Annotated in this window: 58 protein-coding genes, 2 tRNA genes and 1 pseudogene (2 of these 61 only partly in view); 14 read left to right on the forward strand and 47 right to left on the reverse strand. The window is 62.1% G+C overall.

All coding sequences use genetic code 11. The features are described 5' to 3' along the window. Positions 1-1,179: the 5' portion of a PspC domain-containing protein gene (locus tag H3V04_RS05110; protein WP_198187424.1), read on the reverse strand. The gene continues 747 nt to the left of window position 1, outside the view; 1,179 of the gene's 1,926 nt are visible here — the first part of the coding sequence; its start codon is at positions 1,177-1,179; its stop codon lies beyond the left edge, outside the window. Positions 1,180-1,292: 113 nt separating this feature from the next. Between H3V04_RS05110 and H3V04_RS05115 the strand changes: the two genes are divergently transcribed. Next, on the forward strand, positions 1,293-2,606 hold the full coding sequence (locus H3V04_RS05115; RefSeq protein ID WP_232342468.1) for an ATP-binding protein: 1,314 nt from the start codon (positions 1,293-1,295) through the stop codon (positions 2,604-2,606). A gap of 99 nt (positions 2,607-2,705) precedes the next feature. Next, positions 2,706-3,407: a response regulator transcription factor gene (locus tag H3V04_RS05120; RefSeq protein WP_198177349.1), complete on the forward strand. Its 702-nt coding sequence runs from the start codon at positions 2,706-2,708 to the stop codon at positions 3,405-3,407. Between the two features lie 8 nt (positions 3,408-3,415). Here H3V04_RS05120 and H3V04_RS05125 read toward each other — a convergent pair whose 3' ends face one another. Continuing rightward, positions 3,416-4,135 carry a hypothetical protein gene (locus H3V04_RS05125; RefSeq protein WP_198187426.1) on the reverse strand — a complete coding sequence of 240 codons (720 nt, stop codon included), beginning with the start codon at positions 4,133-4,135 and terminating at the stop codon, positions 3,416-3,418. A gap of 84 nt (positions 4,136-4,219) precedes the next feature. Here H3V04_RS05125 and H3V04_RS05130 point away from each other — a divergent pair, with 84 nt between their 5' ends. Next, positions 4,220-4,918 carry a Type 1 glutamine amidotransferase-like domain-containing protein gene (locus tag H3V04_RS05130; RefSeq protein WP_198187427.1) on the forward strand — a complete coding sequence of 233 codons (699 nt, stop codon included), beginning with the start codon at positions 4,220-4,222 and terminating at the stop codon, positions 4,916-4,918. A 27-nt stretch (positions 4,919-4,945) separates the two neighbouring features. Here the strand turns inward: H3V04_RS05130 and H3V04_RS05135 are convergent, their stop codons facing one another. The 7 genes from H3V04_RS05135 to H3V04_RS05165 form a co-directional block, all read right to left on the reverse strand. Continuing rightward, complete coding sequence (locus tag H3V04_RS05135) at positions 4,946-6,505, reverse strand: ClC family H(+)/Cl(-) exchange transporter (protein WP_232342583.1); 1,560 nt, start codon at positions 6,503-6,505, stop codon at positions 4,946-4,948. A gap of 127 nt (positions 6,506-6,632) precedes the next feature. Further along, positions 6,633-7,232, reverse strand: coding sequence for a YbaK/EbsC family protein (locus tag H3V04_RS05140; RefSeq protein ID WP_198187429.1), 600 nt, complete (start codon positions 7,230-7,232; stop codon positions 6,633-6,635). A 10-nt stretch (positions 7,233-7,242) separates the two neighbouring features. Then, the gene (locus H3V04_RS05145; RefSeq protein ID WP_198177344.1) at positions 7,243-7,740 is read right to left on the reverse strand and encodes a hypothetical protein; all 498 of its coding nucleotides are present in this window, start codon (positions 7,738-7,740) and stop codon (positions 7,243-7,245) included. A 177-nt stretch (positions 7,741-7,917) separates the two neighbouring features. Beyond that, positions 7,918-8,005, reverse strand: a tRNA-Ser gene (locus H3V04_RS05150). Positions 8,006-8,098: 93 nt separating this feature from the next. Then, positions 8,099-9,385: a serine--tRNA ligase gene (serS, locus tag H3V04_RS05155; RefSeq protein ID WP_045935687.1), complete on the reverse strand. Its 1,287-nt coding sequence runs from the start codon at positions 9,383-9,385 to the stop codon at positions 8,099-8,101. A 174-nt stretch (positions 9,386-9,559) separates the two neighbouring features. Then, on the reverse strand, positions 9,560-10,435 hold the full coding sequence (sdaAA, locus tag H3V04_RS05160) for an L-serine ammonia-lyase, iron-sulfur-dependent, subunit alpha (RefSeq protein ID WP_198187430.1): 876 nt from the start codon (positions 10,433-10,435) through the stop codon (positions 9,560-9,562). A gap of 12 nt (positions 10,436-10,447) precedes the next feature. Further along, on the reverse strand, positions 10,448-11,125 hold the full coding sequence (locus H3V04_RS05165) for a serine dehydratase beta chain (RefSeq protein ID WP_198187431.1): 678 nt from the start codon (positions 11,123-11,125) through the stop codon (positions 10,448-10,450). Positions 11,126-11,345: 220 nt separating this feature from the next. Here H3V04_RS05165 and H3V04_RS05170 point away from each other — a divergent pair, with 220 nt between their 5' ends. The 4 genes from H3V04_RS05170 to rpiA all read left to right on the forward strand — a co-directional run bounded on the left by H3V04_RS05170 (position 11,346) and on the right by rpiA (position 16,037). Continuing rightward, positions 11,346-12,440: a diacylglycerol kinase family protein gene (locus H3V04_RS05170; RefSeq protein ID WP_198182894.1), complete on the forward strand. Its 1,095-nt coding sequence runs from the start codon at positions 11,346-11,348 to the stop codon at positions 12,438-12,440. A gap of 62 nt (positions 12,441-12,502) precedes the next feature. Next, complete coding sequence (pgm, locus tag H3V04_RS05175; RefSeq protein ID WP_198187432.1) at positions 12,503-14,176, forward strand: phosphoglucomutase (alpha-D-glucose-1,6-bisphosphate-dependent); 1,674 nt, start codon at positions 12,503-12,505, stop codon at positions 14,174-14,176. Positions 14,177-14,236: 60 nt separating this feature from the next. Beyond that, positions 14,237-15,232 carry a ribonuclease H gene (locus tag H3V04_RS05180; protein WP_198182898.1) on the forward strand — a complete coding sequence of 332 codons (996 nt, stop codon included), beginning with the start codon at positions 14,237-14,239 and terminating at the stop codon, positions 15,230-15,232. A 106-nt stretch (positions 15,233-15,338) separates the two neighbouring features. Beyond that, complete coding sequence (rpiA, locus tag H3V04_RS05185) at positions 15,339-16,037, forward strand: ribose-5-phosphate isomerase RpiA (RefSeq protein ID WP_198187433.1); 699 nt, start codon at positions 15,339-15,341, stop codon at positions 16,035-16,037. Positions 16,038-16,172: 135 nt separating this feature from the next. On the opposite strand, the gene H3V04_RS05190 is transcribed toward rpiA, so the two are convergent. Together H3V04_RS05190 and H3V04_RS05195 are read right to left on the reverse strand one after the other, a co-directional pair. Next, positions 16,173-16,262 carry a 30S ribosomal protein bS22 gene (locus H3V04_RS05190; RefSeq protein ID WP_004268639.1) on the reverse strand — a complete coding sequence of 30 codons (90 nt, stop codon included), beginning with the start codon at positions 16,260-16,262 and terminating at the stop codon, positions 16,173-16,175. Between the two features lie 67 nt (positions 16,263-16,329). Then, a complete protein-coding gene (locus H3V04_RS05195; RefSeq protein ID WP_198187434.1) occupies positions 16,330-16,980 on the reverse strand; it encodes a hypothetical protein in 651 nt (216 codons plus the stop codon). 90 nt (positions 16,981-17,070) lie between these two features. On the opposite strand from H3V04_RS05195, the gene radA reads away from it, so the two are divergent. From radA to H3V04_RS05215, 4 genes are all read left to right on the forward strand, one after another. After that, positions 17,071-18,480, forward strand: coding sequence for a DNA repair protein RadA (gene radA / locus H3V04_RS05200; RefSeq protein ID WP_198187435.1), 1,410 nt, complete (start codon positions 17,071-17,073; stop codon positions 18,478-18,480). Positions 18,481-18,605: 125 nt separating this feature from the next. Beyond that, entirely contained in the window at positions 18,606-19,469 is an 864-nt protein-coding gene (locus H3V04_RS05205) for an ABC transporter substrate-binding protein (protein ID WP_198177334.1), read from the forward strand. A 25-nt stretch (positions 19,470-19,494) separates the two neighbouring features. Then, the gene (locus H3V04_RS05210; protein WP_045935696.1) at positions 19,495-20,352 is read left to right on the forward strand and encodes an amino acid ABC transporter permease; all 858 of its coding nucleotides are present in this window, start codon (positions 19,495-19,497) and stop codon (positions 20,350-20,352) included. Beyond that, the gene (locus H3V04_RS05215; protein WP_045935697.1) at positions 20,349-21,116 is read left to right on the forward strand and encodes an amino acid ABC transporter ATP-binding protein; all 768 of its coding nucleotides are present in this window, start codon (positions 20,349-20,351) and stop codon (positions 21,114-21,116) included. Before H3V04_RS05210 ends, H3V04_RS05215 begins: the two co-directional genes overlap by 4 nt. Positions 21,117-21,145: 29 nt before the next feature. Here H3V04_RS05215 and H3V04_RS05220 read toward each other — a convergent pair whose 3' ends face one another. From H3V04_RS05220 to nusA, 5 genes are all read right to left on the reverse strand, one after another. Next, positions 21,146-22,279 carry a riboflavin kinase gene (locus H3V04_RS05220; RefSeq protein ID WP_198187436.1) on the reverse strand — a complete coding sequence of 378 codons (1,134 nt, stop codon included), beginning with the start codon at positions 22,277-22,279 and terminating at the stop codon, positions 21,146-21,148. Between the two features lie 119 nt (positions 22,280-22,398). Beyond that, entirely contained in the window at positions 22,399-23,457 is a 1,059-nt protein-coding gene (gene truB / locus H3V04_RS05225) for a tRNA pseudouridine(55) synthase TruB (protein ID WP_198187437.1), read from the reverse strand. Further along, the gene (rbfA, locus tag H3V04_RS05230) at positions 23,441-23,944 is read right to left on the reverse strand and encodes a 30S ribosome-binding factor RbfA (protein ID WP_198187527.1); all 504 of its coding nucleotides are present in this window, start codon (positions 23,942-23,944) and stop codon (positions 23,441-23,443) included. Before rbfA ends, truB begins: the two co-directional genes overlap by 17 nt. 129 nt (positions 23,945-24,073) lie before the next feature. Continuing rightward, a complete protein-coding gene (gene infB / locus H3V04_RS05235) occupies positions 24,074-26,845 on the reverse strand; it encodes a translation initiation factor IF-2 (protein WP_198187438.1) in 2,772 nt (923 codons plus the stop codon). A gap of 183 nt (positions 26,846-27,028) precedes the next feature. Further along, positions 27,029-28,087, reverse strand: coding sequence for a transcription termination factor NusA (gene nusA / locus H3V04_RS05240; protein ID WP_198177329.1), 1,059 nt, complete (start codon positions 28,085-28,087; stop codon positions 27,029-27,031). 140 nt (positions 28,088-28,227) lie between these two features. On the opposite strand from nusA, the gene H3V04_RS05245 reads away from it, so the two are divergent. Both H3V04_RS05245 and H3V04_RS05250 read left to right on the forward strand, forming a co-directional pair. After that, entirely contained in the window at positions 28,228-29,040 is an 813-nt protein-coding gene (locus tag H3V04_RS05245; RefSeq protein ID WP_198187439.1) for a hypothetical protein, read from the forward strand. A 244-nt stretch (positions 29,041-29,284) separates the two neighbouring features. After that, a complete protein-coding gene (locus H3V04_RS05250) occupies positions 29,285-29,434 on the forward strand; it encodes a hypothetical protein (protein ID WP_198180429.1) in 150 nt (49 codons plus the stop codon). A gap of 183 nt (positions 29,435-29,617) precedes the next feature. On the opposite strand, the gene H3V04_RS05255 is transcribed toward H3V04_RS05250, so the two are convergent. The 9 genes and pseudogenes from H3V04_RS05255 to H3V04_RS05295 form a co-directional block, all read right to left on the reverse strand. Beyond that, positions 29,618-29,703: transfer RNA gene (locus H3V04_RS05255), tRNA-Ser, on the reverse strand. 108 nt (positions 29,704-29,811) lie between these two features. Further along, positions 29,812-30,774 carry a tRNA pseudouridine(38-40) synthase TruA gene (locus H3V04_RS05260; protein WP_232342470.1) on the reverse strand — a complete coding sequence of 321 codons (963 nt, stop codon included), beginning with the start codon at positions 30,772-30,774 and terminating at the stop codon, positions 29,812-29,814. 180 nt (positions 30,775-30,954) lie between these two features. Next, a pseudogene (rplQ, locus tag H3V04_RS05265) lies at positions 30,955-31,497 on the reverse strand (50S ribosomal protein L17); the annotation flags it as partial. A 126-nt stretch (positions 31,498-31,623) separates the two neighbouring features. Then, complete coding sequence (locus H3V04_RS05270; RefSeq protein ID WP_198187440.1) at positions 31,624-32,619, reverse strand: DNA-directed RNA polymerase subunit alpha; 996 nt, start codon at positions 32,617-32,619, stop codon at positions 31,624-31,626. A gap of 75 nt (positions 32,620-32,694) precedes the next feature. Then, entirely contained in the window at positions 32,695-33,093 is a 399-nt protein-coding gene (gene rpsK / locus H3V04_RS05275) for a 30S ribosomal protein S11 (RefSeq protein ID WP_015022328.1), read from the reverse strand. A gap of 80 nt (positions 33,094-33,173) precedes the next feature. Next, positions 33,174-33,551 (reverse strand): 30S ribosomal protein S13, encoded by a 378-nt coding sequence (rpsM, locus tag H3V04_RS05280; protein WP_015022329.1) that lies wholly within the window; start codon positions 33,549-33,551, stop codon positions 33,174-33,176. 132 nt (positions 33,552-33,683) lie between these two features. Beyond that, positions 33,684-33,797, reverse strand: coding sequence for a 50S ribosomal protein L36 (gene rpmJ / locus H3V04_RS05285; RefSeq protein WP_015022330.1), 114 nt, complete (start codon positions 33,795-33,797; stop codon positions 33,684-33,686). Between the two features lie 25 nt (positions 33,798-33,822). Further along, complete coding sequence (gene infA / locus H3V04_RS05290; protein ID WP_198187441.1) at positions 33,823-34,041, reverse strand: translation initiation factor IF-1; 219 nt, start codon at positions 34,039-34,041, stop codon at positions 33,823-33,825. Positions 34,042-34,225: 184 nt separating this feature from the next. Beyond that, on the reverse strand, positions 34,226-34,687 hold the full coding sequence (locus H3V04_RS05295) for an Hsp20/alpha crystallin family protein (RefSeq protein ID WP_198182924.1): 462 nt from the start codon (positions 34,685-34,687) through the stop codon (positions 34,226-34,228). Positions 34,688-35,071: 384 nt separating this feature from the next. On the opposite strand from H3V04_RS05295, the gene gdhA reads away from it, so the two are divergent. Continuing rightward, complete coding sequence (gene gdhA, locus H3V04_RS05300; RefSeq protein ID WP_198187442.1) at positions 35,072-36,418, forward strand: NADP-specific glutamate dehydrogenase; 1,347 nt, start codon at positions 35,072-35,074, stop codon at positions 36,416-36,418. 89 nt (positions 36,419-36,507) lie between these two features. Here the strand turns inward: gdhA and H3V04_RS05305 are convergent, their stop codons facing one another. From H3V04_RS05305 to rpsS, 22 genes are all read right to left on the reverse strand, one after another. Then, positions 36,508-39,186 (reverse strand): glycoside hydrolase family 2 TIM barrel-domain containing protein, encoded by a 2,679-nt coding sequence (locus H3V04_RS05305; RefSeq protein WP_198187443.1) that lies wholly within the window; start codon positions 39,184-39,186, stop codon positions 36,508-36,510. Then, positions 39,183-42,548 carry a DUF5107 domain-containing protein gene (locus tag H3V04_RS05310; protein WP_198187444.1) on the reverse strand — a complete coding sequence of 1,122 codons (3,366 nt, stop codon included), beginning with the start codon at positions 42,546-42,548 and terminating at the stop codon, positions 39,183-39,185. Before H3V04_RS05310 ends, H3V04_RS05305 begins: the two co-directional genes overlap by 4 nt. Before the next feature lie 283 nt (positions 42,549-42,831). After that, positions 42,832-44,844, reverse strand: coding sequence for an ABC transporter ATP-binding protein (locus tag H3V04_RS05315; protein WP_198187445.1), 2,013 nt, complete (start codon positions 44,842-44,844; stop codon positions 42,832-42,834). After that, entirely contained in the window at positions 44,837-46,642 is a 1,806-nt protein-coding gene (locus H3V04_RS05320) for an ABC transporter ATP-binding protein (protein WP_373564672.1), read from the reverse strand. The genes H3V04_RS05315 and H3V04_RS05320 overlap by 8 nt, the downstream gene beginning before the upstream one ends. Before the next feature lie 333 nt (positions 46,643-46,975). Continuing rightward, positions 46,976-47,548 (reverse strand): adenylate kinase, encoded by a 573-nt coding sequence (locus tag H3V04_RS05325; protein ID WP_198177320.1) that lies wholly within the window; start codon positions 47,546-47,548, stop codon positions 46,976-46,978. 246 nt (positions 47,549-47,794) lie between these two features. Then, a complete protein-coding gene (gene secY / locus H3V04_RS05330) occupies positions 47,795-49,123 on the reverse strand; it encodes a preprotein translocase subunit SecY (protein ID WP_198177319.1) in 1,329 nt (442 codons plus the stop codon). Positions 49,124-49,307: 184 nt separating this feature from the next. After that, positions 49,308-49,772, reverse strand: a complete 465-nt coding sequence (rplO, locus tag H3V04_RS05335; protein ID WP_045935711.1) for a 50S ribosomal protein L15 — start codon at positions 49,770-49,772, stop codon at positions 49,308-49,310. Between the two features lie 2 nt (positions 49,773-49,774). After that, complete coding sequence (gene rpmD / locus H3V04_RS05340) at positions 49,775-49,960, reverse strand: 50S ribosomal protein L30 (protein ID WP_015022341.1); 186 nt, start codon at positions 49,958-49,960, stop codon at positions 49,775-49,777. Then, on the reverse strand, positions 49,960-50,721 hold the full coding sequence (gene rpsE, locus H3V04_RS05345) for a 30S ribosomal protein S5 (RefSeq protein ID WP_024626785.1): 762 nt from the start codon (positions 50,719-50,721) through the stop codon (positions 49,960-49,962). Before rpsE ends, rpmD begins: the two co-directional genes overlap by 1 nt. Beyond that, positions 50,718-51,089: a 50S ribosomal protein L18 gene (gene rplR, locus H3V04_RS05350; protein WP_029678064.1), complete on the reverse strand. Its 372-nt coding sequence runs from the start codon at positions 51,087-51,089 to the stop codon at positions 50,718-50,720. Before rplR ends, rpsE begins: the two co-directional genes overlap by 4 nt. 1 nt (position 51,090) lies before the next feature. Further along, complete coding sequence (rplF, locus tag H3V04_RS05355) at positions 51,091-51,630, reverse strand: 50S ribosomal protein L6 (RefSeq protein WP_015022344.1); 540 nt, start codon at positions 51,628-51,630, stop codon at positions 51,091-51,093. Positions 51,631-51,646: 16 nt separating this feature from the next. Beyond that, complete coding sequence (gene rpsH / locus H3V04_RS05360) at positions 51,647-52,045, reverse strand: 30S ribosomal protein S8 (RefSeq protein ID WP_024626787.1); 399 nt, start codon at positions 52,043-52,045, stop codon at positions 51,647-51,649. An 80-nt stretch (positions 52,046-52,125) separates the two neighbouring features. Beyond that, entirely contained in the window at positions 52,126-52,311 is a 186-nt protein-coding gene (locus tag H3V04_RS05365) for a type Z 30S ribosomal protein S14 (protein WP_015022346.1), read from the reverse strand. A 1-nt stretch (position 52,312) separates the two neighbouring features. Then, positions 52,313-52,885 carry a 50S ribosomal protein L5 gene (rplE, locus tag H3V04_RS05370; protein WP_024626788.1) on the reverse strand — a complete coding sequence of 191 codons (573 nt, stop codon included), beginning with the start codon at positions 52,883-52,885 and terminating at the stop codon, positions 52,313-52,315. Beyond that, positions 52,882-53,217 carry a 50S ribosomal protein L24 gene (rplX, locus tag H3V04_RS05375; RefSeq protein ID WP_015022348.1) on the reverse strand — a complete coding sequence of 112 codons (336 nt, stop codon included), beginning with the start codon at positions 53,215-53,217 and terminating at the stop codon, positions 52,882-52,884. Before rplX ends, rplE begins: the two co-directional genes overlap by 4 nt. Position 53,218: 1 nt before the next feature. Continuing rightward, positions 53,219-53,587, reverse strand: a complete 369-nt coding sequence (rplN, locus tag H3V04_RS05380) for a 50S ribosomal protein L14 (RefSeq protein ID WP_015022349.1) — start codon at positions 53,585-53,587, stop codon at positions 53,219-53,221. A 78-nt stretch (positions 53,588-53,665) separates the two neighbouring features. After that, a complete protein-coding gene (rpsQ, locus tag H3V04_RS05385) occupies positions 53,666-53,932 on the reverse strand; it encodes a 30S ribosomal protein S17 (RefSeq protein WP_015022350.1) in 267 nt (88 codons plus the stop codon). Between the two features lie 2 nt (positions 53,933-53,934). Then, positions 53,935-54,198 carry a 50S ribosomal protein L29 gene (gene rpmC, locus H3V04_RS05390; protein ID WP_015022351.1) on the reverse strand — a complete coding sequence of 88 codons (264 nt, stop codon included), beginning with the start codon at positions 54,196-54,198 and terminating at the stop codon, positions 53,935-53,937. Further along, the gene (rplP, locus tag H3V04_RS05395; RefSeq protein ID WP_015022352.1) at positions 54,198-54,617 is read right to left on the reverse strand and encodes a 50S ribosomal protein L16; all 420 of its coding nucleotides are present in this window, start codon (positions 54,615-54,617) and stop codon (positions 54,198-54,200) included. Before rplP ends, rpmC begins: the two co-directional genes overlap by 1 nt. 3 nt (positions 54,618-54,620) lie before the next feature. Further along, positions 54,621-55,466, reverse strand: a complete 846-nt coding sequence (gene rpsC / locus H3V04_RS05400; RefSeq protein WP_029678066.1) for a 30S ribosomal protein S3 — start codon at positions 55,464-55,466, stop codon at positions 54,621-54,623. Next, on the reverse strand, positions 55,466-55,825 hold the full coding sequence (gene rplV, locus H3V04_RS05405) for a 50S ribosomal protein L22 (protein WP_024626790.1): 360 nt from the start codon (positions 55,823-55,825) through the stop codon (positions 55,466-55,468). Before rplV ends, rpsC begins: the two co-directional genes overlap by 1 nt. Before the next feature lie 21 nt (positions 55,826-55,846). Further along, positions 55,847-56,020, reverse strand: partial view of a 30S ribosomal protein S19 gene (rpsS, locus tag H3V04_RS05410; RefSeq protein WP_015022355.1) — the 3' portion only. It continues 105 nt past the right edge of the window; 174 of the gene's 279 nt are visible here — the last part of the coding sequence; the start codon falls outside the window, past its right edge; it ends in the stop codon at positions 55,847-55,849.

Consider the following 56,020-nt stretch of genomic DNA (forward strand, 5'->3'; position numbering starts at 1 on the left):
CCTGCGGCCCATCAAGCCCAGGATCAGTATGACCACGCCAAGTGCCAGCGTGACGCATCCAGCCCAGATCAGAGCATAGGCCAAGGCCGCATTCAATCCGCGATAGGGGTTCGTGGCCATCCACCAGACCCCTGCTCCGGAGACCAGAATCAGTCCTGACAGAAGACTGACCAGCACAGGTCCGGCGGGGCGACGTCGTAGCCGGGGCGGAACCGACGGAACCTTAGGGGCTATTCCCGGCCCTGTCGAGAATGACCCCCCTGTGCCATAGCCCGGCCAGGCGCTGAATCCATACGACTGATTCATGTTCCCAGCAGGTTCTGCAGGGCCTTCTGCCCCCGTCCAACCTCTGGGAGCTGCACCAGCGATGGGATTGCCCCCATCTTGAGTATTATTCGAATCGCTGCCAGCGTTTGCCGAATCTTCTGGCTCAGAGATGGGTCCAAGAGAGGTTACCTCCCCTTGTTGCCCCAAAGTTCCATACGAATCGGAATGCTCCAGCTGGTCCTCGAGTCCTTCTGAGCTCGCATTACTTGCTGTCTGTGCATTGTTTCGCGTCCCTGTGTAATCCTGGTATCCCTCATACCCCGAAAAGCTAGGGTACTCAGGCTGATTCGAATACCGCTGCGAACCTGTGCCATTCGGCCGTTCCGAATACTGCGATCCCATCACCCACGGATCGCCCGAAACCGGCCTGCCGGCATCCGGCCCAGCCCAGTACCCTCTTTGATACTCCAGGGCCTTGTTGCGGCTCCACCGGATGAGCAGATACAGGATCAACGCACCCAAAGCCAGGGAAAAGATTCCGACTCCCAGGGAAAAGATTCCGACTCCAGGAATCAGGATTGCCAGCAGCCAGTAAATGATGATGCCCACCATGGAAGCGTGCCAAATCCCGTGAATCAGCTCCTGGGCGATAATGACCCCACGCCGGTCCGGCAAGACGAACCAGGCAAAACCGTAGAAGGCAGCACCGGTGCCGAAGAGAAAGACCGCCAAAATCATCAGCGCTCTGACCAGGGTCACGCTCCAGCCCAGCCGACGGGCCAAGGCTACGCAGACGCCGCCGATCCATCCCTGGTCGCGGATCAGATAGGACTCCCTGCAGGCGCGGAAGAACTTGTCGGACTTCCACCGCCAGCCGTTATCAGGGCCATTGCCGTTCATGTCGCTACTCATGTCTTCATTACAACACCCAGCGAGCGCAAATCTTATGGGGGAACACCCTGATTCAACCCTGATTTCTTCCCCTTACTGCCTTATCGGCACCGTCCGAAAACGATAATGGAAGCATGAACGCAACCATGCAGGAAGAACAAACGCTGAAGGAACCGCCTCCTCTGCACCCTGCGCGCATGCCCCTGATGAGGCCGCACAAGGGCAGGATCCTGTGCGGAGTCTGCAAGGGCGTCAGTTTGCACCTGGGTATCCCCGTCTTCTGGATACGCCTGGTCATGGTTCTCCTGGCTCCCAAAATGATCACCTGCGTGGTCTACTGCTTTCTTTGGTTGACACTTCCCCAGGGCGATCCCACCCAGGGAGTCCAACCGCATGATCCGCGGTCAGCCCCGCTGGCGCCCAGCATCCTTACTGGGCAACCAGGTCAGAAGGAGGATCACAGCATCACTCCCGGGCGGGTAACCAGACTGCTGGCAGGCCTGGGCATCATCCTTCTGCTGACCGCGGTCATTCTGCTCAGCAGCGGTATGCGCCCCGCCTTTGTCGTCCCCTGCCTGCTTTTCTGCGCCGGACTTGTCCTGGCCTGGGTGAGGCCGGAGAACCAAGGAACCGGCTACCACCTGCCGGCCCTGATCGGAAGCCTGGCCCTGATCCTGTCGGCTGCGGTAATCTTCCTGCTGTCCACCCAGGAATTGCATTGGGCCATGACCCTGATAGTCCTGGCCGGCCTGCTTCTTGTAGGCGTAACCGCGGTGGTCGTGCCCTGGGTCGGCTCAATCATTAGCCAGCTGGGGGATGAACGCGCCATGAAGGAACGCGAGGAGGAGCGGGCCGATATGGCAGCCCATCTGCACGATGGCGTTCTGCAGACCCTGGCCCTGATTCAGCTGCATGCCGACGACCCGCATACCGTCTTCACCCTGGCCCGATCCCAGGAGCGAGATCTGCGTAACTGGCTCTACCAGGAACGCACCCCCTCAGACCGGTCCGTCAGCACCGGGCTGAGCCAGATAGCCGCACAGGTGGAGGACGATTCAGGCAAGCCAATCGAGGTGGTCACCGTGGGGGACGCCATGCCCTGCGCCCAGACCGATGCCCTGCTCAACGCGGCCCGACAGGCCCTGGTCAATGCCGTCACCCACGGCGGTGAACCCATCTCCCTATATTGCGAGGCCCGCAGGAATCAGGTTGAGGTCTACGTGCGCGACCACGGTTCGGGTTTCGATGTGGATGCGATTCCGGCTGACCGTCTGGGAATCCGCGAGTCCATCATCGGCCGGATTCGGCGACGTGGTGGCAGGGTCGAGATCGTCTCCCGTCCTGGTTGGGGCACCGAGGTCAGAATGCACATGCCGCTGTCCGAGGCCAGCCAGCATCAGGAGGGCAAGGTTGGTCAGCGTGAAAAAGGGACCGATGCCCAGCAATGATAGGATGCATGGTGAACCATTCATTCACAGACGCATGCCGGTCCGATCCCACCCACACTTGAGGACCCCGCGTCGGGAAAGGCGGGCTGAACCACGCCCATGACCACGACTGCAGCAGAGCTCCATCAAGCCAAGGATGGGTCCGCAAACATCCGCGTAGCCGTCGTCGACGACCATGAGATGTTCCGCACCGGCGTCATCACCACCCTACAGCCGCATTTTCACATCGTGGGTCAGGCGGCGGACGTGGAATCCTCCATCCTCATGGTCGGGCAGACCCGTCCCGACGTGGTTCTGCTGGATGTGCACGTGCCGGGTGGCCAGGGCGGTGGAGGTGCCGAAATTCTGAGCCGTTCCCATCCCCTCTCCCCCCGGTCGGTCTTTCTGGCCCTTTCCGTATCCGACTCACCCAGGGACGTGGGTTCGGTCATCCGTGCCGGAGCCCGTGGTTACGTGACCAAGACCATCTCCGCCAAGGATCTGGTCTCTTCAATCCGCCAGGTGCACGAAGGATACGCCGTCTTCTCACCCAAGCTGGCCGGATTCGTGCTCTCCGCCTTCCAGGAGGACGAGGTCGCAGATGCCGGCCTGGCAGAAGACGACGAACTGGACCGGCTCTCCGCGCGCGAGCAGGAGGTCATGCGCCTGATCGCCCGGGGCTACACATACCGCGAGGTGGCCTCCGAGCTTTTCATCTCCATCAAGACGGTTGAGACCCACGTCTCCAACGTCCTGCGCAAACTCCAGCTATCCAACCGAACCGAACTGACCCGCTGGGCTGCAGACCGCCGCATCGTCTGAACGTCCGCTCAGCAGGCGATGCCCCGCTGACGAAGGAGCTGACGCAGGCTGCTGATGTCCTGGGCAAGAATTCCATCCATGCCTAGCCTGTCAGCTATAGCCACATGTTCAGGGTCCGCATCAACGAAAATCGTATGCCCGGGGCTGATGGCGAAGCGGCGCAGGGCCAGACGATAGAAGAGCGGATCGGAAAGGTCCAGATGCTCCTCTGACGAAATCAGGACGGCCTTCAGGGCAGAGAGCGGCGAAAGTACCTCGGATACCGACTCAATCAGCTGACCGGTCGCTGCCGCCAGACCCCAAAGGGTCAGGCCAGCCCGCTCCAGATCCCCCAGCAGATCCGATGCTCCGGGAAGCAGACCGTTCACTGCCAGGGTGTAGTTTTCCAGACAGACGCGAACCACCCAGGCGACCGCAGGCCCGTGGGTGGTTTCATAGTCGGCCAGTGCCTGCTGCGGGTCCACACCCAGATTGATCTGTCTTCTGACGCAGGCGAAACCCCAGGGGTCTTCCGGGTCCAGCACCATATCGACCACCCCGTCAGGGTACTGTCCAACCAGAGCTCGGCGCGGGTCCCAATCCACCAAGGTCCCAGGCAGAGCGAGGAGGATACTTCCGCCGGGGGCTGCGGGATCGGGACGGTCGTCGCTGAATATATCTTCGCCTGACAGGTCGTCCGATACGCCTTGACCGGATCCCTGCTGTAGCTCCCGATGCTGCCTTGCCATGCCCCCAGAATAAACATCTGGACCTACAGGGCCTACGTCAGATTCCAATCGGCACGCGGTCAATCACTATGCGGAGACCAGTGCATGGATATATTGAAGCCAGCAAAGGCCGGATCCCACACTTCCGACCTGCCCAGGGCGGAAGTCCCGCCCGGTACGAAAGGAGCCGTCATGCGTCAGCTGCTGCTCACATCCTCATTCTCCGCTACCGCTAACAGGCTGCCCACCTTCCTCGAGGACTCGCCCAAGAATCATACGGTGGCCTTCATTCCCACGGCCAACCTCCCACAGCGTTCGGATGGTTATGTCCAGGAAGCTCGCAGGGCATTCACTGACATGGGCTGCAGGATCGACGACCTGGAAGTCTCGACCGCCGATCCGGAGACCATACGCCGGAGCCTGGAGGAGGACGACATGATCTACTTATCCGGCGGCAACACCTTCTTCCTGTTGCAGGAGCTGCGTCGCTCAGGCGCTGCGGATCTGATCAGACAGCAGGTGAACCAGGGCAAACCCTATATCGGCGAATCGGCTGGCGCTGTGGTGACCGGTCCCGATATCGGCTTCCTGGATGCCATGGATCCTCGCTCGGCCGCCCCGGATCTGGACTCCACTACTGGGCTGGGTCTAGTGGACTTCCGCCTCCTCCCCCACCTTGATTCCGAGCCCTTCGCCGAGGTGACCAGGAAAATTCTGGACCACTACGGCGATGATGGTCCCATGGTGGCCATCAGCAACAGCCAGGCCGTGGCTGTCCACGGGCAGTGCCTGACCATTCTTTAGAGAAAACTCCAGTTGGAAAAGCACCCGTCAGCGACAGAGGCCTTCCATGACCCGGCGGGCCTGATCCAAGCTATCGCCCGGACAGAGCAGGATGACACCGTCTCCCGCGAGCAGCCGCAGGTCGCCTGCGGGAATCAGCCGATGCTCGCCCCTGCGCAGACCGACCACAGCACATCCGTGCGGCCATGGGACCTGCCCCAGCAGACGACCAGCCGCTGGGCTGCCATGCTCTATGGGGAACTCCACAGTAACCCTGTCGGGAACCTGGGCATCTGGAGCATGCCCCCGGCGGTAACGCTCCAGCAGAGCCTCGTATATGGGCTCGACACGCAGCAAATCGGACACCATCAGGGCCGTGAAAGCACATAGGGCCACGGGCAGCATATGAACCAGAGAGCCAGACATCTCCACCGTCAACAGAATGGACGTTATAGGAGCCTTGACCGAGGCCGTCAGGGTGCCTGCCATGGCACAGACCGCGCAGACCGGAATGATTCGAGCGGGCATTCCCAGGGCGGCCGCACCCATCCCGCACAGGGACCCGGTCAGCGTACCGACAGCCAGAATGGGCATGAAGATGCCACCGGGGGCGCCACTGCCGAAGGAACTGGCCGTAAAGAGCATCTTGACCAGGAGCAGAACCAGCAGGTTGACGGCCACCGACCAGGCCACCTCGCGAACGCCTTCCGCCTTGCCAATCAGGTCCTCGCCGCCACCCAGGACGGCAGGCAGCAGCAATCCTACCGGCAGGGCCAGGAATAGGGAGATCACCGGTCCCAGCTTCGAGGGCAGGTGGCTGTAAAGGCTCTGCGCGCCCAGCAGCAGACGGTTCATGGCAGCTCCCACCAGGCCGGCCACCAGCCCAAGGGGGATCATCAGCAGATACTGGGCGATGGTCAGCTGGGGCATAGCGGTGAAGTCCAGGACCGGACGCAGGCCGAAGCGGTTCTTGGCGATGAAATCAGCACTCAGGCAGGCCATGGCCGCCGAAAGAAGAATCATGGGAGAAAAAGACCTGTGGATCTCCTCCAGGGCGAAGACCATCCCCGACAAGGGCGCGTTGAATGCCGCAGACAGACCGGCAGCCGCGCCGGAGGTAACCAGGCAGGTCTCCTCCACACGGTCTCGGCGCAATCCTCGGGAAACGAGCTGGGAACCGGCCGCGCCGATCTGCACCGAGGGCCCTTCGCGCCCCAAAGACAGGCCGAACATGCCGCAGGCCAGACCACCCAGGAACCGTACACCCAGCACAGGCAGGGCAGACATGCGCATGCCGTGGATGACCACGCCCTCCACCTGTGGAATGCCGGAGCCCGAGGCCATAGGAACCCGGTGGACCATCCAGGCCAGGGCCAGTCCTACCAGCAGGGCGGCCAGCAGCCAAGGAAGAATCATCAGGGGCTGGTCACGCATCTGCGCGTAGGCCCATCGAGCGAACCTTGTGCCATAACCGATGCCCTGCCGGTAGAGCACCACCAGCAATCCCACCAGCAACCCGCAACAGGCAGCTCTGAGAGCCACCAGCCACCGGCTGGCTCGACCCGGCCTGGTCGCCTGCACAGGGTCGGAACGATGGGTCTGATCCATCTCATCTGCCGACGGCTTTCTCCAAGACAGGTTCAGCCTCACAGGCCTGCTCCTTCCCTCCTTTGCGCACAACGGTTTCCAGCTTCTCTCAGGGCAGAGACCAGGAGCAATGGCTGAGTCGACGGCTTCAACTCTCAGACATTATGAACACCCGGGATACCAGCTTCCGAGCAAGATCCGCCAGGCAGGAGCCGGGCAAGCAGACGGACACATAGTCAGAGCCCAAAGGCAGTGCTGTCTGTTCGTCTGTTGCCGTCAGATTACCGTCCAGGACGACGGTGTCCACCTGGCCGCGATGGCCCACAAGATCCAGCAGCGAGACCCGACCCGGCACCGTATCCAGACACTGGCGCAGGGTGGCGGCCGAGGCCATGTGCAGCCTTCGGCATCCGACCACTGCCCGCACCTGGCGCAGATCAGGCCGCTCTATGCCCTTGGCCACCAGGAGTATCAGCAGACCTCCAGCATCCTCCAGCAGCAGGAACTTGGAGAGGTTTTCTATAGAAAGCCCCAGCAGGTCAGCAATGCCCAGCTCCATGCCCTGGTCAATGGTGTCCAAGGGCGGGTGTTGAGCGACTCGCCAATTTGTTCTCAAACCATCCAGAAGCGCTCGCACCGGCTGGGGAACCATCCTGTCCCCCGAGCCTAATGACCCCTTATCCATACCGGCTGAGGCGTCAAGCTCTGCTCTGGCTGCAGGATCGGTGCTGCCATTGCCTGGTCTCATGGACGCCTCGTCAGTCGTTGGCCACCTCTGAGTCGGGCTTCAGCTCCTTCTCCTTCTGGCCTATCCGCTTCCTGTCTATGCGATAGTAGGCGTTGAAGAGACCGCCGGAGGTCAGCAGAACGATCAGAAGGACCAGCAGCCATATGTTCTCTTCGGCATCGTATTTCTCAAGCAATTCATAAGAGGAGGAGATCATCTTCAGCCAGCCTGCGACCGACACGAAGTACCAGGCGGTCGCCTGGTCGAGGAAGCTTAGCGCCCGTCGACGTTCTGATCTGGTCCTGGTAGCCTGACGGAGAATTTCGTGCCCGCGTTTACGTTCCAGCTGGATCTTGACGATGGGCACCAGCCACCACCAGGGCGAGACCTCATCCCAATTCTTGCTGAGCTGATCAAAGTCGTCCAGGAGCTCCTGATATTCCTGCAGCTCCATCAGCCCCTGGAAGAGAGGGAATGTGAAAAGCAACCAATCCCCGATCAGAGAGACAATGGCGATGAATTGATCCACGACCCGACCTTTCCCTTGCAGAGTCGGCGCCCAAGGGTCGGCTCGCGTGATTACTCATGGCTACCATCCATCATTGTAGGCACCAGGTAGCCACCAGGTTCCAGCCCAAACCGCTCTGCAAACAGGGGATTTCAGCGAATACAAGAATGCCCCGGATATGGCTTCGGGGCATCCACCTGGCGGACAGGGCGGGATTCGAACCCGCGGTGGCTTGCGCCACAACGGTTTTCAAGACCGTCTCTTTCGGCCGCTCAGACACCTGTCCATAAGACGTGCCGATCAGGCACGTCACTCATCATACGACATCAAGGTTGGTCCAACCACCAGCGGAATGTCGACCAATCTCGGCAGAGGCGGCTCAGGCCTCCCAAGTCTTGGGCTCGATGACCTCCTTGCCGCCCACATAGGAGCGCATGGCCTCAGGGATGACGATGGAGCCATCGGCATTCTGGTGGTTCTCCAGGATGGCGACCAGCCAACGGGTGGTGGCCAGGGTCCCGTTCAGGGTGCTGACAGGACGGGTGGAGCCGTCCTCCAGCCGCTCGCGCTCGTTGAGGCGGCGGGCCTGGTACTCGGTGCAATTGGAGGTTGACGTCAGCTCGCGGTAGCGACCCTGGGTGGGCACCCAGGCCTCGCAGTCGAACTTGCGCGCAGCCGAGGATCCCAGGTCTCCTGCGGCAGTGTCGATGATCCGGTAGGGCACGTCCACCTTGGCCAGCATCTCCTGTTCCATGGCCAGCAGCTGCTGGTGTTGGTCGCGGGAGTCCTCCTGCTTGCAGTAGACGAACATCTCCACCTTGTCGAACTGGTGGACGCGGATGATGCCCATGGTGTCCTTGCCGGCGGAGCCAGCCTCGCGCCGGTAGCAGCTGGACCAGCCGCAGTAGCGCAGCGGGCCCTTGCTCAGGTCCAGAATCTCGTCCTCGTGCATGCCGGCCAGGGAGACCTCGGAGGTGCCCACCAGATACTGGTCGTCGGGCTCACGCAGGCGATAGATCTCGTCGGCATGGGCATTGAGGAAGCCGGTGCCGGCCATGACCTCAGGCCGGACCAAGGTGGGGGTGATCGTAGGAATGAATCCATGCTCCATGGCCTGGTCCACGGCCATGGTCAGCATGGCGATCTCCAGCCGGGCCACATCCCCGCGCAGGAAGTAGAAGCGGGATCCGGAGACCTTGACGCCCCTGCGCATATCGATGCCGGCCACGCCCACGCCCAGGTCCAGGTGGTTCTTGGGTTCGAAGCCCTCCTTGGCGAAGTCGCGCGGAGTGCCGATCTTCTTGACCACCACGTAGTCGTCCTCGCCGCCCTCGGGTGCCTCGGGCTCCACTACGTTGCTGAACTTCCACATCAAATCGGTGTACCTGGCGTTGGCCTCGTCGGAGGCTGCCTTGCAGGCGTTCACCTTGTCCGACAGGCTCTTGGTCCGGGCCAGAAGGTCGGCTTTCTCATCAGGAGACGCCGAGCCCATGCGCTTACCGAGCGACTTCTGCTCGGCCCTGTAGCTCTCGTAATCCTGGAGTGCGGCCCTGCGCTCGCTGTCCGCCTTCAGCACTTCGTCGACGAGTTCGACCGATTCGCCGCGTTTGCGCTGTGATTCACGGACAACATCCGGATGTTCCTGAATGAACCTGATATCTAACATATCTGAATTCTATGACTTTCAGGGGACACGAAAACCGGCCCCGCACACCTCTTTCCGGGCCTTATGACCTCTGCTGCAACCGGTCCGGCCGCCGACCCAGTCGAAAAGAGCAAGAAGGACGGGAAGACGGACGGGAACCGATCGTCCCTGATATGTATATGCGCCTGCCCCGCATCACTTGCCGAATACAGTCTTACGGAACCGTTTGCCGGTGGGGGTGCCCGCGAGCCCGCCGATGCCGGTCTCCCTCAGCGATGAGGGCATGCTCTCGCCGATGGACTTCATGGCTGCAATGACCTCATCGGGCGGGATCCTGCTGACGCCACCCGACAAGGCGATATCAGCAGCGATCAAAGCGTTGGCAGTGCCGATGGCGTTGCGGTTGACGCAAGGCACCTCCACCAGCCCAGCCACAGGATCGCAGACGAGGCCCAGCAGGTTGCTCATGGCTATGGCGAAGGCCTGGGCACTGGCATTGGGATCGCCCCCTGCACCCTCAACCGCTGCAGCAGCGGCCATGCCGGATGCGCTGCCAACCTCGGCCTGACAGCCACCTGTGGCTCCGGAGATCATCGCCTTATTGGCCGTAACCAGTCCGAAAGCCCCTGCCGTGAACAGGCAACGGATCAGCCCATCGTCATCCAGCCCCAGTCGGTTCCTGAGCACGGTGAGCACTCCGGGCAGGGTCCCGGAGGAGCCGGCCGTTGGGGTAGCACAGATGATACCCATGGCCGCGTTGACCTCATTGGTAGCCATGGCGGCCTCCACGGCCTGCAGGATGGCATCGCCGCTCAGGCTGGTTCGTGTCTTCCGGTAATGCTCCAGCAGAGCCGCCTGACCACCGCTCAGCCCAGTCTTGGAAAATACGCCATCGCCCTGGGACCCCCTGGCCACGGCAGCCTGCATGACCTGCAGGTTCCTGGCCATTCTCTCCCAGATCTGTTCGCGGGTCTGGTGCGAACGTCGCACCTCCTCGTCAATGGCCACTTCGGATATCGACGAGCCGCGCCCTTCGGCCATACTCACGAGTTCAGCGATCGAAGTGAACATGCGCCATGCCTCCTAGTCGATATAAATCATCCTGGACGAGTGACCCGCGATCTGCTTCTGCTGTTGTGCGGACAGCGGATTGTCCAGGTCGAACTCGTACACCGCCATGCCTGCCGGACCTTCGGGCTCATACCTGGTCTGCTTGGTCACTCCCTCTTCCCGAAGCAGATCGCGTATGCGCTCCAATCGCCGACCGGCGCTCTTTTCGGATTCATCCAGTTCCACCAGCAGGATGGGCAGAAGCCCGGGAGGAGTGATCAGGCAGCCGTCCAAGTTGATGCGCCGTACTTCAATGGTCCCGCCCCCGATGGAGCAAGCCGCGTAAATCACCCGCCCGGCTGGGCCCTGCAAATCCAGGACAGCGGTATTCGGATGGTCGATGGGACTGGGCTCATCCTCCTCGTGGAAGGTCAGATCCATACCCTGCCTGCGGGCGATGCCGATGGCATCAGGCACCCGGGGGTCATCCGGGGCAAAACCCAGCAGGCCACTGATAATGGCATAGTCGGTACCGTGGCCGCTGTGCGTGCGGGCGAAAGAATCATAGTAATGAATATCAGCACGGCTGGGAACGCCCTCCACAAGAGTATGGCCAACTCGTCCAATGGCTACTGCCCCAGCCGTATGCGAGCTGGAGGGGCCAATCATGATGGGACCTATGATGTCGAACACGCTCTTGTACTTATCCATGCCTGCCTCCTCTCCCCATACCCCCTGGCTTTCCCGGACTTCCAGCGCACGAAGCCGTTGCAACTCCAGACCGAGGGGACCACATGGACCGAGTGCCATCTTAACTTCACGGTTTTCACTACTCAATCAGCTCATACTGTCAGCGTGATTGCTGTAGAGGGTTCGTTCACGTCGGACACGCCCAAGGGCTGCGGGTCGGCACGGCGCGCAAAATAGAGTCATGCCAATTCCAGCGGTCGTCATCCTCACCATCCTGGCAGCGGCGGCCATTGTCGTCACTGCGGTGGTGCTGATCGTCCGAGCCCAAAGACGGCATAGGTTCGCCATGCAGATCCTGGCCCGGGACGACGACCAGCTCAGCTACGCTTTCGTCATCAACCCCTCCAAGCCCCAGGCAGCCGCCGCCCGCGAGCGCATCCAGCAATACTGCCGGGACAAGGGCATTCGCGAGTTCAGCTTCATCGAAACCCAGCTGGATCGGGACGGGAGGGCCTGTGCCCGCATGGCACTGGAGCGTGGAGCCAACGTAGTCGTTGCCGTGGGCGGGGATGGGACAGTGCGCACCGTAGCCAGCGCCATGGCTTCCAGCGACCATGTCATGGGCATCATCCCCATCGGGACCGGAAACCTCTTCGCGCGGAACATGGGCATTCCCGTAGGCGATCTGGACGCTGCCCTGGCCGTGGCCACCTCGCACGGATCCACCCAGGTGGATGTGGGCCGCATGGCCCTGCTTGACGCAGACGATCAGGACCAAGGCCATGGTCACGCCTTCCTGATCATCGCCGGCATTGGCTTCGACGCCCTGATGATTGACGACACCGACCCCAACCTGAAGAAGACCGTCAGCTGGCTGGCTTATTTCATCAGCGGCGCCAAGCATCTGTTCGCACCCAAGTACACCGCCGACATCGCCATCACCCGGCCCGACCAGGTCGCGCAGACCAACACCTCAGTGACCTTCCGTACTTTCATGGCCGGCAACTGCGGGGAGATTCCGGGGTTCTCCCTGATGCCCGACGCCTCCTATGATGACGGCATCCTGGACTTCGAGATCATCGACACCACCGCCGGCCTGATCGGCTGGGCCAACCTCTTCGGGGATGTCATGCACCAGACCATCACCCGCAAGTCCAGCCAGAGCCCCCTGTCGACCAACTCCACCATCGTCCAGCTGCAGGGGACAAAGGCGGAGATCCGCCTGGAGAAGCCCGCCCTGGCCCAGGTGGACGGCGACATTCTGGGCGAGACCCGCCACATCGCACTCAGCGTGGAGCGCCGGGCCCTGGACGTGCGGGTGCCCCAGTCCGACTGAGACTGAAAGAGCCTGTTGCTCCTCTGTCCGCTTTCTCAGGCCGGGGTGGCATGATGGAAGCCATGACAGCACAGAATGCGGGCAAGCCTGCCAGCCCAGAAGATCTGATCAACGTCGACGATCTGATCGGCAGGTACTACGATCTCGTCCCCGACCCTTCCATTCCCTCCCAGCGGGTGTCCTTCGGTACCTCCGGGCATCGCGGCTCCGCCCTGACCACATCCTTCAACGAGGCCCACATCGTGGCCATCAGCCAGGCCATAGCCGAACAGCGGGCCAAAGACGGGGTCACCGGACCGCTCTACCTGGGCCGCGACACCCACGCCCTCTCCCTGCCCGCCTGGAAGACGGCCATCGAGGTCCTGACCGCAAACGGGGTCCGGGTGCGCATCGATGCCAATGATGACTACACTCCAACCCCCACCGTCTCTCAGGCCATCCTCACACACAACCGGGCGGCCGACGGCACCCAGCGCTTCTCCGGCAAGGACCTGGCCGACGGCATTGTGGTCACCCCCTCCCACAACCCACCCACTGACGGCGGATTCAAGTATGACCCGCCCACAGGCGGTCCGGCTCCGGCCGAAACCACCAATGCCATCGCACAACGGGCAAACGAACTCCTGGGCGACTACAGGCAGGTCAAGCGGATTCCCTTCGAGGATGCCATCAAATCAGACCTGGTGGAGCGCTTCGACTACCGGGAGCACTATGTGGCCGACCTGGGCAATGTCATCGACTTTGATCTGATCAGATCCTCCGGGGTCCGTCTGGGCATCGATCCGCTGGGCGGCGCCTCGGTCAACTACTGGCCGCTGATCAATGAAAAGTACGGCCTGAACATCGGCGTCGTCAACCCGGAGGTGGATCCGACCTGGCGATTCATGACCATCGACCACGATGGGAAGATCCGCATGGATCCCAGCTCCCCCTATGCCATGAAGGGGCTGGTGGATCGCCTCAACGCCGGAGCCTGGGGCTCCTACGACCTGGTGGGCGGCACCGATCCGGATGCCGACCGGCACGGCATCGTCTGTCCGGGTACCGGCGTCATGAACCCCAATCATTACATCGCCGTCTGCGTGGAATACCTCTTCTCGGGCAACAGACCCGGATGGCCCCGGGGTGCCGGCATCGGCAAGACCCTCGTCTCCTCCTCCCTGATCGACCGCGTGGCCGCCTCCATCGGCGCCAGGCTGATCGAGGTGCCTGTGGGCTTCAAGTGGTTCGTCGACCCCCTCTTCAAGGGCGAGGTGGCCTTCGGTGGCGAGGAGAGCTCCGGGATGAGCTTCCTGCGCCGGGACGGCCGCGTCTGGACGACCGACAAGGACGGGCTGATCCCCGACCTCCTGGCTGCCGAAATAACAGCCAAGACCGGAAAGAACCCGGCCCAGCTCCACCAGGAGCAGGTGGAGCGCTTCGGCCAAAGCTGGTACAAGCGGGTGGACACCCCGACAACCTTGGAACAGAAGCAGAAGTTCGCCCGGCTGAACGGCGACGACGTGACGGCCTCCACCCTGGCCGGCGAGCCCATCACTGCCAGGCTGACCGAGGCCCCGGGCAATGGGGCCAAAATCGGAGGCATCAAGGTGACCACCCGGAACAACTGGTTCGCCGCCCGCCCCTCCGGCACCGAGAACATCTACAAGGTCTACGCCGAATCCTTCGTTTCCCCCGAGGCCCTGGACCAGGTACTGGACGACGCCGATCAGGTGGTCGCCAAGGCCCTGGGCTGAGCTGCAGACAGAACCATCCCTGACGCGGGGGTTCTTCATTTTCCTGCTTAGACTGGAACCATGACCAATGACAAGAATCTGGTCGTCTCCACCGACGGCAGCGCACTGAGCAATCCCAATGGCCCCATGGGCTGGGCCTGGGCCGATCACGAGGGCGGCGACGCGGATGCGGGCGGCGCCAGCAACGGCACCAATCAGATCGGCGAACTGTGCGCCGTGCTGCAGGCCCTGCGCGCCCACCCAGGCGAACGTCCGCTGGTCATCGAAACCGACTCCCAATACGCCATCAACTGCTCCACCACCTGGGTGCCCGGGTGGAAGAAGAAGGGCTGGAAGAACTCCCAGGGCAAGCCCGTCAAGAACCGCCCGCTCATTGAAGCCATCGACCGGGAGATCCAGGCACGGACGGGATCGGTCAGGTTTGTCTGGGTCAAGGGCCACGCCGGCAACACCTTCAACGAAAAAGTGGATACTCTGGCCCGAGGCTACGCCACAGCTGCAGGCAAGGGCGACCGGGAAGGCTGTCTACCCATCGAGGGCTGGCGTTCGCTGCTGGCCTCCCCCTATGCCCAGGGCACGCAGGTGCCGCCCGCAGTCAAGGCCGAACTGGACGGAGGACCCCAAGTCCTGGACGAGCTGGGCCGCAAGAAGGATCGCCTGGACCAGGAGGAGCAGAAAGATCTGGCCGAAACCGCCGTCGAGTCCGAAGCTGTGGATGCCGAGCAGGCCGAATCAGTGGAGACAACAGCTGACGCAGACAATGGCACACCTGACCCTGGCATGGCCGACGGTCAGGAAGATGAACCCTCACGGGACCTCAAGGACACCTCGGACACCGACACGGTTGACCAAGAGACCAAGAATTCCGGCGCTCGGGGGTTGAGAGCCAGCGGCCGCATCCGCATCACGCCGCCCCCATCCGGCAGCAGCATGTTCACCGGGCACGATCTGCATATCGTCGGCAGCATCGATATAGATGCGGACATCGACCCTGACGGCTACGTGACCATCCAGGAGGCGCCTTTCCGCCTGCATGCCATCGAAGTGGAGGATTGAGCGGCTCCTGGACCGTCAGGGGCCATCGTCTACACTGGAGTGAACCTGAACCAACAAGACCCGCAGACACCAGCCGTTGAGCGCATGCGGGCATGAAGGAGCGTGTATGGACAAGACCGAGCAGGACAGACTGAAAAAGGCCGCCGGCATCGAGGCAGCCAAGCTGGTCGAGAACGGCATGACCGCCGGGCTGGGCACCGGGTCCACGGTCCGGTTCTTCGTGGATGAACTGGGACGGCGCGTCAAGGAAGAGGGATTGGAGTTCACCGGCGTGACCACCTCCCGGCGGACCAAGGAGCAGGCTGAAGGCTACGGAATCCGTATCGTCGACATCGACCAGGTGGATCACATCGATGTCACCATTGACGGGGCCGACGAGGTCGACAAGGATTTCAACGGCATCAAGGGCGGCGGCGCAGCCCTGCTCTGGGAGAAGATCGTGGCCGTCAACTCCCGAAGGATCGTCTGGATTGTGGATGAGTCCAAGGTGGTCGACACCATTGGCCGCTTCCCCCTGCCAGTGGAGGTCATCCCCTTCGGCGAGCGCCACGTCCTGGATCATTTCAAGGAGCGCGGCTATAACCCGGTCCTGCGTCTGGACGGCCAGGGGCAACCGGTTCTGACCGACGAGCACAACCACATCATCGATCTGCACCTGGAACGGATCGAGCACCCGCAGGATCTGGCCCAGGACCTGATCACCACCGTGGGCGTCGTGGAACATGGCCTCTTCCTCAACATGGTCGACACGGTCATCGTGGGCGATCCCAACGGACCCCGGGTCATGACCAACGCCAACAAGTGAGCGTCAGCAATCATCCCGCCTCCTGGCCGGAGGCATCCGACTGGCCACGATGACCGGCGATGGTATACATGAAGCCCCCCGCGTCCATTCGATGCGGGGGGCTTCATCGGCCCTGATGGGCCATAAGTCATAAAGCTACTTGCGCTGGTGACGAGTCTTGCGCAGCAGTTTGCGGTGCTTCTTCTTGCTCATCCGCTTGCGGCGCTTCTTGATGACAGAACCCATCCGAGCCTCCGATCCTTAGTTACCTGGAAGTGTCCAACTTGCTTATCGTACACCGCTTACGGGACGACTAGAGCGGGAAGGCCTTGTAGAAGGCCTCCAGCGCAGTCCGCTGGCCCTGGGCACGGAAGACCACGGTATCATTCTGCCAAATGACCAGCGCCTTGTGCTCGTCGTCGCCATCCGCCTTCTCCAGGTAGGATCCGGTGACCGTGCCGCCGCTGCGAACATTGCCCGCGGCCAGCTCCTTGCCGGACATGCCCGTGGACTGGCTGTCATAGAGCGCCTTGGCATCCTCGCTCCTGGACCACTGAGCCAGGTGAAGGGTCACATCCCCGCCCGACCTGCCGGTGGAATAGACCAGGTTGTACTCCTCGATAGGCGTACGGGTGCTCCACTCGCTGTCAGAATCCGCTTTGACACGGGCGAACTCTCCCACCGTATCGGGCATGGCCTTGAGCAGCTCGGAAGCCGAATCAGGCAGGGGCACCGCCGTGGCCTTGGGGCTGCTGGCCTGCGAGGGTTGTGAGGATGCGGAGGCCGGGACCTGGGCAGTGGGCTCTTGGCTGCGCACTGCCCAATGAGGCCAGACAAAGGCCGATAGGAGCACCAGGACCACCACCGCCGCCAGGGCGATGACCAGACCGATCCGTCGACGGCGTTGCCTGGCGTGCGCGGAGGAGTCGGAGGAGGACACGGGTACAGAAGGATTGTCAGCCATGCCTCCATTCTCTCATGGGCAGGGTGTCGGCACTGCGAAGATGCCGTAAAAGCCCAGTTCCTCGTCCCTGAATCCCGATAGCGTGCAGGTATGGCCAAGACGACGACGCAATACGTGTGCACGGAGTGCGGGTGGACCGGCGGCAAGTGGTTCGGACGCTGCCCGGAATGCGGCCAGTGGGGAACCATCGAGGAATTCCATGAAGCCCGTGTCGTAGGTGCAGGCGGGGGGCTGTCCGCATCCGGCGGCAGCCATACGGCACCTGCTCCCCCGAAGAACGGCCTGGCCCGGCCCATCACCCGGGTAGGCACGGACCAGGTGAAGCGCATTCCCACAGGATTCGAGGAGTTCGACCGGGTCCTGGGCGGGGGCATCGTACCCGGGTCGGTCATCCTCTTGGCCGGCGAGCCAGGCATAGGCAAGTCCACCCTCCTGCTGGAGACCGCCGGCCGCGTGGCCGACCGGGGCGGCCAGGGAGGCAAAGTGCTCTACATATCGGGCGAGGAGTCCCAGGCCCAGGTGCGGATGCGGGCCAGTCGGGTGGGAGCGCTCAAGGATTCGCTGTTGCTGGCTTCGACGACCGACCTGGCCACGGTGCTCGGGTTGATTGAGCGCGAAAAGCCGGCACTGGCCATTGTGGACTCCGCCCAGACCATCGTCTCCAGCCAGGTCGACGGCATCTCCGGGGGTTCCACCCAGGTACGCGAGGTGGCCATCAGCCTGATAGACATGGCCAAATCACACGACATCCCCATCCTCCTGGTCGGCCACGTGACCAAGGACGGCTCCATCGCCGGGCCCCGGACCCTGGAGCATCTGGTCGATGTGGTCTGCCAGTTCGAGGGCGACTCTCAGACCGCACTGCGCCTGCTGAGAGCCGTCAAAAACCGTTTCGGCCCCACCGACGAGGTGGGATGCTTCGACATGGGCGAGCAGGGCATCGAGGAGGTCAGTGACCCCACAGGGCTCTTCCTGTCCACAACCGGACAGGGGGTGGAGGGTACCTGCGTGACCTTCACCTTGGACGGCCACCGCAGCCTGCCCATCGAGATCCAGGCCCTGGTCACTTCATCTGTTCTGCCCACGCCCAGACGCAACACCAACGGAATCGACGCCAACCGCCTGGCCATGCTGGCTGCGGTGCTCTACCGTCACGGCCGCGTCAACCTGCTGACACGAGACCTGTATGTGTCCACCATCGCCGGCGGGCTGGCCAAGGAACCCGGATGTGACCTGGCCATCGTGGCCGCGCTGGCCAGTGCAGCCAAGTCCCGGCCCATCCTGCGCACGACCTGTGCCATGGGCGAGATTTCGCTGACCGGGCAGGTCAGGCCTGTGCCTCAGCTCAACCACCGTCTGCAGGAGGCCGCCCGTCTGGGATTCACCCGGGCGCTGGTCCCACCCGACCGGCATTCAGGAGGCCGAAAACCCATTCAGGGACTGGAGGTCGTCGAAGTCACCTATCTGGCCGAGGCCCTGGAGGCTCTGGAACTGGTCTGAACCCGGTGGCCGCTGGTCCCCCGATCGCACCCTATGGCGCTCACCTGCCGACTCGTTAACCTGCCGGACTAGGATGGAGTCGCTGGAAGACCGACACCCATCACCATCGCGAGGAGCAGATCAGCATGACCATCTTCACCAGGAAAACCATACGCAGGCTGACGGCGGCCGCACTCACGACAGTCACGCTCATGGCCGGCGCGGCCTGTGGCTCCTCATCGAGCAGCAGCGGGCAGTCAGCAGACAAGCAGGACATCACCCAGCAGACCATCAACCCCGGCACCCTGACCATTGCCACCGGGGACCCGGCCTACGCCCCCTACGTGCAGGACAACAAGCCCGAATCCGGCAAGGGCTACGAGGCGGCCGTGGCCTATGCAGTGGCAGAGAAAATGGGCTTCGACAAGGCGCACGTCACCTGGACCAGGACCACCTTCGACGCCGCCATCGCCCCGGGAAGCAAGGACTACGACCTGAACATCCAGCAGTTCTCCATCACCCCGGAACGTCGGCAGGCTGTGGACTTCACTCCCAGCTACTACAACTCCACCCAGTCTCTGGTGGTCAGAAACGACTCCCCATACGCCTCCGCCACCTCCCTTGCCCAGATCAAGGACGCCAAGATAGGAGCCATGGTCGGCTCCACCTCCTACGAGATGGCCCACAAGCTGGTCAAGCCCGACATCGACACCTTCAACGACGACGTGGCCTCATCCCAGGCCTTGGACGCCAATCAGATCGACGCGCTTGTCGTGGACACCCCCTCGGCCGTGACCATGGTCGACTCCAAGCAGGTCAAGAACGCCAAGATCCTCGGGCAGATCAAGGGCTCGCAGGACCCGGAGGGCATGGGCATAGTCCTGCCCAAGGGTTCCAAGCTGACCCCGGCCGCCTCCAAGGCCGTCACCGCCCTGAAGAAGGACGGGACCTTGGACAAGCTGCAGAAGCAGTGGCTGCACGTCTACACCTCCCTGCCTATCCTGGGCTGAGAGAAGAAAGGAAACCTTGTCGTTCATGGCCACCTCGGCACAGGACGCGGTCAGCGATATCCAACGGGAGCGGGAACGCTACGGCCGTCGACAGAATCTGCGCTCAGTGGGGATCAGCATCGCCAGCACCCTGGTGTTGGCCCTGCTGATCGCTCTGGGGCTGCACGCCTCACCCGGCTGGCCGCGAGTCAAGCAGTCGTTTTTCTCCGGCGCCTACTTCGCCCAAGCCTTTCCCAAGGTCCTCCAGGGGCTCTGGCTCAATCTGGAGGTCCTCTTCTTCGCGGTCATCGGTGTGGCCCTGCTCGGCACCCTGCTGGCCATGATCCGCACCAGCCGGAACCCGCTGCTCTTTCCCCTGCGGGTGCTGGCCCAGGTCTACACCACGATCATGAGGGGCATCCCCATGATTGTGGTCCTCTACCTGATTGGTTTCGGCATCCCCGGACTGGCCATCTTCAATCGGATTCCGGCAGCCCTGCTGGGAACCGTGGCGGTCATCCTCTCCTATTCGGCCTACATCGCCGAGGTGCTGCGGGCCGGCTTCCAGGACGTCGGCCCCTCCCAGAGGGCGTCTGCACGCTCACTGGGCCTGACCTCGGGGCAGACCATGCGTCTGGTAGTCATCCCCCAGGCCCTGCGCAAGGTGGCTCCGGCACTAATGAACGACTTCATCTCCATGCAGAAGGACGTGGGGCTGATCTCGGTTCTCGGAGCCGTCGACGCGGTAAGGGCGGCCCAGATCATCGTGGCCACCTCCTACAACTTCACCCCCTACGTGGTGGCCTCGGTGCTCTTCATCGCCACCTCGGTCCCCTTCATTCTTCTCAATGACTGGTATTCCAACCGGCTGCGCAAGCGCGAACAGAGCGGAGGCATGGTATGAGCGAACAGGCAGGCGCCGATCAGGACCAGCCGGTGCTCCGTCTGGAGGATGTGCGAAAGACCTATCCTGGCGGCAACAAGGTCCTGCGCGGCATCTCCATGACCATCATGCCTCATGAGACCGTGGCACTGCTGGGCCCATCCGGGTCGGGCAAGTCCACCCTGATGAAGTGCATCAATCTGCTGGAGACCGTCAACGACGGCAGAATCTGGCTGGGCGGCACCGACATCACCGACCCCAGGATCAACCAGGATGCCTGCCGGGCCAGAATCGGCGTGGTCTTCCAGCAATTCAACCTCTTCCCCCACATGAACGTCCTGAAAAACGTGACCCTGGGGGCCATCAAAGTCCACGGCATGCCCAAGGACCAGGCCAGGGAGCGGGCCCTGGAACTGCTGGACCGGATCGGTATGAGGAAGAAGGCCGGAGCATACCCCGACCAGCTCTCCGGCGGCCAGCAGCAGCGGGTGGCCATCGTCCGAGCCCTGATGACCGATCCGGAACTGCTCCTGCTGGATGAGATCACCTCAGCCCTGGACCCCATGCTGGTGGGTGAGGTACTGGCCATGGTCTCGGAGCTGACCGCCGGCGGCACAACCATCCTCATGGCCACCCACGAGATGAGTTTCGCCCATCACGCAGCCAACCGGGTGGTTCTTCTGCTGGACGGTGTCATCGCCGAGAACGGAACTCCGGAAGAGGTCATGGACGAGTCGGAGAATCCGCGCACCAGGGAGTTCTTCAGCCACTTCCGAGGGCTGTGAGTTCCAGGGTACCCACGGCCTTACAGCCTTCAGTTGGCGGAGAACACTCTTCCTGTGGCCTTGGTCAGCTCCAGGGTGTGATCGGCGTCCAAGGCCAGCTGTCGTTTGAGGGGCTCCTCGCCCGCATACCGCTTCTGACCGCGCAGACGGCTGAGGAACTCCACCCGGACCCGGTGGCCGTAGAGGTCCACCCAATCCGGCCGGACGGCATTGGCCTCCAGGATTCTCGGCATCCGCTTCCCCGGGGCCAGGAAGGTCTCCTTGGTGCCGATGGAGATGGCGGCAGGCATCCGCCAGGGCGAGCCCTGAGCCAGCCGACCCTCCCGGCCCTCCGACGTCGCCATCGGATCCGTAGGCAGTCCCAGGTCGACCAGCCAGCCTGCATAGACTCCATCCGCGGGCATCATCCCCTGGCTGTCGGGAGCGAGATTGGCAGTCGGAAATCCCAAGCGGCGGCCCCGCTGCTCCCCGTGGACCACCTTGCCTTGAACCATGTGCGGCCGACCCAGAATTTCCATGGCCGCATCCACATCGCCGTCCAGAATCAACCGCCGAAGGTGGGAACTGCTCCAGACTCGTACCCGACGTCGCTCCAGACCGTCAGCGTCAGGCAGGGTGCAGTCGCCTGGGCCCTGGTCGTCCACAACTTCCAGGTTGAACAGTCCAGTGACCGCCAGATCACCAATGGCCTTGATGTCACCGACCCGCCCTGCGCCCATCTGCGCATCGCGGCCCAGGACCAGCGTCCGCATGGCCAGTTGCTCGGTAACCTGCTTGAGGAAGAACCTATAGGACTTGGCTGCAAAGGCCAGCGTGTATCGCACTACCACAACCTGATCCAGCCCCAGCTGGGCCATGAGTCGCAGACGCTCCTCCAGAGGCATGATCTGATCAGGGTCATGGCGAATCAGGTCCAGGGACGGCTCAGTCATGTCATGGCTGTCGGCGTAGCTATGAATCAGTTTGGGACTGGGGTCGAATACCAGAGCCATAGGCCGGTCCTGGCCCTTGGCAGCCAGCTCCACCACCCGACGCAGAAGGGCCTGATGCCCCCGATGCATACCATCGAAGACACCGATGGTAATCACGCTGGACCGGGCTCCCAAGGTTCCCGGCCACCTGACAATGCCCGACTCATCCGGGCTGACCTGGCTGACCTTCATCCGCTTCCCATCACTTAGCCATGACGGCCCCCGTACCCGGGCGCCGAAAATTCCTTAAGCACTGTATTCCCACAGTCGCGCCCTGGCAAGACCCTGAGACCAAACTCGAACCGGCACACTCAGGCCCCGGGGTGAAAGACCACATCCGGCTTGGCCCCGCCTCGTGAACCGGGCACCAGGATAGCCGCCAGCCGCTGCCTGTCCTCTGGCCCGGCCAGGGCGGCCGTGGGCCCGGCGACAGGCAGATCCAAGAATCCTCCGTTAGCCACTCTGGCGGCCTGGTCGGCATCCAGGTTCAGGATAGGCATGCTCATACGTGCCGCCTGCGCCAGACTCAGGGAGCCATCCAACATCCCCTCCCTGTCGCGGTCAGGGACCATACGACTGAGGACAATCGTCTGACCCTGTCGGTTTCGGTATGTATGGGGGACCACATGACCGCCCACAACCTTAGATTTGAGGTCGGAATCCTCCAGGTCGAACGGACCTACACGTATCCGTCTTAAGGCGGTCAGGTGGCCACCCAAATCCAGCCGCTCGCCCAGGTCGCGAGCCAGGGCCCTGATGTAGGTGCCACTGGAGCAGGTCACCTCCACATCCGCATCGACCACCCTGGCGCCCTGGTCGGGCAGATCCACACGGCGAAAGTCGAGCAGACAGAAGGATGCAATCCGAATGCGGCGAGGTTCCAGCCTGACCTCCTGGCCCGCACGAGCCAGGTCATAGGCCCGCCTGCCCTTGACCTTGATGGCGGAGAAGGCATCGGGCACCTGGTCGATCCAGCCGGTGAAGCAGCGATCAATCAGATCCTGCAGACCCTGGGCTGTCAGCTCGTCCACCCCCTGCGCAGCTCCTGGACGCACCGGGAGCAAATCCCCGTCCGCATCGTCCGTGGTCGTGCCCAGTCCCAGGCGCATGGTGGCCCGGTAGGTTTTGTCATGGCCCACGATGACCGTCAACAACCGCGTGGCCTGGCCGAATCCAAGGACCAGCAGGCCGGTGGCCATGGGATCAAGGGTCCCGGCATGGCCCACGCGACGCATGCCGAGGCCAGAGCGGACGGCGGCCACCACGTCGTGGCTGGTCACACCGCTCGGCTTGTCAACAAGGATAATGCCCGAGGTTGGCTCATCATGGCCAGAATCCGCCAGGTCCGATAGCTCAGCGGTCGGCTTCATCCACATCCTCCCCCGCAGGTTCATCAGGGACGGGGCCGGACTCATCGGTCTCTTCTTCGTCGTCATGCCGATATGGATCGGGGTCGCCGGCATAGCTGGCATTGACCCGTGCCTTGGCCATGGCCTCGTCCCGGTGACGGGCTGCAGTCAGCACATCCTCAATCTCGGTAGCCTCGGCAGGCACCTCATCGTAGATGAAGCGCAGCGTAGGCGTCAGCCGCAGACCGGCCCGGGCACCGACCAGGGTGCGCAGCCTGCCGGAGGCCTGCCGCAGGGCTTGCTGGGCTCGCTTGCGTTCCCCGGCCTCGTGTCCGGATCGGCCCAGCTGGGTCCAGTAGATCTTGGCTATCTGTAGATCGTTGGTGACCCGAACCTCAGTGACGGTGACCCCTGCCAGGCGCTTGTCGTGCATCTGGGACTCCAGCGCAGAGGCCACGACCCGTTGTATCAGGGCCGCTATGCGTACAGCGCGGGGATTTCCAGCCATCATGATTCCTTTCTCGAACCGTCCATGACCAATCTTCGCATTCATGGACATCCGCCCCGGCCAGGGAGTACCCGGACCGGGGCGGATCGCCACGGACCATCCCACGCGCGGTCGGATGGTCGACAGGCTCTACTTGCGTTCCACTTCCTGCATCTCGTAGGTCTCGATGATGTCGCCCACCTCGATGTCGTTGAAGGAGCCCAGGTTGATGCCAGCCTCGTATCCTTCGGACACCTCGTTGACGTCGTCCTTGAACCGGCGCAGGGAGGAGATCTCCAGGTCGTTGATGGTGACCACCCCGTTGCGGGCGATGCGAGCCTTGGTGCCCCGCTTGACGGTGCCGTCCTGGACCATGACGCCAGCGATGTTGCCGAACTTGGAGGAGCGGAAGACCTCACGAATCTCAGAGTGGGAGGTGGTGACCTCCTCGTACTCCGGCTTGAGCATACCCTTGAGTGCAGCCTCGATGTCCTCGATGGCGTTGTAGATGACCGAGTAGTACTTGATCTCCACGCCCTCGCGGTCGGCCAGATCCTGAACCTGCCTGTTGGGACGGACATTGAAGCCGATGATGACGGCCTTGTCGACCGTGGCCAGGTTGACGTCGTTCTGGGTGATGGCGCCCACGCCCCGGTGGATGACCTGGATCCCGACCTCGTCGGAGACCTCGATCTTCATCAGGGAGTCTTCCAGGGCCTCGACCGAGCCGGAGGAGTCGCCCTTGATGACGATGTTGAGCATGTCCACCTCGGACTTGGCGAACTGCTCCTTCAGGCTCTCCAGGGAGACCACCTTGCGGCGCTTGGCCAGCTGAGCGGCGCGGGCCGAAGCCTCGCGCTTCTCGGCGATCTGACGAGCGGTGCGATCGTCGGGCGCGACCAGGAAGAGGTCGCCGGCCGTGGGCACCGAGGTAAGACCGAGCACCTGGACGGGCGTGGAAGGACCGGCCGCATCCATCTGCCGACCGTTCTCGTCCAGCATGGCTCGCACACGGCCATAGGCCGATCCAGCCACAATGGCATCGCCCACATGCAGGGTACCCTGCTGGACCAGCACAGTGGCCACAGCTCCGCGTCCCTTGTCCAGACGGGCCTCGACCGTGGCGCCGCGAGCGTCCATGTCGGGGTTGGCCCGAAGGTCAAGATCGGCGTCGGCGGTCAGCAGTACGGCCTCCAGGAGCTTGTCCACGTTGGTGCCCAGCTTGGCGGAGATGTCGACGAACATGGTGTCGCCGCCATACTCTTCGGATACCAGACCGAATTCGGTCAGCTGGCCACGCACCTTCTGGGGATTGGCTCCCTCGACATCGATCTTGTTGACAGCAACCACGATGGGTACATGGGCGGCCTGGGCATGGTTGATGGCCTCCACGGTCTGCGGCATGACGCCGTCGTCCGCGGCCACCACCAGGACAGCCACATCGGTCAGCTCGGCACCACGGGCACGCATGGCCGTAAAGGCCTCGTGGCCAGGGGTGTCCAGGAAGGTGATCTTGCGATCCTCCCCGTCCAGGGTGACCGTGGCCTGGTAGGCCCCGATGCGCTGGGTGATGCCGCCAGCCTCCTGGGTGGTCGTGTTGGTCTTGCGGATGGTGTCCAGCAGCCGGGTCTTGCCGTGGTCGACGTGGCCCATGACCGTGACCACCGGAGGCCTGGGCTGCAGGTTCTTGTCGTCCTGGTCCTCGCGTTCTTCGTCCAGGTTGATGTCGAACTGCTGAAGAAGCTCCTTGTCCTCCTCCTCGGCGGAGACGATGCGGATCTTCCACCCGATCTCGTCGCCCAGAATCTGGAAGGTGGCCTCATCCAGGGACTGGGTGGCCGTAGCCATCTCGCCCAGGTGGAAGAGCACCGTGACCAAGGCAGCGGGGTTGACGTTGATCTTGTCAGCCAGGTCGGCCAGGGTGGCGCCCTGGCGCAGCTTGACGGTACGCCCATTGCCTGCTGGGATGCGCACGCCGCCGATGACGGGTGCCTTCATCTCCTGGAATTCGTGCCTCTTGGCCATCCGGTTCTTGCGGGCCTTGGAGGACTTGCCTCCCTGGCGACCGAATGCTCCAGCAGCGCCGCCGCGACCGCGACCACCACGGCCTGAACCGCCGCGGAAGCCACCTGATGGTGCCGACGAAGCGCCGCCGAAACGACTGCCGCCGCCCTGATGCGTCTGCTGGCCTGGACGGTTATGGCCCCACTGCCCTGGACGGGCGCCCTGCCCGGAACGGCCGCCACGACCGTTACGGAATCCGCCCCGGCCCCTGCGGGAGTCGTTGACGGTGGGCCGGGCCATAGGATGCGGCCTGGGGATATCCGAAGGCATGGGGGCCTTCATCCCCTGCTTGCGGCTGAAAGGATTGTTGCCTGGACGAGGCGTGGATGCTCCCGGCCGTGCACCATGACGCGTCGCCGCAGCATTGGAACCGCCGGGACGACCGTTGTTGCGTGAGCCCTGGGGGCCGGGCCTGCCCATGGCTGAAGGTTTGGGCCCACGGGACTGGTTGCGCGGCTCATGCTCGTTGCGGTTGCCCTGAGGGGCACCAGGCTTGGGGAAGTGGCCACCGGGACGCTGCTGACCCCGTGACGCCTCGCCACCGGCCGAGGGCCGACGGTTCTGTCCGGGCTTGGGCCCAGGTGTGGATTGCTGGGTGCCGCCGGACTGCGGGCGGCCATGCTGACCCTGGCCGCTTCCATGATTAGGGCTGCCGGGGCGGGCATTTCGTGCAGCGGCCTGACCGGCGTCGCCCTGTCCCTTCTGAGGGAAAGCGTTCTTGAGTCGACGAACCACGGGGGCCTCGACAGTGGAGGATGCGGACTTGACGAATTCGCCCATGTCCTTCAATTTCGCCAGAACAGTCTTGCTGTCTACGCCAAATTCCTTGGCCAGCTCATACACGCGTGCTTTGGGCACTTACTTTCTCCTTACCGGACCGCGCATATGACCGGCGCGATCACTCTTTCATGACGGCGAACATATCCTGTCTCATCGTGCGACCATGATCGTGTTACCTCGTCTCTGTGCCGGGGCCGACGGCATGAACCACCGGACTCGGGATACCGGGTCCAGCATACTCGCGTCGTCGGATGTTTGCTCTCAGGCGTCTTCACCAGCAGCCGAAGCCGATTGCGCCTGCAGTTCACGTAGTTTTTGCTGGTGAGCCTCCTCGGACTCGATGCCAATCTTCCAGCCGGTCAGCTTGGCGGCCAGACGGGCATTCTGTCCCTCTTTGCCGATGGCCAGGGAGAGCTGGGCGTCCTTGATGAAGGCGATGGCCGTGCGGTTGGACTCGCTGACGATCTGCACCTGGCGGACCACGGCCGGAGACAGGGCCGCAGCCACAAATTCGGCGGGATCCTTGGACCAGTCCACAATGTCGATCTTCTCAGGTCCCAGGTTCTCCATGACGGCACGGACGCGAGCGCCGGCAGGACCGATCAGCGCGCCCTTGGGATTGACCCCCTTGGCGTTGGCACGGACCGCGATCTTGGTTCTGGCACCGGCCTCACGGGCAATGGCCATGATGGAGACCGCACCGGAGACCAGCTCGGGCACCTCCCGCTCAAAGAGGCGGCGAACCAGCTCCGGGTGGGAACGTGACACGATGATTTCCGGCCCCTTGAGCCCACGGGAGACATTGACCACGTAGACGCGAATCCGCTGGCCGTGCCGGTAATGCTCTCCAGGCACCTGCTCGCGGCGGGGCAGAATGGCCTCGACATTGTCCACGGCCACATGCACATTGCCGGGATCGCTGGCATCCTGCTGCACGATTCCGGTGATCAGATGGCCCTTCTGGCCCGAGAAAGCTCCGAAGACCCGCTCATCATCGGCCTGTCGGAAAAGCTGACGGATGACCTGGCGGGCCGTGGAGGCTGCCAGCCGATCGAAGTCCTTCGGTGTGTCGTCGTATTCCTCGCCCAGATCATATCCCGGTTCGGGTTCTTCCGGCGTGGGCTCGCGAGCAATCTCGTCCTGCGCCCAGATGGTAAAAGTCCCCGCACGTTCGTCCAGCTCCACACGTGCGTGTTTGGCTGCATGAGGCGACTTTTGGTAGGCCAGAAGAAGAGCCTCGCCCAGTGCTTGATCCAAGGTCTCGGCATCAATCCCTTGTTCGTGTGCCAGCTGATGAATTTCAGCCAGGTCCAGTTCCATGTCAAGACCTCCTATGAAGTTATTCAGACCGTGCTTCTTTTAGTCTGCAATGCCTACTATTCTAGCCTTTCATGCAGACACTGCCGGTTCCTGGACACCAAGGGTGGGCGAGTCGTCGGCCAGTGATCCCGGCACGACGAATGAGGGCCGGTATCGCAGTTCTTCTGCTGGCTGTCACCATCTCAGGATGCGCACCCTCGGCGGTGCATGTCAGCCAGCACGACCCTGACAATCTTCGTCCCACAGCCTGTGAGCAGGCATGGACGCGAGCCCGGCAGTCGGAACGACTTCAAGAAGATCAGGCAAACAGCCGGACCCAGGTCTGGATCCAAGCGGCCCGTGAATGCCCTGCTCGCCTGGACGAAGCCACGGTACACGCAGCCCAGGCTTTGGCAGCCTCCCAGGGCGGACAGGCCAATCGTCAAACAGCCACGTTGAGGCTGGTCCAGGCTGCACAGCAGCTGGATCCACTGGCCAAGGCACTGCCAGTCGAATTGGCCGATCAGGCCATTACAGGCGAAGATCGTTCCGGGTTCGAACTTTCAGTGCTCGCAGCGCGTAAGACGGATGCCGCATGGATGCTCACCCTAGCCGATGCACACACTGCGGCCGCGCAGATTCTGGTTGGTCACGCCAAGCACGATCCCCGGCAGGGGGTCTATCCCACCACTGATCTGCTGGCGCACCCGGATGAGTGCACCGATCCCGCCAACGGAATACAGACCCCTACCCCTGCCCTGATCGAGATGGATACGGCCCGGACCCTCCTGGCCGTGGGGAAGAAACTGAACGGCTCCTCAGGCACCATACGAACTGATGCCAGCCAGAACGCGAAAAGCCACCAGCAGGCCACATCGGCCCTGGTCGACATGATCGTAGCCCACATGTCCATGGCCATGATCCTCGGCTACCCGGCCACATCGTCAGCCCTGCTGCAGACACCAAAGCAATGACGCCGGGCCAGCCCATCCGTAGGTTGCACTGATTGCACTCGCAAGTTTTCTCATATGCATATACGAGCAACCCTGGCAACTCATGCCCAAAACCTGACCAATCATGAAGATCAACCATCACACAAAACAGATTCACTATTGCATACTGCAAATTTCACAGAACATTGCGGGTGGCGTCAAAGGCTCAGGTGGTGATATTATAGAACGTGTTCCACAGGAACATTCCCTAGGAACGCAGGGGGGTATGAACCCGTGCAATGCAGGAGGCGACCTGGTGCTGGCCACCACATCGCCTTCTGCATTGGACGGTCTTTTCATCTGCTCGGTATCGCGGCTCATGGCCAAGCCGGACCAAGTAGCCAAAGAGGGCATACGGAGGACCAATCCCGTCTGACAGTCCATAAATCAAACGACGGGTGTCATTTTCTCAGTTCCCCGCAAAAAGCCGGTCTTACATGGACTGCATACCGGCAGCGATTACGAAACTTGATGCTCCAAGTGAGCCACTGCAACTGAGCAAGGCGGCAACAGGATTAAACATAAAAGACCCCGACCGTCGGGCCGGGGCCAATGAGGGCGGTTGAGGCGAGATTCGAACTCGCGGAGGGAGTTGCCCTCACACGCTTTCGAGGCGTGCTCCTTAGACCGCTCGGACACTCAACCATGGTCGTTGCCCGACACTGCCGAACAACAACTTTTCTATTATGCCACAGAGTCCCTACCTGGCAAGCGGCGTGGCGCAGTCAACCGTCAGCATGAACAACCCTGATGTCAAAGCGTACGGCGGGCTCGGATGGCCTGCGCCCGTTCAGCAAGCTGGTCATCAGGCGGGTAGGCCACATGTTCCAGGGTCAGTCCCCGAGCATCTATGGGACCGGTGGAGCCTTCACGCAGGGGGTGGGCCACCTTGTCGGCGAACCATTGCACGGACCGGCGTCCCTGGCCCACCTGAATGCAGGCCGCGACCAACGAGCGGACCATGTTATGGGCAAATGCATCGGCTACAATCCGAAAGACGGTAAGCCCGGACTCCATGAAGGACGGAAGGTATCCAACCGCACTCCGCCCTGGATCAGCCCCGAACAGATTCACGGTGGGAACCTGGTCCCAGTGTGCTGCCAGGACCTTGCGGATGGTCGTGCCCCCGGGGTTTGGTCTGGCGAAGGACCCGAAGTCATGCAAGCCGATGCACTCCGCTGCAGCCTCGTTCATGGCTTGCAGATCCAGGCTCCCCTCCAGGTCCAGCACATAGCCCCGCATGCGTGGATCCCCCGGCTGACCCCCCTGGCTGACACGGTACAGGTAGGTGCGCTCCAAGGCAGAGAAGCGGGCATCGAAGCCGGTAGGGGCCAATCTAAGACCGAGTAGAACGATGTCAGCAGGCAACAGGTGCCGGAGACGGCGCTCCAGGGCCGAAGCACAATCGACCCCCATATGTCCCCTGCAGGCCTCCAGCACAGCTTCAGGAATGTCCAGGTGCGCCACCTGATGAGATGCGTGGACCCCGGTATCGGTCCTTCCCGCCACGACCAGTCTTGGCTCCCAGACGACTTGTCTGTGGACAATCCCGCCTTGTGATCTGCGCACCCCAGTGATCAAGGACAGGGCATGTTCGATGCAGCCCTGGACCGTGCGGAGTCCCGGCTGCCGGGCCCAGCCATGGAAGCCACCGCCGTCGTAGGCCAGATCCAAGCGCAGCCTGACAAGGGACATCTTCCCTTCCTGATCCTCCATCAAGACCTCCCTGGCGCCAATGACAAACGGGGCCGGAGAGCCATGCTCCCCGACCCCGTCATCGAATGCAATGACCGATTACTCAGCGGCCTTCTCGGCATCCTCGGCCACGTCGGCATCTTCCTCGGCCTGGGCCTCGGTCTGATCCGCCTTGTCAGCGGTCTGCTCCAGATCCTCGGCGGCCTTGTCGGCCTGGGCCACATCCTGATCGGATTCATTGGCCTCGACGGCCTGGTCGACAGCGTCCTTGGCAGCGCCTTCGGCGACGGCGGCATCGGTGGCTGCGGCCACCTCGGCGTTGTCATCCTTGGCGGCCACCTTGGCAGCGGACTCAGCCTCCTTGACGACGGCCTTCTTGGCCGACAGGGGCTCGGTTACCAGCTCGATCACAGCCTGGGGGGAGTTGTCTCCGCGGCGGGGCGCGATCTTGGTGATGCGGGTGTAGCCACCCTCACGCTGCTGCATCTGTTCGGCGATCTGGGTGAACAGGATGTGGACCACAGACTTGTCACGGATGACACGCATGACGCGGCGACGGGCGGACAGATCCCCGCGCTTGGCGAAGGTGATCAGCCGCTCGGCCAGCGGACGCAGGCGCTTGGCCTTGGGCAGGGTGGTCGTGATACGGCCGTTGGCGAAGAGGCTTGTGGCCATGTTGGCCAGCATCAGCCGCTCGTGCGCCGGGCTGGAGGCCAGACGTGGGCCCTTGCTAGGTTTTGGCATTGGATTATCTCCTTACGGTCCGGGAGGACAGGTGGGCATACGCCCGAACATCCGACTTCCCGGCATTTCTGTCAGCAGGCGACGGAACCCTTCCCCCTCGCCCGCTCATACGAAGGCTGCTATCCTTCACTCGTCATCAGGCGAGAAGAAGGTGCCTCCCTCGAGATTATTGGTGTCGAAGCCCAGCGGGGAGGCCTTCAGCGACAGCCCCATGCCCTCAAGCTTCTCCTTGACCTCGTCGATCGACTTCATGCCGAAGTTGCGGATGTCCAGCAGATCCTGCTCGGTATGCGAGACCAGCTCGCCGATGGTATGGATTCCTTCGCGCTTGAGGCAGTTGTAGGAACGCTGCGTCAGGTTCAGGTCCTCAATCGGCACGGACATCTGCGGATCGGCCTCTTCCACCACAGGCTCGGGTCCGACCTCCACGCCCTCAGCCTGGGTGTTGAGTTCGCGGCAGAGGCCGAAGAGCTCAACCAGGGTCGACCCGGCGGATGCCACCGCGTCACGCGGCGAGATGGCGGGCTTGGTCTCCACATCCAGGATCAGCTTGTCGAAATCCGTGCGCTGCTCGACACGAGTGGCCTCGACCTTGTAGCTGACCTTGAGCACGGGAGAGTAGATGGAATCGACCGGGATGCGGCCAATCTCATCATTGTCCTGCTTGTTGAGCTGGGCCTGGACGTATCCACGCCCACGCTCCACCGTAAACTCGATCTCCAGCTCGCCATCCTCGGCCAGGGTCGCGATATGCAGATCACGATTGGCCACGGTGACGCCGGCCGGCGGGGTGATGTCCCCGGCGGTGGCCTCGCCCTTGCCGCTCTTGCGCAAATACATGACCACGGGCTCGTCGTACTCGCTGGTCAGCACGATGCCTTTGATGTTGAGCAGGATCTCAGTGACGTCCTCCTCCACACCTGGCAGCGTGGTGAACTCGTGCAGGGCACCCGAGATGCGGACCGAGGTCACAGCCGCACCGGGTATGGAGCTCAGCAGGGTACGACGCAGGGAGTTGCCCAGGGTGTACCCGAATCCCGGCTCCAGGGGCTCGATTGTGAAACGGGAGCGCTGGGCATTGACGACTTCTTCAGTAAGAGTCGGACGCTGTGCAATAAGCACTGTTGCTATCCTTTCAGCTCCGACCGGTGGTGCACTCACCGGTCTTCGCGGGTGGATTCATGGGTTTTCTAGTGCTCAGACGCGACGGCGCTTGGGAGGACGAACGCCATTGTGTGCCTGTGGGGTCACATCGGAGATGGAACCGACCTCCAGGCCTGCGGACTGCAGGGAGCGGATGGCGGTCTCACGGCCCGAACCCGGGCCCTTGACGAAGACATCCACCTTCTTGACCCCATGCTCCATGGCCTTGCGGGCTGCGGATTCGGCGGCCATGCCCGCTGCGTAAGGAGTGGACTTGCGGGAGCCCTTGAAGCCCACGTCGCCGCCCGAAGCCCAGGCCACTACAGCACCGGAAGGATCGGTGATGGAGATGATGGTGTTGTTGAATGTTGACTTGATATGCGCCTGCCCGACCGGAACCGACTTGCGATCCCGACGACGAGGCTTGCGCGCGGCCTGCTTTGCTGCTGCCATTGATCCTCGTTTCCTTGTCACGAATAACTGATTGCTAGTGCGAACCATCAGGGACCCTCATCCCCGCTTCGCATACGGCCTTACTTGGTCGCCTTCTTCTTTCCGGCGACGGTGCGCTTGGGTCCCTTGCGGGTGCGGGCGTTGGTCTTGGTCCGCTGACCGCGCACAGGCAGGCCCCGGCGGTGGCGCTGGCCCTGGTAGCAATTGATCTGGATCTTACGGCGAATATCAGCGTCGATCTCACGACGCAGATCACCCTCGATCTTGTAGTTTCCCTCGAGGTAATCACGCAGCGTAATGAGCTGCTCGTCCGTGAGATCCTTGACGCGGGTGTCCGGATTCACTCCGGTCGCGGCAAGTGTTTCCTTGGCGCGAGTACGGCCCACACCGAAGATGTAGGTGAGAGCTATCTCTATGCGCTTCTCGTTGGGGATGTCGACTCCGGCAAGACGTGCCATTGCGATTCCTTTTTGTTCTACGCAGGTCGTGCACCGAGTCTTCCGGTCTCCCGGCCCGGGCCTGCGCACCCGGGGTTCAGCCTGTCGGCTGTGACTCAGCGCCTTTGGTGTTCGTTGCCGCTGGGAATCCGCTCAGCCCTGGCGCTGCTTGTGGCGTGGGTTTTTGCAGATCACCATGACGCGGCCGTGACGACGAATCACGCGGCAGTTCTCGCAGATTCTCTTCACACTAGGGCTGACCTTCATGGTTTTCCTTTGCTTGTGTACCTTGTTACTTGTACCGGTACGTAATCCGTCCGCGGTTCAGATCGTAGGGACTCATTTCGAGCACCACCCGATCCTGGGGCAGAATGCGGATGTAATTCTTACGCATCTTGCCGGAAATGGTGGCCAGCACCAGGTGCTTGTTCTCGAGCTCGACGCGGAACATCGCATTCGGGAGGGCCTCGACCACACGCCCTTCCATCTCGATCACACCATCTTTTGCCATAAGCCTTCTATCCGATCCTCGGCCGGTTACACAGCGCGCCGAAAGACACGCCAAATGGCAAGTATAGCATTGATAGACCCAAAATTGGGCAATAGCGTGTTGACACGACAAAAGGGCCGTCCGAACGGCTGTCGCTCAATCAGTATAGCAGTCGTTCAGGCGGTCCGATAAGGTCCCGAATTCCTCAGTCCTCGATGGCGATGTTCTGCGTGTTGTCAGCCGGCTCGATGCTGGTCTTGGGCAGGGTCACCTCAAGGGTGCCGTTGGCATAGTGGGCATGAATGTCCTCCTGGCGGACCTTGTCGCCCACATAGAAGCTGCGGGAGCAGGACCCGGTGTAGCGCTCACGCCGAATCCACCGTCCCTGGTCGTCCTTGTCGCCCTGGTCACTGTTCTTCTGGGCGGAGACAATCAGGTAGCCATCCTCCAGACGCAGACCGATGTCTTTCTTGTCGAAGCCGGGCATGTCGATGGCTAGCTGGTACTGTCCATCCTTCTCACGTACATCCGTGTTCATCAAGGGGCTGTTCAGCGCGTTCTTGGCGCTCTGACCCTGCCGGCGCCCGTCACGCCAGTTGTTGAAGAAGGGATCGTCGAAGAAGTCGCCGAAGATCGAATTGTTCATCAATGCGGGAAACATAGCCATAATCACATCTCCTGATTCTTTAAGTCATGGTTGCTGCGGACCGGTACCTCAGGTGGACATCCTGACCTGTCCACCCGGGCTCCCTGCCCTTCACTTTGTCCAAACCACAGGCCCCGGGTTCCATGCCCGATGTTCACCCAAGGAATAAAAGTTGAGTCATAGAGACTCAACTTTCGCTAGCGGCCTTGATTGCGCTTCCTTGTTCTCTCATTGTTCGGGCCTTTGAACGACCACATGTCAGACATTACGGGCCAAAATTCTTGTGACGTAACTTTGAGGCATTTACCATAGGATAAGATTCCGCCAGCCCCCGTAGGCTCTTGAGGGCGGACCCAATCGTTTGTGGACCGGACGGACCGGCCATTCCTAATCAAAGGAGCTCAGATGCTCACCAACGAATACATCAAGCGCGTATACCAGCAGGTTGAGAAGCGCGACGGCGACCAGCCGGAATTCCTGCAGGCTGTGCGTGAAGTTTTCTCCAGCCTGGAGCCCGTGGTGGAGCGGCATCCCGAGTATGAGGCCAACGGCGTGCTGGAGCGCCTGGTCGAGCCCGAGCGTGCAGTCAAGTTCCGTGTGGCCTGGACCGATGACCAAGGCCATGTCCAGGTCAACCGCGGCTACCGGATTCAATTCAATTCGGCCATCGGCCCTTACAAGGGCGGCCTGCGCTTCCACCCGACCGTGACCGAGTCGGTCATCAAGTTCCTGGGCTTCGAGCAGATTCTGAAGAATTCGCTGACGGGGCTGCCCATGGGCGGCGCCAAGGGAGGATCCGACTTCGACCCCAAGGGCCGCTCGGATGCCGAGGTCATGCGCTTCTGCCAGGCCTTCATGACTGAGCTGCAGCGCCACATCGGACAGTTCACCGACGTGCCCGCCGGCGACATCAACGTTGGATCGCGCGAGATCGGCTACCTGTTCGGCCAGTACAAGAGAATGCGCGACGAGTACTCGGGCGTGCTGACCGGCAAGGACCTGACCTTCGGCGGTTCCCTGGCCAGGACCGAGGCCACAGGATACGGTCTGTGCTACTACACCCAGGAAGCCCTGCAGACGCTGCGCAAGGATTCCTTCCAGGGCAAGACCGTCGTCATCTCCGGTTCGGGCAACGTGGCCATCTTCGCCACCGAAAAGGCCCAGCAGTTGGGCGCCAAGGTGGTGACGGCATCCGACTCCAACGGATACGTCTACGATCCCAAGGGGATTGACCTCGACGTCGTCAAGGACATCAAGCTGGGTCACCGCGGCCGAATTCGCGAGTATGCGGACCGCGTGGACTCCGCTGAGTACCACGAGGGCTGCAAGGGCGTTTGGACCGTGCCCTGCGACATCGCCCTGCCCTGCGCCACGCAGAACGAAATCGACGGGGAATCCGCAAAGGCCCTGATGGCCAACGGATGCACCGTGGTCTGCGAGGGCGCCAACATGCCCTCCACCCCCGAGGCCATCGAGGTCTACCAGGATAACAAGGTGCTCTATGGGCCCGCCAAGGCCGCCAATGCCGGTGGCGTGGCAGTCTCCGGTCTGGAGATGAGCCAGAACTCGCTGCGACTGCAGTGGACCTTCGATGAGGTGGACCAGCGACTCAAGGACATTATGACCGGGATCTTCCAGAAGTCCTACCAGGCCTCCAAGGAATACGGGCATGAGGGCGACCTGATGCTGGGCGCCAATGTGGCCGGCTTCACCAAGGTGGCCGATGCCATGGTGGCCCAAGGCATCCTCTGAGATAGGACTCAGCCCATCCGGACAGAAGGGGCCCGACCTGCAGAAATTGCGGGTCGGACCCCTTATTGCACTTTGGCGGACAGCGGGACTCAGGCGACCAGCTGGTCGATGACCTCGGGATCGATCCGTTGGCGCGGGTTGAAGTCCTCGGAGCCCAGATACCGATAGATGCTGGACTGAAGGGCCCGAGCCTCCGGATATTCGGTCAGATTCTGCAGGCCCATGGAGGAGAGCAGAAGCCGACCCCTGCCGCAACGGCATTCCAGCAGCTGCGTCATGGGTCGCAGGTAGGCGTAGCTGTCCATCTCGGTGATGATGGACTGGTAGCGCTCGGGCAGGATGATGGCCCGCTGGGTGGCCATGGGCCACCACTGCCAGTCAGTGTGCGAGTCGGTCGGAAAATCTGCGAAAACAGGGTGGTCGGACTGAATGAACTGCCCCATGGTGCCGCTCTGTTCCTTGAACGTTCCCACCGACCAGAAGTCCGTGGAGAAGTGAGCCTGAACGGATCTGGGCAGGGATTGGGCCGTGGAGTCGGGACTCAGATAGACCGTGCCCCCCTGATCCAGAATCCGACGCGCCTGCCGGTCGAACCTCCTGGCCTCGTACAGACCGTCCGGCCGGTCAGGCTGGCTGTCCTGGTAGACCCAGACCGGATAGACGTTGGCCACGCCGTCGAGCTCCAGACTCAGACGGCAGCGTTGGTTGCCTCCAACTCCGTCCAGAGGCAGTTCGAAGGCCCCCAGTTCGGTCAGCTTGCCCACCGGACATGTGACCTGACGGAAGACACGCTCCTGATCAACCCCCCGGCCCTGCAACCGCAGCCGCAGATCACCCTGCAGTGTACGTCGACCGTAGTTGGCCACCTTGACCGCCCCTGAGAGCTTCTCCCGGCTGGTATAGGCATAGCGATCCATGACTGCCAGCGGCAACTGGTCGGTGAAGAAGGACCGGAAGCGTTCAGGGCGGGCGAAGGGAAAGCGCTTGGGGTGTAGATGGGCATCCATCATGCCCACCAAAGCCGTGCCTTGTCCGGGGAAGTCCTGAAGACCCAGCAGCGATAGCCCGGACATGGAGGGGGTTCGCAGGACGGACTCCACCTCCTCCCGGTAGCAGATCCGCGACAGTTCGCCTGTAGCGGCCACCCAGTCCTGCCAGGTGCGCTGGTCCAGGCCAGACCCACGGACCCTGTCACGAATCATTGTGTAATTGTCGGGACGGGTGACCCCGGTGAACTCCTCGATCTCCCGGAAGTCCGGCAGCACCTCATACTGGCCGACCTCGAAGCCGTAGACCGGCACCTTGCACTCTTTGCGTACTGCCTGCATGGAATCCTCGAAATTGTGGGCAGTGCCCGGATGAACCGCGTTGGTGGACCCACGCATGTTGGCAAAGCAGCAGCGCAGGTCGTGGCCCTTATAAGACTCAGAAGTGTAGACCTCGTTGCAGTCGTCGCTGCCAAGCTGGCCATAGTGCGGGTTGGAGGAATTGGCATAGAGCCGGGTATCGTCAATGCTTCGGGCATCCTGCACCAGCTGAGCCATGCGCTGGTGACCGGCCGCATCCGCCCACAGCTCGTTGCCCAGGGTGAGCATGACGAAGGAGGGATGGTTGGCCAGGAAGAGCAGTGTCTGCTCCAGTTCGGTGCGATAGTAGCGATAACTGACATCCTCCTGGAAGGCATGATGGCAGTCCCAGTGCGAGAGCTCGGGCTGCATCATCATCCCCATCCGGTCCGCCGCGATAAAGGCCGCTTCGGGCGGGCAGTGTGAATGGAAGCGGACCACATTCACTCCGTATGACCGGTAGGCCTCCAGAATACGAATCCAGGAGCCCACGTCCATGGGCGGGAAGCCGGTCTGCGGGAACTCAGCGCAATTGGCCTCGCCACGCAGGAAGAAAGCCCTCCCGTTCAGCGCCAGTCTCCCCTGCTCATCGGCAGCGAAGTCACGGATGCCGAAGTCCGTGCTGACCCGCGAGAGCACCCTGGCTCCGTCCGGCGTCAAAAGTTCAACTGTTATGCAGTGCAGACAGCCCTGGTATTCGTCCCAGCGATTCGCCCGGGCATCAAGCTGCAGATCGGACCAGGTCAGTGTTCGCCGCCCGGGTTCCAGGTCCGCAGCGACCTCCAGAGGCTGGGCCAGCGCATCGGAAGAGAGCCTCAGGCGACCCTGGAATCCTTGTCCCGAATCCACATCGGCCTCTACGGTCAGCGCATCACCATGGGGGTAGGCACGAACCCTGTCCAGGAAGGTATCCTCCTCCACACGCAGGTCGATGTTCCCCAGAAGCCCGTTCCAGTTGGTCTGGGTGTGGTCAGTGGCGGTCGAGGAATCCAGGATGGCATCGTGGGGCATACCCTGGTAGGCATTGTCGGAATCCACCTGCAGCAGGTCATCGCCCGTCAGTAGTCCAGTCAGCTCGAAAACATGGGGCGTGTTCAGGGTCTGGGGGCGATAGGGCTCAGCCAGATGTTCGCCGACCCTGACCTCCAGGCGGCGAGCGCGCTCAACCTCGAAGAAGACCCTCCGCCCCGGCTGTGGGGTCCATCGGATCTGCCGGGACAGCCTGACCGTCCCTTCAAAGGTATGCCGCCTGGTCAGCCGAGAACCGATGAGGCCGGGCTTGTCACTGCCATAGTTGGCGGACAGCTCCTGATCATCATGTCCGAGTCCGTTGGTGTCCAACGTGCCTGGCAGCAGGACGGTCCCCTGCAGCTCAGACGGGGACTCAACCCGCCAGGCTCCGGTCAATGCCACCTTGGTCATGCTTTCCCCCCGGTAAGAATTGCCCTGTGGTCCAATTCATCAGTGAACAGCCCGGCCTGAATATGGCCGGCATCCAGTTCCAGCACCTGCTTCAGGCACTCCCTAGCCTGATCGATCTGCCCTATGCCAATGCGCGCCAGGGCCATCAGGTAGAGGCAGTGGACCCGGTTCATACGGGTATAGTCCGCATCGAAGGTCAGGAAGTCGGGCAGGGAGACCGCGAAGTAGTCCTTTTTCACATGGTCGTCCAAGTGCTGCTCGCCGAAGTCCAGCAGCCGGTAGTAGCAGGCGTTGGCCGGACCCTGCTCGCCCAGGGCCTGATGGGCCAGCCCCTGGAAGAGGACCATCTCAGCGGGTTGGTCGTTGTAGTAGAGCGACTCCCCCACCTGCCCGGAACCCAGGCAGGCCAGACGAAACTCCTGATCCGCAGCTTCCTCGTCACCTGCGGCTCGTCTGACCAGCCCCAGGTAGTAGTGAAGATCGTTGTCCTTCTGGCCTTCCAGTTTGCCTTCGCCCAAGTTCTCCGGATACGTCATGGCTCGCTCCAGCAGATCAGCAGCGCGGTCCCAGTCCTTGGCCGCCATGGCGTCCTTGGCCATCAGTTTCAGGGAGATTCTGTATTGGGCGGTGATCTTGCCCTCGCCGCCCTCCCAGGGATGGAAGTGCCGGCCGCTCATCAGCCGATAGGCCCGTTCGTAGCCGCCAGTCTGATTGAGCAGACTCAGGTATTCGATGTATAGATCGTCCCTGCGGGCCACAACCTCCGGATGCTGCTCGAATTCTTTCAGTCGCCGGGCAAAGCTCCAGCCCATCAGCCTGTGGAGCTGATCCCGCTCCAGAAAGACCCGGGCATCTTCGGGATCCAACCGGCAGGCGGTCTCGATTTCCTGATCGGCGGCCTGCCAATCGTGTCTCTTGTTGCCATAGGCGATGGCCAGGTTGCGGTGGACGGTGGCGAAGTCGGGGTCCAGTTGCCGGGAGTGCTCCCAGAGCTTGATGGCCCGGTCCGTCAGAGACTTGTCGTAGTAGAGGCAGCCCAGATAATAGGCTGCCTTGGGACCGTCGACCAGGGTCATGGCCGTGCGCAGGGGGGCGATATCATCCAGGGAATTGGGGAAGCAGTAGTCCGAAGGCGCGGCCTCAGCGGCTTGGAAGGCCTGAAGGGCCTGATCCTTCCGACCCAGCAGGTGCAGATACCAGCCTTGATAATACCGGACCATGGGCTGCTGCTGATCGGCCTGGCCCAGCAGCTGCAGCGCCTCCTCATAGGCGCCGAATGCCGCATAGTCTCGTGCCGTCCGCAGCAGGTTGAGGTAATCCCCGCGCATCAGGCTGGACAGCTCATCCGGATCACCGCCTGCCAAGACCCGCTCGTAGCCGGATACGAAGTCGAACCGATCCAGGGCAAGATTCTCGCGGACCACTTGGTCCGCCTGATCCTGCCTGCCCAGCCGACGCAGCAGATAGGCCTTGAGCCCACGAGCCCTGATGTTGTCGGTGTTGCGGGTCAGGGCACGCTGGACGAAGTCCAGAGCCTGCTCCAGCTGGCCGCGACATGCCGTGATGCAGGCCAGGCAGAAGAAGGCCCGTTCCTTTTGCGCATCATCCCAGGTGGCCTTGTAGAAGGCGTCGTAGGCCTGGTCCATTCGTCCCTGATAGCTCAAGGCGAGGCCCAGATTGTAATGGGCCTCGGAATCATAGGGTTGGCTGTTACGCCAGGTCAACCGCCTGATGGCCGTGCGGAAGTGCTGCTCGGCTCCGGCGAAGTCGCCGCGTCGAAGCAGGAGTCGGCCGTAGGCGTTGTTGATGCGGGCATCGCCCGGGTCACGCTTGAGCCCCTCCAGGTAGTAGGGATCAGGCCGGTAGGTGGCGTGGCGGTACTGTTCCAGGTGCAGACCGGTCAGCAGCAGTTCCTCGTTGGTGGCGATACGTTCCGGCCGATCGGCGGCCTGTGCCGGCTCGGGAATCCTTCCGCCGGCGGGCGGCTGTGGACGATAGCTGACCAGGAGCCGTCCTTGAGCGTCCTCCACCCGGGCTGTCAGCGCAGTGGCCGGACGATCACCTGTCTCGAATTCGGCCCTGACCTGATTGTCGGGGCCGAGAGTGCCCTGCCACTGGTAGAGGATGGATCCGTCATCTGCAGCGACCTGGACGCGCGCATCCTTTTGAACCCGTGTGGCGTAGACGGTGACTCGCCCCTGCCCGGCCTTCAGCCCCTGGGCCTCGATCCCCTCATGCTCTCCGGCAGCTCCGAAGGTCTGCTCGGGGCCGACCTCCAGGTTCAGGGCCGCATCCACGCTGGCGTTCTTGACCAGCCCCACCTGCTTGTAGGGCATGAAGTACTGGGTGAAGGTCTTGCCCTCGTAGGGCTTGAGCCAGGTGAAGTCCGGCTGGTTGTCGGTGAAGACCCCGGTCATCAGCTCCACGTAGGGGCCGTCGGCATCGGTCAGATTGCGATCCCAGGCGTGGCCGAAGTCCCCGCAGCCCCAGGTCCACTGCTTCTTGCCCGGGGAGATGTGATGGTCAGCCACATGCAGAATGCCCGCCTGCCGGGAGAAATCGTAGCCGCCGACGAAGTCATAGTCCGAATGGGCAGCCATATAGGAGGTGGGCACCGGCACGTTCTTGTAGCGGCTGATATCCACTCCCTGGGAATAGTCGTGCTTGTAGTAGGTCCCCGTGGCGATGGGATAGCGGGAGACGTCGCGCTTGCCATGGTCCATGACCGCAGTGACATCTGGCGGCATGACGGTCCTGGTGTGCTCGTTGACCGCCACGGCCGGGTTGGCCCACCAGAGGAAGGACTGCGGCAAAGGCGTGCCGTTGTAGAGCCGGGCCGAGATTTCGATGACGCTGAGCCCGGGATGCAGGGCGATGGTCGTGGTGACCTGGGTGCCGTATATGCGGTCGGTATCATGGCAGACCACCGCCTTGCCACCGTCCGGTAGGTCCTTGAGCGTGCAGTCCACCGGGAGGAAGGTGCTGGGCCGGTGGTGCTGCGGCCAGTTGAACTCGATGCCGCCGGAAATCCAAGGGCCGGTCAGGCCCACCAGGGCAGGTTTGATGACCCGGTTGCGGTAGACGAAGTCATAGTCGTTGGTCTTGTCCCGGGCATACTGGATGCGTCCGCCCAGCTCAGGCAGGACGGTCACCTCCAGGTATTCGTTCTCCAGAATGACCGCCTTGTAGTCCTGATCCTTGCATTCATCCGAGATGGTCTCGATGACCGGGTAGGGATAGACCCGACCCGAAGAACCCTGGTAGACTCGATTTTCAATAAATTGCGGATTCTTGTCCGGTTTTCCGATTCCGTAGGTTGGAATCGTCAGCTCTGTGACTTTCACTGTGACGCCCATGGTCATCAGCCCCTTGTCTGCTCAGCAAAACTGTATATATTTGCTCTCAGTCTATAGTCGGAATCGGCCCTCAGAACTGCATAAATTGTTTGAAAATATTAAAAAATTGCTACTGAGTCCTATGGCTGATCGGCACTTGTTCAGCTCGGGGCGACAGCTGAGAATGGACGGAGGCATACACATGAAAGGGGTCGGCCCATCAAGGACCGACCCCCTAGGCTGGCATTCAACTTGCGCCGGGTCATACCTTTCGGCGCCTTCCTTTGACCTTCGGCAATCCCGGAGAACCCTACTCCAGTTCCAGAGCTCCGGTGTAGAGCTGGTAGTACTCGCCATGTTTGGCTATCAGCTCATCGTGATTGCCGCGCTCGATGATTCGCCCATGGTCCAGGACCATGATCACATCGGAGTTGCGAACCGTGGAGAGCCTATGGGCGATGACGAAGACCGTCCTGCCGCGCATCAGTGCGTCCATGCCCTGCTGGACCACCTCCTCGGTTCGGGTGTCGATTGAGGAAGTGGCTTCGTCCAAAATCATGGCCGGAGGATCCGCCACAGCCGCCCTGGCGATGGAAATCAGTTGGCGCTGACCCTGGGACAATCCGCTTCCATCACCTTCAAGAACGGTCTGGTAACCCTGGGGAAGCATGCGGATGAAGCTGTCGGCGTTGGTCATCCTGGCAGCTTCGATGCACTCCTCGTCCGTGGCGTCCAGTCGCCCATAGCGGATGTTGTCCAGGACGGTGCCCGTGAAGAGGTTGACATCCTGAAGGACGATGCCCAGGGAGCGGCGGAGGTCAGGCTTGCGGATATTCCTCACATCGATCCCGTCATAGAGGATCTGCCCCTGCTGGATGTCGTAGAAACGGTTGATCAGGTTGGTGATCGTGGTCTTGCCGGCACCTGTGGCACCGACCAGCGCCACCTTCTGCCCGGGCTTGGCGAACCAGGTGATATCGTGCAGGACAGGCTTGCTCGGGTCGTATCCGAAGCTGACGTCGGTGAATCGCACATCCCCCTGGAGGAGGGTGTATCTCCCGTCAGGGGAGGTGATGGCCTGATCCTTGGCCTTCAGGGCCACATCACGGGCATCGCCGGGAAGCTTCATGGCGGCCTCCAACGAGCGCCTGCCGTCGTCATCCGCCTCGCGCTTCCAGGCCCAGTGCCCTGTTTCGTGATCGACGGGGGTCATGGTCCGTCCGTCCGAGGCCAGTTCGACACTGACCAATCTGACCGTACCCTGGTCGGACTCGGCAGGCTGGTCCATCAGGTCGAAGATCCGGGAGGCGCCGGCCAGGGCCATCATGACCATGTTGAATTGCATGGAGACCTGGCCGATGGGGTTGATGAAGGAGCGGGAAAGGGTAAGGAGGGAGACGATGGTTCCCAGGGTCAGCGGCCCCGCCCCGGTCAGTCCTACATTGCCCATGCCCGCAATGCCGGCCAGCCCACCGACGATGGCCAGGATGACATAGAGCAGGTAGCCCATGTTGCCCACGACCGGCATGGTGACGTTGCCGTAGGTGTTGGCCTGGGCCGAGGCCTGGAAGAGCTCCTCGTTCCTCTCCGCGAAGACCTTGGCGGTGGCATCCTCATGGTTGAAGACCTTGACGACCTTCTGCCCGTTGACGGCCTCTTCGACGAAGGCGTTCACCTGGCCCAGATAGCGCTGCTGGTGAACAAAGTACCGGCCGCTTCGGGTGACCAGAACCCGGACCACCACAATCAGGACCGCCGCGAAGACCAGGGTCAGGACGGTGAAGGGAATGGAGAGCCAGAGCATGGAGATCAGGGCCGCCAGAGCGGACAGGACCGAGGAGACCATCTGCGGGAAGGACTGGGAGATGGCCTGCCGGAGGGTATCTGTGTCGTTGGTGTAGCGGCTCATGGTGTCGCCGTGCTCATGGGTGTCGAAGAAGCCGATGGGCAGTTCCTGCTGGTGGGCGAACATCTGGTCGCGGATCGTCTTCAGGGTGCCCTGCTCGACCTTGACGATCAGCCAGTTCCAGAACCAGGAGCAGAAGGTCCCCACCGCATAAAGGCAACCCATCAGAATCAGGGTTCTCATCAGCGGTCCCCAGTCAGGGTCGGCTGCCCCGACCAGCGGCAGGATGTAGTTGTCGATAAGCGGCTGGAGGAAGAAGGCCGATGCCGCCTGGGCCCCGGCGCTGATGATGATGCAGACAACTATTACCGCCAGCTGCCAGCGGTAGGCCAGCAAGTAGCTCAGGATGCGACGGGTCGTTCCCGGCGCGGCCTTGTCCAGGCGGGGCTTGCGGTCCTTGAATGATCCGTCACTCATGGTCCTTGTCCTCCTCGCTCTGGTTCCTGGTCTGTGACTCGTAGATGGATCGGTACTCCTGACATGTTCGCAGAAGCTCCTGGTGGGTGCCCTTGTCGAGAATCCTGCCCTCTTCCAGGACCACGATCATGTCGGCATCCTCTACAGAGGCTAGACGCTGGGAGATGATGATCTTGGTGGTGTCGGGAATCTCCTGACTGAAGGCCCGGCGGATCAGCTGGTCGGTCTTGGTGTCCACGGCGCTGGTCGAGTCATCCAGAATCAGGATGTCAGGCTTCTTCAGAAGGGCCCGTGCTATGCACAGACGCTGTCGCTGGCCGCCGGAGAGGTTGGTGCCGCCCTCGTCCAGGTAGGTCTGATACCCGTCAGGAAACTCCCGCACGAAATCGTCGGCCTGGGCCAGGGTACAGGCTCGCACCAGCTCGTCGTCCGTGGCCTCAGGGTTGCCCCAGCGCAGATTCTCGGCGATGGTCCCGGTGAAGAGGACATTCTTCTGGAGCACCATGGCCACCTGATCGCGCAGGACGGTCAGGTCGTACTGACGCACATCCACCCCGCCCACCTGGAGGGACCCCTCTGTCACGTCATAGAGACGAGGAATGAGCTGAACCAGACTGGACTTGGAGGAGCCGGTCCCGCCCACGATGCCCAGGGTGGAGCCCGAGGGAACGTCCAGATTGACATGGCTCAGAACGGGGCGTTCGGACCGGTCCGAGTAGCGGAAGGTCACATCCTGGAAGCTGATGGATCCATCGGCCACCTTCATGATCGGATTGGCGGGATCATGCACGGTGCTGACCTCGTTCAGCACCTGGCAGATACGCTCGGCGGAAGCCTGGGAGATGACCACCATGACCACGATCATGGAGACCATGTTCATGGCCATCATGATCTGGATGGCATAGGTGACCAGGGCGGTCAGATCGCCCGTGGTCAGCCCCAGGGCGGCGTTGTTCCCGGAGACCACAATCTGGGAGGCGCCCATCCAGGATATGACCAGCAGAGAGGCGTAGATGCAGAAGTTCAACAGCGCCGGGTTCAGGCTCATGATCCGCTCGGCCTTGCAGAAAGCCCGGTAGATGGCCAAAGAAATCCCGTTGAATTTGCGCTCTTCGTAGTCCTCCCGGTTGTAGGACTTGACCACCCTGATGCCCTGGAGGTTCTCGTCCACCACATTGTTGAGGTGGTCGTAGGTGTGGAAGACGCGCTCGAAGATGGGGTGAACCAGCAGGGACAGGCCTATCAGCCCGAAGCCCAGGATGGGGATGGCAATCAGGAAGACCAGTGATATGGGCCTGGAGATCCTATAAGAAAAGAGCCAGGCCACGATGACCATGATCGGCGCCCTGACCCCGACCCTGATGACCATCTGATAGGCATTCTGCAGGTTGGTCACATCAGTGGTCAGCCTGGTGATGATGGATCCGGTGGAGAAGCGGTCGATGTTGGTGAAGCTGAAGGACTGCACCTTGTCGAACAGATCGCTGCGGACATTCTTGGCCAGGCCGGAAGAGGCGATGGCCGCATACCGTCCGGACATGAACCCGGAGAAAAGCGAGACGGCGGAACAGGCCAACAATATCAGCCCGAACTTGAAGATGGCCGGCATGGACCTTCCCGAGACCCCTTGGTCGATCAGGGAGGCCATGATGGTCGGAATCACAATCTCTAGAACGCTTTCAAGAAAAACGAAGGCCGGAGCCAGAAAGCTCGCCTTCCGGTATTCGCGCAGGGAGCGCAGGATGGTTCGGATGGTATGCTTCGGACGCGCTGGTTCCTGTTTTTCCGATCTGACCACGGATGCAGTAGACCCCTTCAAGTGGACCTCTTCTGTTTCTGTACTGATTTCTCTATCTTTTACGGCCAATCACCGACATGCAATACCCTCGAAAGAGGGTCTGAATGCACCTAGGCTATCATCCTGTCCGCCAGGGTTGGGCGGACGGGTGCGGATTTCCGCCCTTCACAAAAAGAAGCTGTCACGCCCCTTGGGGTCATGCAGCTTCTTTGCTCCAGTTGGTCTTGCCAGCGGGTCCTGCCTGTGTGCTCCGAACAGGCATGCGTGGCCCTGCTCATTGACCGGGATCGTTGATTGAGCCAGTGACAGACCCCTCGCCTGACAGGCTATGAATCAGCGCTTGTCCAACCGGGCGATAATCTCCTTGGAGATCTGGTCGACCTCACCCTGGCCATCCACTGCGACCAGAAGGCCACGGGACTTATAGGTGTTCAGCAGGGGGGCAGTCTCCTTGGCATAGATATCCAGACGCTTGGCGATGGCCTCGGGGGTATCGTCCGCCCGCCCCTCTTCCCTTGCCCGCTTGGCGATGCGCTGCATGAGCACGTCATGGTCGGCATCCAGGGCCACCACAGCCGTCAGCGGAGTGCCAAGCTCCTGGAGCATCTTGTCCAGCGCCTCGACCTGGGAGGCCGAACGGGGGTAGCCGTCCAGAATCCAGCCCTGGGCTGCGTCGTCCATGCCCAGGCGGTCCTTGACGATCTTGTTGGTCAGCTCGTCTGGAACCAGCTCACCCTTGTCGGTGTAGGCCTTGGCCTGCTTGCCCAGTTCGGTTCCATTCTTGAGGTTATAGCGGAAGATATCGCCGGTGGAAATGGCCGGAATCCCGTAATGCTTGCTGAGCAAGGCCGCCTGCGTGCCCTTGCCAACACCTTGAGGTCCCATGATCAACAGTCTCTGTGCCATTCCCTATCCTTTGCTCGATATTCTTTTGCTCTCAGCTCTCCGGCCCCAGACGGCCTTGGCCGTCTTAACCGCGCAGAACCCTCATTTACGTATGCTAGCGGCTACCTGGCCCAATACAGGCAGCACCCACTAAACCCATGCAAACAGTTTTCCTGACACATAAAGGCCGACCCCTGCCACCAAGGGCCGGGGCCGGACCTTCAAACTGTTTAGCCTGAAATCACTCACGGGTGTTCGGCAGAAGGGTCAGCCTTCCTTGTGCTCACCCTCCAGCAGGAAACCGGTGTACTGGAACTGCTCGGTCTGGGCCCTGGCCTGTCGCAGGGTATCCAGGCCCACACCGGCGATGATCAGGATGGTGGTGCCGCCGAAGGGCAGCTTGGAGTTGATCTTCAGCAGCATGATCAGCACCGTGGGAATCAGAGCGACGAAGAGCAGATAGATGGCGCCAACCGTGTTCAGCCGATTCATCACGTATGACAGGTACCGGCTGGTGGCCCGTCCGGCCCTGATGCCCGGAATAAAGCCGCCATACTCTTTCATGTTGTCGGCCGTCTCATCAGGGTTGAAGGTGATGGACGTGTAGAAGAAGCAGAAGAAGACAATCATGACCGAGTAGAGCACGATGTACCAGACCGAGGTCGTGTTGGCCATGTTGGCATCGATCCACTTGACCCAGCTCTGATCGGAATTGCCGAACTGGGCAATTAGGGTGGGTATAGCCAAAATCGAGGAAGCGAAGATCGGGGGAATCACGCCTGACATGTTGATCTTGAGCGGCAGATAGGTGGAGGATCCGCCGTACATCTTGCGGCCAATCATCCTACGGGTGTACTGGACGGGAATACGGCGCTGAGCCAGTTCCACGTAGTCGACCAGAATCAGAATGACCAGGAGGACGGTCACGACAATGCCGAACTTGACCCAGTCGCCGTCCTTGCCGTTGGTCCCCCAACCGATGTTCCAGAGCTGGGGCAGGAAGCCGGAGCAGATGGAGATGAAGATCAGGACGGACATGCCGTTACCGATGCCCTTGTCGGTGATCAGTTCGGCCATCCACATAATCAGACCGGTGCCGCCGGTCATGATCAGAACCATGACCCCCATATTCCACCAGGAGCTGTCAGGGATGACATGCTGTTGGCAGGCACCACCGAAGAGCGCACCCTGGTTGGCCGTAACCAGAATGGTCGTGGACTGCAGCACCGCCAAACCAATGGTCAGATACCTGGTGTACTCGGTCAACTTGGCCTCGCCTGACTGACCCTCCTTGTGCAGAGCCTCGAAGCGAGGAATGACCACGCGCAGCAGCTGTACCACGATGGATGCAGTGATGTAGGGCATGATGCCCAGTGCGAAGATGGACAGCTGCAGCAGAGCTCCGCCGGAGAACAGGTTCACCAGGCCGATGAAGTCCTCATTGCCAGCCGTGGTGATGCACTTCTGCACGGCGGGATAATCCACGCCTGGGGTAGGTATGAACGACCCGATGCGATAGATGATGATGATGCCAAGGACGAAGAAGATTTTCTTCCTCAACTCCTTGGTCTTGAAGGCCTGGATTAACGTCCTCACCTAAGTTCCCTCCCTACGCGCCCGCGCGTTGGTCCCGGTGCATCGCACCTTCTTGCTCCGACCAGCTTAGCCGATGGCTCCGTCAAACCCGACGGCAACCAGGCCGGAAACGAGTTCCGGCCCCCGCCCGCTTGGAGCGGGGAGGGCCGGAATCATCTGCCTTGCGGTCTGTCCCCTGTGAGTATCAGTCCTCGGAGACGGACCCGCCTGCGGCTTCTATCTTGCTCCTGGCCGAGGCCGAGGCCTTGACGCCTTTGAGGGTGAAAGCAGCCTTGACGTCACCATCACCCAGGACCTTGACGGGGTGGCCCTTGCGGACCGCTCCCTTGTTGACCAGATCCTCGACGGTGACCTCGCCACCCTTGGGGAAGAGCCCTTCCAGAGCACCCAGGTTGACCACCTGGTACTCCTTCTTGAAGGGGCTCCTGAATCCGCGCAGCTTGGGCAGCCGCATGTACAGGGGCAGCTGGCCGCCTTCAAAGCCCGGACGGACCTGGTAGCGGGCCTTGGTGCCCTTGGTGCCACGACCGGAGGTCTTGCCCTTGGACCCCTCGCCACGACCCACACGGATGCGGTCGCGCTTGGCGCCCGGAGCCGGACGCAGGTCATGCATCTGCAGGATGGTGGGCTCTTGCTTGTCGCTGGCCATAATCAGTCTGCCTCCTCTACGTTCACCAGGTGGCGGACCTTGTCGGCCATCCCCCGGTAGACGGGGGTGTCCTCACGCAGGACTGACTGGCCGATCTTGTGAAGGCCCAGAGACCTGACGTTCTCCTTCTGGCGGTCGGTGGCATGAGCCACGCCCTTGACCAGGGTGATCTTGATCTGCTTGGTCATCACTCACCTGCCTTCGACTGCTCGTCAGCCTTGGCCTTGGCCTCTTCGCGCTCCTTGCGCTCGTCGGCGATTCCGGCGGCACGTGCGCGCAGGAGGGAGTCGGGGGCGACCTCCTCCAGAGGCAGACCACGGCGTGCCGCGATCTCCTCGGGCTCCTCCAGCTGCTTCAGGGCAGCTACAGTGGCCCGTACCATGTTGACGGCGGTGGCCGATCCCATGGACTTGCTCAGGATGTCGGTGATGCCGGCGCACTCCAGGACGGCGCGGACCGGACCACCGGCGATAACGCCGGTGCCGGGGGCTGCAGGCCTCAGGAGAACCGTGCCGGCCGCGTCGTGGCCGATCACCGGGTGGGTGACGGTGCCGCGGATGCGGGGGACGGTGAACATATGCTTCTTGGCATCCAGCTGGCCCTTGGAGATGGCTGCGGGGACCTCACGGGACTTGCCGTAGCCGACGCCCACGGTGCCCTTGCCATCGCCCACGACCACCAGAGCCGCGAAGCTGAAGGTACGGCCTCCCTTGTGGACCTTGGAGACTCGGTTGATGGTCACGACCCTGTCGAGCATGTCGTCACGCTCGTCGCGGTCACGACGACCACGACGGCCATCCCTGCGGCCGTCACGGGAACCGCCCCGACGACCGCCGCGGCGATCATCGTTCCGGTCGTTCCGGTCCCTTCTGCCACCCTGGCTGGACTGAGCGTTTGTGGAATCTTCAGTCACCTGGGTTGTTTCCTTTGTCGTTTCGTTGTCGCTCACAGTGCCAAACCTCCCTCACGGGCGCCTTCCGCAACCGCTGCGACCCTTCCGTGGTACTTGTTGCCACCACGGTCGAAGACCACGGTGGTGATGCCGGCCTTCTTGGCCTTGGCCGCAATCTGCTCGCCCACCTTGCGGGCAGCCTCGGTCTTGGTGCCCTTGAAGGAGCCGTAGTCCGAAGCCATGGTCGACTCGCTGACCAGGGTGACGCCCCTGGTGTCGTCGACAATCTGGGCGATCATGTTGCGGTTGGTCCGTGTGACCACCAGACGGGGACGCTCTGCCGTGCCGGAGACGCGCTTGCGCAGACGGGCATGGCGGCGCAGACGGGCGATCTTCTTGCCTTTGCCTAGTATCGAGACCGTCATATCACTTACCAGCCTTTCCAGCCTTGCGCAGGATGTGCTCGTCGGCGTACTTGATGCCCTTGCCCTTGTAGGGTTCGGGCGCACGCAGGGCGCGGATGTTGGCCGCGGCCTGGCCGACAGCCTGCTTGTCGATGCCGGAGACGACCACTTCGTTGGCGTTCGGCGTCTCGAAGGTGATGCCCTCCGGGGGGTCGACAGTGATGGTGTGCGAGTAGCCCAGCGAGAACTCCAGGGACTTGCCCTTGGCGACCACGCGGTAGCCGGTGCCGACGATCTGCAGGTGCTTGCTGTAGCCCTTGGAGACGCCTTCGACCATGGAAGCCACGATTGAGCGGCTCAGTCCATGCTTGGCCTTGGTGGTGCGGTCCTCGTCGGCGGGGGTCATGATGATCTCATTGCCCTCGACCTTGCCGGTGATGCCCTCAGGCAGCGTGTATCCGTCCGAGCCCTTGGGGCCCTTGGCGGTGAATTCCTGGCCCTTGAAGGCCACCTCCACACCTGCCGGAACGGCGATGGGGAGCTTACCAATATGCGATGCCATGTTCAGCTCTCCTTTCTCACCATACGTAGGCGACGATTTCGCCGCCGATGCCCCTGTCGAGGCATTCCTTCTGGGTCATCAGTCCCGAGCTGGTCGAGATGATGGCGATTCCCAGCCCGCCCAGGGGCATGGGCAGGGAATCCGACTTGGCGTACCGGCGCAGACCGGGCTTGGAGACGCGCTTGATTCCCTGGATGGACTGGCGTCCATCGGGACCGTACTTGAGCGTGATCTCCAGATCCTGCCCGACGCGCGCTTCCTTGGCGCGGTAATCGGCGATGAAACCTTCGCGCTTGAGGATCTGCGCGATGTTCGCCTTGAACTTGGAGTACGGCATATCGACTGTTTCATGCTTGGCCGCACTCGCATTACGCAGACGTGTCAGCATGTCTGCGATGGGATCTGTCATTGTCATGTGGGCTTATGCCCTTCCTCGCCGTGGTTTCCGCCGCCGGGCAGCAAACTGCCGCGACCGCGGACCTTCAGCGTCGATCTTTACCAACTGGACTTCGTCACACCCGGCAGCTCGCCGCGATGGGCCTTCTCGCGAAGGCAGATGCGGCACAGGCCGAACTTGCGATAGACGGAATGGGGACGACCGCAGACCTGGCAGCGCGTGTATCCACGCACCTTGAACTTCGGCTTGCGTGCCGCCTTGTTTCTCAGAGCGGTTTTTGCCATATCAGTTCTCCTTGAAGGGGAAGCCCAGCTGCTTGAGCAGCGCCCGGGCCTCCTGATCGTTCTTGGTGGAGGTCACCACGGTGATATCCATACCACGCTGGTGATCGATCTGATCGGGATCGATCTCGTGGAACATGGACTGCTCCGTGAGACCGAAGTTGTAGTTGCCCTGGCCGTCGAACTGACGGTCGCTGATTCCGCGGAAGTCGCGGATACGGGGCAGAGCCAGGGTGAGCAGTCGATCCAGGAACTCCCACATACGCACGCCGCGCAGGGTGGCGAAAGCTCCGATGGCCTGTCCCTCACGCAGGTGGAACTGCGCCACGGACTTCTTGGCCTTGGTGATCTTGGGCTTCTGGCCGGTGATGGCCGTCAGGTCCTTGACCGCGCCCTCGATCAGCTTGGAGTCACGTGCCGCGGCCCCCACGCCCATGGAGACCACGACCTTCTCGATCCTGGGCACCTGCATGGGGTTGGAGAACTTGAACTCCTTCTCCAGCTCGGGCACGATGCTCTCACGGTACTGCTGCAGCAAACGAGGGACTGCCGGTGCTTCAACGGTGGTATCGCTCATGACAGCTCCTTGCCTGACTTCTTGGCGAAGCGGGTGCGCACGACCTTGACCTTGCCGTCACGCGCCTCCTCCTTGATGTTCACGCCGATGCGGGTCGGCTTCTTGGTCTCCGGGTCGATGACCATCACGTTGGAGCGATGGATGGGCGCCTCGGTCGGGACGATGCCCGACTCCTGACCCTGCTGGGTGGCCCGCACATGCTTCTTGACAATCTGGATACCCTCGACGATCAGGCGGTCATTGGGCAGAATCCGCAGAACCTTGCCCTCCTTGCCGCGATCCTTGCCGCGGATGACCTTGACCTGGTCGCCTGTCTTGATCTTGGCTACCACTTCAGATCACCTCCGGTGCCAGGGACACGATCTTCATGAAGCGCTTGTCGCGCAGCTCACGACCGACCGGTCCGAAGATACGAGTGCCGCGGGGCTCACGACCGGTGCCGAGGATGACCGCCGCGTTCTCGTCGAACTTGATGTAGGAGCCGTCGTGACGACGATGCTCCTTGACCGTACGGACGACGACCGCCTTGACGACCTCGCCCTTCTTGACCGACCCGCCGGGAATGGCATCCTTGACGGTGGCGACGATCACGTCGCCAATGCCGGCATAGCGTCGCTTCGACCCGCCGAGCACGCGGATGGCCAGGATCTCCTTGGCACCCGTGTTGTCGGCGACCTGAAGCCGCGATTCCTGCTGAATCATTGATTCTCCTTAGCCGCGCTGGTTCTCCGCAGACACCCCGCACCAGGCGGGATGAAATGCGGAGCCTGGCCGAACTTGTTACTTGGCGCGCTCGACGATGGAGTCGAGACGCCAGCGCTTGGTCTTGCTCAGAGGACGGGTCTCCATGATACTCACGAAGTCGCCCACATGGGCCTCGTTCTTCTCATCATGGGCCTTGACCTTGCGGTTGCTGCGGACGACCTTGCCGTACAGGGGGTGGGTCGAACGCTGCTCCAGCTCAACGGTGATGGTCTTGTCCATCTTGTCGGACACGACGTAGCCGCTGCGAACCTTGCGGAAGTTGCGCTCCTGCTTGTCAGCCATGCTTACTTCTCCTCAGCTTTGCTCTCGGCCTTTGCTTCGGCGGGCTCCTGGCTGATGCCCAGCTCGCGCTCACGCAGGACGGTGTACATCCTGGCGATGTCGTGCTTGACGGCCTTGAGGCGGGAGGTGTTCTCCAGCTGACCGGTGGCCGACTGGAAGCGCAGGTTGAACAGCTCTTCCTTGGACTTCTTCAGGAAATCCTCGATCTCTGCATTGGTCTTTTCATTCAGATTCTTGATGGAATACTCGGCTGTTCCGACTGACATCAGATGTCACCGCCTTCACGTGCAATAATCCGGCACTTCATGGGAAGCTTGTCAGTAGCGCGACGAAGGGCCTCGCGGGCCACATCCTCGCTCACGCCGCCGATCTCGAAGAGCACCCGGCCGGGACGGACGTTGGCCACCCAAAACTCGGGTGCACCCTTGCCGGAACCCATTCGGGATCCCAGGGCATGCTTGGTCAGGGGGCGATCCGGGAAGACCGTGATCCAGACGCGGCCGCCACGCTTGATGTACCGGGTCATGGCGATACGGGCCGCCTCGATCTGCCGGTTGGTCAGGTAGGCCGGAGCCAGGGCCTGGATGCCGTAATCGCCGAAAGCGATCTCGTTGCCGCCCTTGGACATGCCCGAACGACCCGGACGATGCTGCTTGCGGTATTTAGTCCTCTTTGGGATAAGCACGGCTCACTCCTTTGCTTCGGTTGCGACGGGGGCCGAAGCGGTCTGCTCCTGAGCCGCCGCCGGCGGCGCGGCCACACCGCTGTTCTGCTTGGCTGCATCCTGCTCGCGGCGGGTGCGTCCCTCGGAGGGACGGACGCCACGACGGGGACGACGATCGCCGCGCCGACCGGGCCGGTTGTTCTGCTGAGCCTGCTGCTCCTCGAACTGACGCTCGGTCATGTCGCCCTTGTAGATCCAGACCTTGACGCCAATGCGGCCGTAGGTGGTCCTGGCCTCGAAGAAGCCGTAGTCGATCAGGGCGCGCAGAGTCTGCAGGGGCACACGGCCCTCACGGTAGAACTCCGAGCGGCTCATCTCGGCTCCACCCAGACGACCGGACAGCTTGATCCTGATGCCCTTGGCACCGGCCCGCATGGCATCCTGCTGAGCCTTGCGCATGGCTCGGCGGAAGGTGACGCGGTTGGTCAGCTGCTCGGCGATGCCCTGAGCGACCAGCTGGGCATCGATGGAGGCGTTCTTGACCTCGAAGATGTTCAGCTGGACCTGCTTGCCGGTAATCTTCTCCAGCTTGGCGCGCACACGCTCGGCCTCGGCTCCGCGACGGCCGATGACGATGCCCGGCCGGGCGGTGTGGATGTCGACGCGCACACGGTCACGGGTCCGCTCGATGACGATCTTGGAGACGCCTGCGCGCTCCAGATCCTTGTTCATCTCCTTGCGGATCTTGTCGTCCTCAAGGACGAAGTCACTGTAACGCTCCCCCGCCTTGTTGGAGTCGGAGTACCACTTGCTGCGGTGCTCCTCGGTGATGCCGAGTCGGTACCCAAACGGGTTGATCTTCTGCCCCATTATCGGGCTCCTTCCTTGTCGGCCACCACGACGGTGATGTGGCTGGTCCGCTTGTTGATGCGGGCCGCACGACCCTGGGCGCGGGCACGGAACCGCTTCAGGGTGGTTCCCTCGTCCACGTAGGTCTCCCGGACCATCAGCTCGTTCTCGCGGAAGGGCTGGTTGGCCTTGTCCGCCTTGACACGAGCGTTGGCGATGGCGCTCTCCAGGCACTTGCGGACCGGAACGGCCGCGTCCTGGGGGGCGAACTTCAGAATGGTCACGGCCTCGGTCGCCTGCTTGCCTCGGATGAGGTCGACGACGCGGCGAGCCTTGCGAGGCGTCACGCGAACGTGACGTGCAATTGCCTTAGCTTCCATGTGTCTCTACTCTCCCTCGCCTCAGCGGCGTGCTTTCTTGTCGTCCTTCACGTGACCCCTGAAGGTCCGTGTGGGGGCGAATTCGCCGAGCTTGTGGCCGACCATGGCCTCGGTGACGAAGACCGGGACATGCTTGCGGCCATCGTGCACAGCGAAAGTGTGCCCGATGAAGTCCGGGGTGATCATGGAACGACG

It is taken from the genome of Bifidobacterium sp. M0353, from assembly GCF_016100645.1.
Taxonomy (GTDB): domain Bacteria; phylum Actinomycetota; class Actinomycetes; order Actinomycetales; family Bifidobacteriaceae; genus Bombiscardovia; species Bombiscardovia choladohabitans.

Coding starts and splice junctions, on each gene's coding strand:
- H3V04_RS05115 (WP_232342468.1), top strand. CDS start 1,293: ATGAACGCAACCATGCAGGAAGAACAAACGCTGAAGGAACCGCCTCCT.
- H3V04_RS05120 (WP_198177349.1), top strand. CDS start 2,706: ATGACCACGACTGCAGCAGAGCTCCATCAAGCCAAGGATGGGTCCGCA.
- H3V04_RS05125 (WP_198187426.1), bottom strand. CDS start 4,135: ATGGCAAGGCAGCATCGGGAGCTACAGCAGGGATCCGGTCAAGGCGTA.
- H3V04_RS05130 (WP_198187427.1), top strand. CDS start 4,220: ATGGATATATTGAAGCCAGCAAAGGCCGGATCCCACACTTCCGACCTG.
- H3V04_RS05135 (WP_232342583.1), bottom strand. CDS start 6,505: ATGGATCAGACCCATCGTTCCGACCCTGTGCAGGCGACCAGGCCGGGT.
- H3V04_RS05140 (WP_198187429.1), bottom strand. CDS start 7,232: ATGAGACCAGGCAATGGCAGCACCGATCCTGCAGCCAGAGCAGAGCTT.
- serS (WP_045935687.1), bottom strand. CDS start 9,385: ATGTTAGATATCAGGTTCATTCAGGAACATCCGGATGTTGTCCGTGAA.
- sdaAA (WP_198187430.1), bottom strand. CDS start 10,435: ATGTTCACTTCGATCGCTGAACTCGTGAGTATGGCCGAAGGGCGCGGC.
- H3V04_RS05165 (WP_198187431.1), bottom strand. CDS start 11,125: ATGGATAAGTACAAGAGCGTGTTCGACATCATAGGTCCCATCATGATT.
- H3V04_RS05170 (WP_198182894.1), top strand. CDS start 11,346: ATGCCAATTCCAGCGGTCGTCATCCTCACCATCCTGGCAGCGGCGGCC.
- pgm (WP_198187432.1), top strand. CDS start 12,503: ATGACAGCACAGAATGCGGGCAAGCCTGCCAGCCCAGAAGATCTGATC.
- H3V04_RS05180 (WP_198182898.1), top strand. CDS start 14,237: ATGACCAATGACAAGAATCTGGTCGTCTCCACCGACGGCAGCGCACTG.
- rpiA (WP_198187433.1), top strand. CDS start 15,339: ATGGACAAGACCGAGCAGGACAGACTGAAAAAGGCCGCCGGCATCGAG.
- H3V04_RS05190 (WP_004268639.1), bottom strand. CDS start 16,262: ATGGGTTCTGTCATCAAGAAGCGCCGCAAGCGGATGAGCAAGAAGAAG.
- H3V04_RS05195 (WP_198187434.1), bottom strand. CDS start 16,980: ATGGCTGACAATCCTTCTGTACCCGTGTCCTCCTCCGACTCCTCCGCG.
- radA (WP_198187435.1), top strand. CDS start 17,071: ATGGCCAAGACGACGACGCAATACGTGTGCACGGAGTGCGGGTGGACC.
- H3V04_RS05205 (WP_198177334.1), top strand. CDS start 18,606: ATGACCATCTTCACCAGGAAAACCATACGCAGGCTGACGGCGGCCGCA.
- H3V04_RS05210 (WP_045935696.1), top strand. CDS start 19,495: ATGGCCACCTCGGCACAGGACGCGGTCAGCGATATCCAACGGGAGCGG.
- H3V04_RS05215 (WP_045935697.1), top strand. CDS start 20,349: ATGAGCGAACAGGCAGGCGCCGATCAGGACCAGCCGGTGCTCCGTCTG.
- H3V04_RS05220 (WP_198187436.1), bottom strand. CDS start 22,279: ATGAAGGTCAGCCAGGTCAGCCCGGATGAGTCGGGCATTGTCAGGTGG.
- truB (WP_198187437.1), bottom strand. CDS start 23,457: ATGAAGCCGACCGCTGAGCTATCGGACCTGGCGGATTCTGGCCATGAT.
- rbfA (WP_198187527.1), bottom strand. CDS start 23,944: ATGGCTGGAAATCCCCGCGCTGTACGCATAGCGGCCCTGATACAACGG.
- nusA (WP_198177329.1), bottom strand. CDS start 28,087: ATGGAACTGGACCTGGCTGAAATTCATCAGCTGGCACACGAACAAGGG.
- H3V04_RS05245 (WP_198187439.1), top strand. CDS start 28,228: ATGAGGGCCGGTATCGCAGTTCTTCTGCTGGCTGTCACCATCTCAGGA.
- H3V04_RS05250 (WP_198180429.1), top strand. CDS start 29,285: ATGAACCCGTGCAATGCAGGAGGCGACCTGGTGCTGGCCACCACATCG.
- H3V04_RS05260 (WP_232342470.1), bottom strand. CDS start 30,774: ATGGAGGATCAGGAAGGGAAGATGTCCCTTGTCAGGCTGCGCTTGGAT.
- rpsK (WP_015022328.1), bottom strand. CDS start 33,093: ATGGCAGCAGCAAAGCAGGCCGCGCGCAAGCCTCGTCGTCGGGATCGC.
- rpsM (WP_015022329.1), bottom strand. CDS start 33,551: ATGGCACGTCTTGCCGGAGTCGACATCCCCAACGAGAAGCGCATAGAG.
- rpmJ (WP_015022330.1), bottom strand. CDS start 33,797: ATGAAGGTCAGCCCTAGTGTGAAGAGAATCTGCGAGAACTGCCGCGTG.
- infA (WP_198187441.1), bottom strand. CDS start 34,041: ATGGCAAAAGATGGTGTGATCGAGATGGAAGGGCGTGTGGTCGAGGCC.
- H3V04_RS05295 (WP_198182924.1), bottom strand. CDS start 34,687: ATGGCTATGTTTCCCGCATTGATGAACAATTCGATCTTCGGCGACTTC.
- gdhA (WP_198187442.1), top strand. CDS start 35,072: ATGCTCACCAACGAATACATCAAGCGCGTATACCAGCAGGTTGAGAAG.
- H3V04_RS05305 (WP_198187443.1), bottom strand. CDS start 39,186: ATGACCAAGGTGGCATTGACCGGAGCCTGGCGGGTTGAGTCCCCGTCT.
- H3V04_RS05310 (WP_198187444.1), bottom strand. CDS start 42,548: ATGACCATGGGCGTCACAGTGAAAGTCACAGAGCTGACGATTCCAACC.
- H3V04_RS05315 (WP_198187445.1), bottom strand. CDS start 44,844: ATGAGTGACGGATCATTCAAGGACCGCAAGCCCCGCCTGGACAAGGCC.
- H3V04_RS05325 (WP_198177320.1), bottom strand. CDS start 47,548: ATGGCACAGAGACTGTTGATCATGGGACCTCAAGGTGTTGGCAAGGGC.
- rplO (WP_045935711.1), bottom strand. CDS start 49,772: ATGGCCAGCGACAAGCAAGAGCCCACCATCCTGCAGATGCATGACCTG.
- rpmD (WP_015022341.1), bottom strand. CDS start 49,960: ATGACCAAGCAGATCAAGATCACCCTGGTCAAGGGCGTGGCTCATGCC.
- rplR (WP_029678064.1), bottom strand. CDS start 51,089: ATGACGGTCTCGATACTAGGCAAAGGCAAGAAGATCGCCCGTCTGCGC.
- rplF (WP_015022344.1), bottom strand. CDS start 51,630: ATGGCATCGCATATTGGTAAGCTCCCCATCGCCGTTCCGGCAGGTGTG.
- rpsH (WP_024626787.1), bottom strand. CDS start 52,045: ATGACAATGACAGATCCCATCGCAGACATGCTGACACGTCTGCGTAAT.
- H3V04_RS05365 (WP_015022346.1), bottom strand. CDS start 52,311: ATGGCAAAAACCGCTCTGAGAAACAAGGCGGCACGCAAGCCGAAGTTC.
- rplE (WP_024626788.1), bottom strand. CDS start 52,885: ATGAGCGATACCACCGTTGAAGCACCGGCAGTCCCTCGTTTGCTGCAG.
- rplN (WP_015022349.1), bottom strand. CDS start 53,587: ATGATTCAGCAGGAATCGCGGCTTCAGGTCGCCGACAACACGGGTGCC.
- rpsQ (WP_015022350.1), bottom strand. CDS start 53,932: ATGGCTGACAAGCAGGAGCGCAACTTCCGCAAGGTTCGCAGCGGCTAC.
- rpmC (WP_015022351.1), bottom strand. CDS start 54,198: ATGTCAGTCGGAACAGCCGAGTATTCCATCAAGAATCTGAATGAAAAG.
- rpsC (WP_029678066.1), bottom strand. CDS start 55,466: ATGGGGCAGAAGATCAACCCGTTTGGGTACCGACTCGGCATCACCGAG.
- rplV (WP_024626790.1), bottom strand. CDS start 55,825: ATGGAAGCTAAGGCAATTGCACGTCACGTTCGCGTGACGCCTCGCAAG.